51 protein-coding genes and 3 tRNA genes (2 of these 54 cut by a window edge) are annotated in these 57,671 nt (G+C 42.0%); 20 read left to right on the top strand and 34 right to left on the bottom strand.

Annotated elements, in window-relative coordinates; genetic code table 11:
- Nucleotides 1–762, top strand: the 3' portion of a protein-coding gene (locus tag PSF28_RS10425) for an anaerobic sulfatase maturase (protein WP_210838031.1). The gene continues 414 nt to the left of window position 1, outside the view; the window shows 762 of its 1,176 coding nt (coding positions 415–1,176); the start codon falls outside the window, past its left edge; the stop codon is at nucleotides 760–762.
- 101 nt (nucleotides 763–863) lie between these two features.
- Here PSF28_RS10425 and mpl read toward each other — a convergent pair whose 3' ends face one another.
- The gene (mpl, locus tag PSF28_RS10420) at nucleotides 864–2,246 is read right to left on the bottom strand and encodes a UDP-N-acetylmuramate:L-alanyl-gamma-D-glutamyl-meso-diaminopimelate ligase (RefSeq protein WP_210838033.1); all 1,383 of its coding nucleotides are present in this window, start codon (nucleotides 2,244–2,246) and stop codon (nucleotides 864–866) included.
- A 163-nt stretch (nucleotides 2,247–2,409) separates the two neighbouring features.
- Between mpl and fbp the strand changes: the two genes are divergently transcribed.
- On the top strand, nucleotides 2,410–3,417 hold the full coding sequence (gene fbp, locus PSF28_RS10415; protein WP_004907443.1) for a class 1 fructose-bisphosphatase: 1,008 nt from the start codon (nucleotides 2,410–2,412) through the stop codon (nucleotides 3,415–3,417).
- 206 nt (nucleotides 3,418–3,623) lie between these two features.
- Nucleotides 3,624–4,154, top strand: coding sequence for an inorganic diphosphatase (gene ppa / locus PSF28_RS10410; protein WP_004905951.1), 531 nt, complete (start codon nucleotides 3,624–3,626; stop codon nucleotides 4,152–4,154).
- Between the two features lie 308 nt (nucleotides 4,155–4,462).
- Here the strand turns inward: ppa and PSF28_RS10405 are convergent, their stop codons facing one another.
- From PSF28_RS10405 to tamA, 3 genes are read right to left on the bottom strand one after another with little or no spacing between them, the layout of a single operon-like run.
- Entirely contained in the window at nucleotides 4,463–4,810 is a 348-nt protein-coding gene (locus PSF28_RS10405; RefSeq protein WP_004907442.1) for a gamma-glutamylcyclotransferase family protein, read from the bottom strand.
- 3 nt (nucleotides 4,811–4,813) lie between these two features.
- Nucleotides 4,814–8,590: an autotransporter assembly complex protein TamB gene (tamB, locus tag PSF28_RS10400; protein ID WP_272685027.1), complete on the bottom strand. Its 3,777-nt coding sequence runs from the start codon at nucleotides 8,588–8,590 to the stop codon at nucleotides 4,814–4,816.
- On the bottom strand, nucleotides 8,587–10,329 hold the full coding sequence (gene tamA / locus PSF28_RS10395) for an autotransporter assembly complex protein TamA (protein WP_210838037.1): 1,743 nt from the start codon (nucleotides 10,327–10,329) through the stop codon (nucleotides 8,587–8,589). Before tamA ends, tamB begins: the two co-directional genes overlap by 4 nt.
- Nucleotides 10,330–10,462: 133 nt before the next feature.
- Here tamA and msrA point away from each other — a divergent pair, with 133 nt between their 5' ends.
- Both msrA and PSF28_RS10385 read left to right on the top strand, forming a co-directional pair.
- Nucleotides 10,463–11,104, top strand: a complete 642-nt coding sequence (gene msrA / locus PSF28_RS10390) for a peptide-methionine (S)-S-oxide reductase MsrA (RefSeq protein ID WP_210838039.1) — start codon at nucleotides 10,463–10,465, stop codon at nucleotides 11,102–11,104.
- 253 nt (nucleotides 11,105–11,357) lie between these two features.
- Nucleotides 11,358–12,725 carry a hemolysin family protein gene (locus tag PSF28_RS10385; protein WP_210838041.1) on the top strand — a complete coding sequence of 456 codons (1,368 nt, stop codon included), beginning with the start codon at nucleotides 11,358–11,360 and terminating at the stop codon, nucleotides 12,723–12,725.
- 75 nt (nucleotides 12,726–12,800) lie between these two features.
- On the opposite strand, the gene PSF28_RS10380 is transcribed toward PSF28_RS10385, so the two are convergent.
- Nucleotides 12,801–13,007, bottom strand: coding sequence for a DUF1107 domain-containing protein (locus PSF28_RS10380; protein ID WP_004905964.1), 207 nt, complete (start codon nucleotides 13,005–13,007; stop codon nucleotides 12,801–12,803).
- Between the two features lie 290 nt (nucleotides 13,008–13,297).
- On the opposite strand from PSF28_RS10380, the gene PSF28_RS10375 reads away from it, so the two are divergent.
- Nucleotides 13,298–13,858, top strand: coding sequence for a YtfJ family protein (locus tag PSF28_RS10375; protein WP_210838044.1), 561 nt, complete (start codon nucleotides 13,298–13,300; stop codon nucleotides 13,856–13,858).
- Nucleotides 13,859–14,027: 169 nt separating this feature from the next.
- Here PSF28_RS10375 and qseC read toward each other — a convergent pair whose 3' ends face one another.
- Both qseC and qseB read right to left on the bottom strand, forming a co-directional pair.
- Nucleotides 14,028–15,389, bottom strand: coding sequence for a quorum sensing histidine kinase QseC (gene qseC, locus PSF28_RS10370; RefSeq protein ID WP_272685037.1), 1,362 nt, complete (start codon nucleotides 15,387–15,389; stop codon nucleotides 14,028–14,030).
- Nucleotides 15,389–16,051, bottom strand: a complete 663-nt coding sequence (qseB, locus tag PSF28_RS10365; protein WP_102138231.1) for a quorum sensing response regulator transcription factor QseB — start codon at nucleotides 16,049–16,051, stop codon at nucleotides 15,389–15,391. The genes qseC and qseB overlap by 1 nt, the downstream gene beginning before the upstream one ends.
- Before the next feature lie 177 nt (nucleotides 16,052–16,228).
- Here qseB and PSF28_RS10360 point away from each other — a divergent pair, with 177 nt between their 5' ends.
- The 4 genes from PSF28_RS10360 to mqo all read left to right on the top strand — a co-directional run bounded on the left by PSF28_RS10360 (nucleotide 16,229) and on the right by mqo (nucleotide 19,547).
- Nucleotides 16,229–16,633: a YgiW/YdeI family stress tolerance OB fold protein gene (locus tag PSF28_RS10360; RefSeq protein WP_115168329.1), complete on the top strand. Its 405-nt coding sequence runs from the start codon at nucleotides 16,229–16,231 to the stop codon at nucleotides 16,631–16,633.
- A gap of 115 nt (nucleotides 16,634–16,748) precedes the next feature.
- Nucleotides 16,749–17,339 carry a GDP-mannose pyrophosphatase NudK gene (gene nudK / locus PSF28_RS10355; RefSeq protein ID WP_272685026.1) on the top strand — a complete coding sequence of 197 codons (591 nt, stop codon included), beginning with the start codon at nucleotides 16,749–16,751 and terminating at the stop codon, nucleotides 17,337–17,339.
- A gap of 316 nt (nucleotides 17,340–17,655) precedes the next feature.
- Nucleotides 17,656–18,045, top strand: a complete 390-nt coding sequence (locus tag PSF28_RS10350; protein WP_272664549.1) for a cupin domain-containing protein — start codon at nucleotides 17,656–17,658, stop codon at nucleotides 18,043–18,045.
- Between the two features lie 8 nt (nucleotides 18,046–18,053).
- Nucleotides 18,054–19,547: a malate dehydrogenase (quinone) gene (gene mqo, locus PSF28_RS10345; protein WP_210836909.1), complete on the top strand. Its 1,494-nt coding sequence runs from the start codon at nucleotides 18,054–18,056 to the stop codon at nucleotides 19,545–19,547.
- Between the two features lie 44 nt (nucleotides 19,548–19,591).
- Here the strand turns inward: mqo and cysQ are convergent, their stop codons facing one another.
- Together cysQ and PSF28_RS10335 are read right to left on the bottom strand one after the other, a co-directional pair.
- A complete protein-coding gene (gene cysQ / locus PSF28_RS10340; RefSeq protein WP_210836906.1) occupies nucleotides 19,592–20,332 on the bottom strand; it encodes a 3'(2'),5'-bisphosphate nucleotidase CysQ in 741 nt (246 codons plus the stop codon).
- Between the two features lie 123 nt (nucleotides 20,333–20,455).
- Complete coding sequence (locus tag PSF28_RS10335) at nucleotides 20,456–21,076, bottom strand: peptidylprolyl isomerase (protein WP_004907421.1); 621 nt, start codon at nucleotides 21,074–21,076, stop codon at nucleotides 20,456–20,458.
- 218 nt (nucleotides 21,077–21,294) lie between these two features.
- On the opposite strand from PSF28_RS10335, the gene PSF28_RS10330 reads away from it, so the two are divergent.
- Nucleotides 21,295–21,894 (top strand): LysM-like peptidoglycan-binding domain-containing protein, encoded by a 600-nt coding sequence (locus PSF28_RS10330; RefSeq protein WP_210836905.1) that lies wholly within the window; start codon nucleotides 21,295–21,297, stop codon nucleotides 21,892–21,894.
- A 122-nt stretch (nucleotides 21,895–22,016) separates the two neighbouring features.
- Here the strand turns inward: PSF28_RS10330 and rplI are convergent, their stop codons facing one another.
- The 16 genes from rplI to tsaE form a co-directional block, all read right to left on the bottom strand.
- Complete coding sequence (gene rplI / locus PSF28_RS10325; RefSeq protein WP_164529242.1) at nucleotides 22,017–22,466, bottom strand: 50S ribosomal protein L9; 450 nt, start codon at nucleotides 22,464–22,466, stop codon at nucleotides 22,017–22,019.
- 38 nt (nucleotides 22,467–22,504) lie between these two features.
- Entirely contained in the window at nucleotides 22,505–22,732 is a 228-nt protein-coding gene (gene rpsR / locus PSF28_RS10320; protein WP_000135199.1) for a 30S ribosomal protein S18, read from the bottom strand.
- Nucleotides 22,733–22,736: 4 nt separating this feature from the next.
- Nucleotides 22,737–23,054: a primosomal replication protein N gene (gene priB, locus PSF28_RS10315; RefSeq protein WP_004907414.1), complete on the bottom strand. Its 318-nt coding sequence runs from the start codon at nucleotides 23,052–23,054 to the stop codon at nucleotides 22,737–22,739.
- Between the two features lie 8 nt (nucleotides 23,055–23,062).
- Nucleotides 23,063–23,458, bottom strand: coding sequence for a 30S ribosomal protein S6 (rpsF, locus tag PSF28_RS10310; RefSeq protein ID WP_004905988.1), 396 nt, complete (start codon nucleotides 23,456–23,458; stop codon nucleotides 23,063–23,065).
- A 154-nt stretch (nucleotides 23,459–23,612) separates the two neighbouring features.
- On the bottom strand, nucleotides 23,613–24,359 hold the full coding sequence (rlmB, locus tag PSF28_RS10305; RefSeq protein WP_210836901.1) for a 23S rRNA (guanosine(2251)-2'-O)-methyltransferase RlmB: 747 nt from the start codon (nucleotides 24,357–24,359) through the stop codon (nucleotides 23,613–23,615).
- Nucleotides 24,360–24,456: 97 nt separating this feature from the next.
- Nucleotides 24,457–26,925: a ribonuclease R gene (rnr, locus tag PSF28_RS10300; RefSeq protein WP_272685025.1), complete on the bottom strand. Its 2,469-nt coding sequence runs from the start codon at nucleotides 26,923–26,925 to the stop codon at nucleotides 24,457–24,459.
- Between the two features lie 42 nt (nucleotides 26,926–26,967).
- On the bottom strand, nucleotides 26,968–27,390 hold the full coding sequence (gene nsrR / locus PSF28_RS10295) for a nitric oxide-sensing transcriptional repressor NsrR (RefSeq protein WP_210836898.1): 423 nt from the start codon (nucleotides 27,388–27,390) through the stop codon (nucleotides 26,968–26,970).
- Between the two features lie 329 nt (nucleotides 27,391–27,719).
- Nucleotides 27,720–29,021 carry an adenylosuccinate synthase gene (locus PSF28_RS10290; protein WP_206083163.1) on the bottom strand — a complete coding sequence of 434 codons (1,302 nt, stop codon included), beginning with the start codon at nucleotides 29,019–29,021 and terminating at the stop codon, nucleotides 27,720–27,722.
- Nucleotides 29,022–29,306: 285 nt separating this feature from the next.
- Complete coding sequence (hflC, locus tag PSF28_RS10285) at nucleotides 29,307–30,308, bottom strand: protease modulator HflC (RefSeq protein ID WP_004905999.1); 1,002 nt, start codon at nucleotides 30,306–30,308, stop codon at nucleotides 29,307–29,309.
- A gap of 2 nt (nucleotides 30,309–30,310) precedes the next feature.
- Nucleotides 30,311–31,516: an FtsH protease activity modulator HflK gene (hflK, locus tag PSF28_RS10280; RefSeq protein ID WP_210836897.1), complete on the bottom strand. Its 1,206-nt coding sequence runs from the start codon at nucleotides 31,514–31,516 to the stop codon at nucleotides 30,311–30,313.
- A gap of 100 nt (nucleotides 31,517–31,616) precedes the next feature.
- Entirely contained in the window at nucleotides 31,617–32,897 is a 1,281-nt protein-coding gene (gene hflX / locus PSF28_RS10275; RefSeq protein WP_272685024.1) for a ribosome rescue GTPase HflX, read from the bottom strand.
- A gap of 92 nt (nucleotides 32,898–32,989) precedes the next feature.
- The gene (gene hfq, locus PSF28_RS10270; protein ID WP_210836896.1) at nucleotides 32,990–33,283 is read right to left on the bottom strand and encodes an RNA chaperone Hfq; all 294 of its coding nucleotides are present in this window, start codon (nucleotides 33,281–33,283) and stop codon (nucleotides 32,990–32,992) included.
- Nucleotides 33,284–33,390: 107 nt separating this feature from the next.
- Nucleotides 33,391–34,332 carry a tRNA (adenosine(37)-N6)-dimethylallyltransferase MiaA gene (gene miaA / locus PSF28_RS10265; RefSeq protein WP_210836895.1) on the bottom strand — a complete coding sequence of 314 codons (942 nt, stop codon included), beginning with the start codon at nucleotides 34,330–34,332 and terminating at the stop codon, nucleotides 33,391–33,393.
- Nucleotides 34,325–36,295, bottom strand: a complete 1,971-nt coding sequence (gene mutL / locus PSF28_RS10260) for a DNA mismatch repair endonuclease MutL (protein ID WP_210836894.1) — start codon at nucleotides 36,293–36,295, stop codon at nucleotides 34,325–34,327. The genes miaA and mutL overlap by 8 nt, the downstream gene beginning before the upstream one ends.
- A gap of 9 nt (nucleotides 36,296–36,304) precedes the next feature.
- The gene (amiB, locus tag PSF28_RS10255) at nucleotides 36,305–37,591 is read right to left on the bottom strand and encodes an N-acetylmuramoyl-L-alanine amidase AmiB (protein ID WP_272685023.1); all 1,287 of its coding nucleotides are present in this window, start codon (nucleotides 37,589–37,591) and stop codon (nucleotides 36,305–36,307) included.
- A gap of 14 nt (nucleotides 37,592–37,605) precedes the next feature.
- Nucleotides 37,606–38,070: a tRNA (adenosine(37)-N6)-threonylcarbamoyltransferase complex ATPase subunit type 1 TsaE gene (tsaE, locus tag PSF28_RS10250; protein ID WP_004907392.1), complete on the bottom strand. Its 465-nt coding sequence runs from the start codon at nucleotides 38,068–38,070 to the stop codon at nucleotides 37,606–37,608.
- Nucleotides 38,071–38,357: 287 nt separating this feature from the next.
- Between tsaE and queG the strand changes: the two genes are divergently transcribed.
- Complete coding sequence (queG, locus tag PSF28_RS10245) at nucleotides 38,358–39,539, top strand: tRNA epoxyqueuosine(34) reductase QueG (RefSeq protein ID WP_210836890.1); 1,182 nt, start codon at nucleotides 38,358–38,360, stop codon at nucleotides 39,537–39,539.
- A 686-nt stretch (nucleotides 39,540–40,225) separates the two neighbouring features.
- On the opposite strand, the gene PSF28_RS10240 is transcribed toward queG, so the two are convergent.
- From PSF28_RS10240 to orn, 4 genes are all read right to left on the bottom strand, one after another.
- Nucleotides 40,226–40,301: transfer RNA gene (locus tag PSF28_RS10240), tRNA-Gly, on the bottom strand.
- A gap of 42 nt (nucleotides 40,302–40,343) precedes the next feature.
- Nucleotides 40,344–40,419: transfer RNA gene (locus tag PSF28_RS10235), tRNA-Gly, on the bottom strand.
- Nucleotides 40,420–40,459: 40 nt separating this feature from the next.
- Nucleotides 40,460–40,535, bottom strand: a tRNA-Gly gene (locus tag PSF28_RS10230).
- Nucleotides 40,536–40,799: 264 nt separating this feature from the next.
- Nucleotides 40,800–41,345: an oligoribonuclease gene (gene orn / locus PSF28_RS10225; RefSeq protein WP_210836888.1), complete on the bottom strand. Its 546-nt coding sequence runs from the start codon at nucleotides 41,343–41,345 to the stop codon at nucleotides 40,800–40,802.
- Nucleotides 41,346–41,456: 111 nt separating this feature from the next.
- Here orn and rsgA point away from each other — a divergent pair, with 111 nt between their 5' ends.
- The 4 genes from rsgA to PSF28_RS10205 all read left to right on the top strand — a co-directional run bounded on the left by rsgA (nucleotide 41,457) and on the right by PSF28_RS10205 (nucleotide 47,284).
- Nucleotides 41,457–42,509, top strand: a complete 1,053-nt coding sequence (rsgA, locus tag PSF28_RS10220) for a small ribosomal subunit biogenesis GTPase RsgA (protein ID WP_272685022.1) — start codon at nucleotides 41,457–41,459, stop codon at nucleotides 42,507–42,509.
- Between the two features lie 156 nt (nucleotides 42,510–42,665).
- On the top strand, nucleotides 42,666–43,562 hold the full coding sequence (asd, locus tag PSF28_RS10215; RefSeq protein WP_272685021.1) for an archaetidylserine decarboxylase: 897 nt from the start codon (nucleotides 42,666–42,668) through the stop codon (nucleotides 43,560–43,562).
- 33 nt (nucleotides 43,563–43,595) lie between these two features.
- On the top strand, nucleotides 43,596–46,937 hold the full coding sequence (gene mscM, locus PSF28_RS10210; RefSeq protein ID WP_272685020.1) for a miniconductance mechanosensitive channel MscM: 3,342 nt from the start codon (nucleotides 43,596–43,598) through the stop codon (nucleotides 46,935–46,937).
- Between the two features lie 8 nt (nucleotides 46,938–46,945).
- Nucleotides 46,946–47,284 carry a hypothetical protein gene (locus PSF28_RS10205; RefSeq protein ID WP_272685019.1) on the top strand — a complete coding sequence of 113 codons (339 nt, stop codon included), beginning with the start codon at nucleotides 46,946–46,948 and terminating at the stop codon, nucleotides 47,282–47,284.
- Between the two features lie 3 nt (nucleotides 47,285–47,287).
- Here PSF28_RS10205 and PSF28_RS10200 read toward each other — a convergent pair whose 3' ends face one another.
- The 5 genes from PSF28_RS10200 to pldA form a co-directional block, all read right to left on the bottom strand.
- Nucleotides 47,288–48,091 (bottom strand): tetratricopeptide repeat protein, encoded by an 804-nt coding sequence (locus PSF28_RS10200; RefSeq protein ID WP_210836883.1) that lies wholly within the window; start codon nucleotides 48,089–48,091, stop codon nucleotides 47,288–47,290.
- Nucleotides 48,092–48,347: 256 nt separating this feature from the next.
- On the bottom strand, nucleotides 48,348–49,160 hold the full coding sequence (gene yigL / locus PSF28_RS10195; protein ID WP_210836882.1) for a sugar/pyridoxal phosphate phosphatase YigL: 813 nt from the start codon (nucleotides 49,158–49,160) through the stop codon (nucleotides 48,348–48,350).
- Between the two features lie 13 nt (nucleotides 49,161–49,173).
- A complete protein-coding gene (gene pldB / locus PSF28_RS10190; RefSeq protein WP_210836881.1) occupies nucleotides 49,174–50,169 on the bottom strand; it encodes a lysophospholipase L2 in 996 nt (331 codons plus the stop codon).
- A gap of 20 nt (nucleotides 50,170–50,189) precedes the next feature.
- Nucleotides 50,190–52,016, bottom strand: coding sequence for an ATP-dependent DNA helicase RecQ (gene recQ / locus PSF28_RS10185; protein WP_210836880.1), 1,827 nt, complete (start codon nucleotides 52,014–52,016; stop codon nucleotides 50,190–50,192).
- A gap of 110 nt (nucleotides 52,017–52,126) precedes the next feature.
- Nucleotides 52,127–53,020 (bottom strand): phospholipase A, encoded by an 894-nt coding sequence (gene pldA / locus PSF28_RS10180; RefSeq protein ID WP_004907375.1) that lies wholly within the window; start codon nucleotides 53,018–53,020, stop codon nucleotides 52,127–52,129.
- A 155-nt stretch (nucleotides 53,021–53,175) separates the two neighbouring features.
- On the opposite strand from pldA, the gene PSF28_RS10175 reads away from it, so the two are divergent.
- From PSF28_RS10175 to PSF28_RS10160, 4 genes are all read left to right on the top strand, one after another.
- Nucleotides 53,176–53,646, top strand: coding sequence for a thioesterase family protein (locus tag PSF28_RS10175; RefSeq protein ID WP_004907373.1), 471 nt, complete (start codon nucleotides 53,176–53,178; stop codon nucleotides 53,644–53,646).
- A 156-nt stretch (nucleotides 53,647–53,802) separates the two neighbouring features.
- Nucleotides 53,803–54,696 (top strand): EamA family transporter RarD, encoded by an 894-nt coding sequence (rarD, locus tag PSF28_RS10170; protein ID WP_210836879.1) that lies wholly within the window; start codon nucleotides 53,803–53,805, stop codon nucleotides 54,694–54,696.
- A 930-nt stretch (nucleotides 54,697–55,626) separates the two neighbouring features.
- Nucleotides 55,627–56,979, top strand: coding sequence for an APC family permease (locus PSF28_RS10165; protein ID WP_210836659.1), 1,353 nt, complete (start codon nucleotides 55,627–55,629; stop codon nucleotides 56,977–56,979).
- 101 nt (nucleotides 56,980–57,080) lie between these two features.
- Nucleotides 57,081–57,671 carry the 5' portion of an amidohydrolase gene (locus PSF28_RS10160; RefSeq protein WP_272685018.1) on the top strand. The gene runs 1,128 nt beyond the window's last position, so only the first 591 of its 1,719 coding nucleotides appear in the window; it begins with the start codon at nucleotides 57,081–57,083; the stop codon falls past the right edge of the window.

Raw genomic sequence — 57,671 nt, 5'->3', positions numbered from 1 at the left:
AGCTTAGATGGACCAAAAGAAATTCATGACCGTTATCGTTTAGATAAAAAAGGACAACAAGGAAGTTATGAAGCCGTCCTAAAAGGTATTCGATTATTACAAGAGTTTGGCATTGAGTTTAATATTCTGACAGTTGTTCATGATGCGGTTGCCAACCAAGCCGTAACTATTTACGACCACTTCACTCAGTTAGGTGTGAAATTCATTCAATTTCAACCGTTAATGGCTGAAGGTAGTGCACTTGAGCATCATTTTACGTTGTCTGCTCGCAATTGGGGGCAATTTTTGACAGATATTTATTCACGCTGGCAGTCCCAAAACCATGTTGGCCAAGTATTTGTGATGAATATCGAACAGGTATATAGCCAATATTTCACTTATGTAAGCCAAACTTGCGTCCATTCAGAGCGCTGTGGGACTAACTTAATCATGGAAACGCAAGGCGAAATATTTGCCTGTGATCACCAAATGAACGCCAGTCATTATTTGGGACATTTTTCAGAACTAACACCATTTAGTGAACAGGTCTCCAACTCTATTTCTCTCCCTTTTGGGCAAAATAAAAGTACCCGCAGAGAATGCCAATCCTGCACTGTAAAGAGCGTTTGCCAAGGTGGCTGCCCTGCGCATATCAATTCAACAGGGAAAAATGTGCTGTGTGATGGTTATTTTCGATTTTTTGATGCCGTGATGGCCCCACTACGAAAATATGAACGCAATATGCGGGGTGTGCAACAATGGCGGCAGGCAATAATGTTTTAGTCTCTCAGTTAATAATAAAACCCCCTTCACCAATGAACTACTCTATAACGCTAGATGACTCACTGATGCTGGGGTTTATTTTCTAAATGATTAAAAGGCCATTAATCATCTTGCTCTGTTTCTGATTTAGCTTTCAAACCTGCGAGTAATTTGCCATGAATACCGCTGAAGCCACCGTTGCTCATCACCAAAATATGATCGCCCGGCTGTGCGGTTTCAATAATCATATTGGTGAATGCCTCAATATCGGCACTCCAACGCGCGGGTTGGACACATTTTTCAGCAATGTCTGTGACCATCCAAGGGATATTGGCAGGTTGGAACAGAAATACTTCATCTGCACGGCCTAGCGCAGGCGCAATATCGTTCTTATTGATACCCATTTTCATCGTATTCGAGCGAGGCTCGAGCACCGCAAGAATACGTGAAGTTCCGCCAACTTTGCTGCGAAGTGCTTCTAACGTTGCCAAAATAGCGGTTGGGTGATGTGCGAAGTCATCGTAAACACTGACACCATTTTCAACACCACGTAGCTCAAGGCGGCGACGTGCATTGATAAAACTATTCAAAGCGAGGCAAGCTTCTTTTACTGGAACGCCCACATGGTGAGCAGCTGCAATCGCCATCAATGCATTTTGGATATTGTGGTTACCCACTTGTGACCAAGTGACTTCTCCAACTTTTTCCTGCTGGTAGTACACAGCAAAGTGGCTGCCGTCGTGGCTGAGCTTCTCTGCTTGCCATCCGCCATGCTCCCCACCTACCAGTTCTTGTTCACTCCAGCAACCCATTCCAATCACTTGTTTTAAATGATTGTCGTTGTCAGGTGTGAAAATTTTGCCGCTGGCTGGCACAATACGGACAAGATGATGGAACTGTTTTTGAATCGCTTCGAGGTTTTCAAAGATATCCGCATGGTCGAATTCAAGGTTGTTCAATACCAAGGTTTTCGGGCTGTAATGCACAAATTTAGAACGCTTATCAAAGAATGCACAGTCATACTCATCCGCTTCGATAACAAAAAACGGGCTTTCACCTATCTTAGCGGAAACATCAAAATTCCCTGGAACACCGCCAATTAGAAAACCTGGCTTGTAACCACAGTCTTCTAAGATCCACGCAAGCATCCCCGCGGTGGTCGTTTTACCATGGGTTCCCGCCACAGCCAGTACCCAACGTTCAGGTAACACGTGGTCATGAAGCCACTGTGGGCCAGATGTATACGGCAAACCTCTTTCTAACACGGCTTCGACACAAGGGTTACCACGCGTCATTGCATTACCAATCACTACCATATCCGGTATTGGGTCAAGCTGAGCCGGATCATACCCTTGAATGAGTTCAATTCCTTGATTTTCAAGTAATGTGCTCATCGGTGGATATACATTGGCATCCGAACCCGTCACTTTATGTCCTAAAGAACGAGCCAATATTGCTAAGCTTCCCATAAAGGTACCGCATATACCTAAAATATGTATGTGCATTCTTTTTCATCCAATTAGCATGAGGTTGGTCACTATTCTACCCATCAAAAACAGGTTTATAAATGCATTAACCTATTAATCTTTTTTTTATTTAGTTAAACTCTTCCCGCGCGAGGGTAAATGCCCCGCAAAACCTCTGTCAATTTTATTCAGGACCTTCGTCATGAAAACATTAGGCGAATTCATCGTCGAAAAGCAACAAGATTTTCCTCATGCAACAGGTGAGCTGACTTCTTTATTATCAGCTATCAAACTGGGCGCTAAAATTATCCATCGTGATATTAATAAAGCTGGACTTGTCGATATTCTTGGCACTAATGGTGTTTCGAATATTCAAGGTGAAGTTCAGATGAAGCTTGACCTGTATGCAAACGAAAAACTGAAAGCGGCTTTAAAAGCACGCGGAGAAGTCGCCGGTATCGCCTCTGAAGAAGAAGACGAAATTGTCATTTTCGAAGGAGACCGCGCAGAAAACGCAAAATATGTTGTTTTAATGGACCCACTTGATGGTTCTTCGAACATCGATGTAAACGTTTCCGTTGGAACAATTTTCTCCATTTACCATCGTATTACACCGATTGGTCAACCGGTTACAGAAGCCGATTTCCTGCAACCGGGTAATCGCCAAGTAGCTGCGGGCTACGTGGTTTATGGTTCATCAACGATGTTGGTTTACACCACTGGTGTTGGTGTACATGCGTTTACTTACGACCCATCATTGGGCGTTTTCTGCTTATCTCATGAAAAAGTGATGTTCCCCTCCGAAGGGAAAATGTACTCCATCAACGAAGGAAACTATATCAAGTTCCCGATGGGTGTTAAAAAGTACATTAAATATTGCCAAGAAGAAGATAAAGCAACAAATCGCCCGTATACCACTCGTTATATCGGTTCTTTGGTTGCAGACTTCCATCGTAACTTGCTCAAAGGGGGAATTTATATTTACCCAAGTACCGCAAGCCATCCAAATGGAAAACTGCGCCTTCTGTACGAATGCAACCCAATTGCATTTTTAGCAGAGCAAGCCGGTGGTAAAGCCAGTGACGGAGCAAACCGCATTTTAGATATCATGCCTAGCGAATTACACCAACGCGCACCGTTCTTTGTCGGAACTGAGTCGATGGTAGAGAAAGCAGAATCATTTATGCGTGAATTCCCTGACACGGAATAATCTAATTCATTAATTATAAGGCGGGGCTTCCCGCCTTTTTTGTTCCTTTTTTTCACCAACTAGTGAGTTTTACCCCTCTTTACGGCTATAATGTTCCCCACGCTATCTACCCGAGTATTTAATTTGTCTGAAGGCCGCCATAAATATGATGCCCTCCAACAAGTTAGCAAGGGTAAATTCATTATTCACACAAAGGATACATTTAAATGGGCCTGAACAATGTACCGGCAGGTAAAGATCTGCCAGAAGATATCTATGTTATCATCGAAATTCCAGCGAACGCAGATCCTATCAAATATGAAGTTGATAAAGAGTCTGGTGCGCTGTTTGTAGACCGTTTCATGTCAACAGCGATGTTCTATCCATGCAACTATGGTTACATCAACAACACCCTGTCTCTAGATGGCGACCCAGTTGATGTATTAGTCCCAACACCATACCCATTACAACCAGGCTCAGTCATTCGTTGCCGCCCTGTTGGCGTACTGAAAATGACTGACGAATCTGGTGAAGATGCAAAATTAGTTGCTGTTCCGCACACTAAATTAAGCAAAGAGTACGATCACATTAAAGATGTGAACGACCTGCCAGAATTACTGCGTGCTCAAATTACTCACTTCTTTGAACATTACAAAGACTTAGAAAAAGGTAAGTGGGTTAAAGTTGATGGTTGGGAAGATGCGGCATCTGCAAAAGCAGAGATCATCGAGTCTTTCGAACGCGCTGCAAAAAAATAATCTCCCTCTCGGAACATTATGAAAGCTCTGGTTAATACCAGAGCTTGAGGTTGTTGACAAAGTGGGATAAAAGCGTGGTTTTTCCCACTTTGTGTTATCAGCCGAAAATCAATAAATTGATTTTCCTAATTTATTTTCAAAACCTATTAGACTTGCTGCCAAACATTACATGTTTGTCAGCAGTCTGAAAGCTCTGGTTAATACCAGAGCTTTTTTATGGGCCCTAACAAGCCAATTCGTTGATAAAAAACGCCAGCAATATTGCTGGCGTTTCATATTTTTACGACTCGATAGTGGCTATTGAGCCGTTATACTTCTTCATCACGTTTCAGCCAGTCGCCACTTTTTATTTGGCGTAGACCATCAACAGAATGTTTATACAGATAAATCCAAGCGTTGCCATACGGCGTTGGGATGAGCTCCCTCACATAGTCTTGAGAGTTTTTCTTTAGCTCATCTAACTCTGTCAAAATGGACGGGTTGATTCGATAAACTTCGCACTCTATTGCCCCATCCCCTTTGACAACCGCAGGATAATATCCAAGATCATACAGTTCATAGCCTTCTAGCTTATGCTCACCGAGTAGCTGAGCATAAGTCATCCAGTGATGATTTCCTTGCTTTTGTCTTAAGCTGCCATAAACAATTACACGCATAATCTAAAACTCAAATTGGTAGAGGAGATCCAATGCCTGATTAACACCAGACACAGCTTCTAAATACAGTTTTGGCATCAACCGATAACGTAAAGTTAACGTCGCCAATGAGTCAAAGATACCAACTCCATACTTCACTTGTAAATCATTAGTGATCTTACCACTTACAACGACTTGAGAACCATCCCCCACACCTTGGGTATCGACGGCTAAATCAGAGACTCCAAATGTCTCACCTATTTTACCCACGAGTTGCCCACTTTGTGCTACACCTAAGCCTATTAACATAGATGTCATTTGTGAACCATTTGCGTCTCCACTATCTAAGCCCTCTCCTCTTAATAAATAAGACAGTGCTTCTTGTTGTGTTTTCGCCGGTTCAGAGAATATTTCTACTTTCGGTTTATCCGCAAGCCCAGTGACCTTCACCCCAGCAATCACGCCATCTGCCGTGTTGTCTGGGTTACGAATAGCTTCTAAGTTTAAGAATGGTTGGTCCGCAGGCCCTGAGAATTGAATTTGGCCTTTACGGACAATCAAATCTTGCCCGTAAGCACGGAAACGACCCGCAGGAATATCCACTTGGCCATTAATGTGCAGACCATGGATATTCTGAACCACTTTCAATAAACCTGTCAGACGCGCTTTTAAGCCAAACGCATCTAATCGAACATCATTACCAATTTTAATATCCAAATTGGTCTGAATAGGGATAGATGGCGCTTTTTGTTCAATTGGCTGCAAATTGCTATCTAACATCACCACATCCGATGATGGGCTTACCGCTGACTCAGGGAGTTCTTGAACAGTAATTCGTGCCCACGGAATATTGACGGTACCGTTTAGCGTGAGTACCGAAGGTGATGCATCAAATACAATGTCCGGTTGAACATCAATTTGGATCATCGGCGGTAAAGAAACTCGAAGGTTATTACCTCGTGCCATGACTTTTGCACGCCATGCATTAACATTGCGCCAATCTGCATCACCATCAATGTTCAGATAGCCTTCTGGCGTGTTTATCTGACCATTCATTACCGAGCTTGTGCCGTTGAAATTAATACCTAAATGACCGCTTTTGATATCAAACGGGATCATTGCCGATCTCACTTCTAAACTCGAAAGCGCTAAACTACCATTTAATAATGGGTTATTTGCTGATCCACCTAAACGTAAATTCGCACTCAAGCGCCCATTCGCCACTTCCTTCTGGCCCAGCAACGGCTTGATTAAATCTAATGTCACTGAATTGATTTCAACATTACCCGACAGTAAGCGACGTTTTTCAATATCAGAAATTTGAATATTGCCACGCATTTGGCCATTATTCGTCAGCCCAAACAACCAGTTAAGGTCTGCCTTGCCATTTTTCAAGCCTGCGCTTAACGTTAAGGTATCAAAAGCAATAGGTAAACGAGTGCCATCCACAAACTGAACCGCTTTGACATCATTTCCTCGCAAGTCCAACTTCACTTGCGGCATACTGCCATCCGCTTTCCAAATCGCATTAGCTTTACCCGTAAATACGCCGCTGACTCGAGTATCTTGTGGCATAAAGGGTTTGATCATCGCGAGGTCAAAACGTTCTAACACGATATCTGCGCTACCACTTTTACCTGCTTTAATCGGTTTTGGTACACACAAACGAGCATTCGGGTTGACCCAACAATGGCTGCCGATAGTCACTTCTTGTGTTTGGTTGGCATAATTGAGTGACATCGCTTGGTTTAGGCGCCATTCACCCACCACCGTATCAAATAAGGTGTTGGTTAAATTCCCTTTCCACACTTCAGTCTGCCGGTCAAAACTACCTGCTAATGCTAATTGCCCAGAAACTGGCTCACCCTTCATGTTCAACTTGAGCGAGTGCTGTTTTTCACTTCCTTTCGCATCCAAAGTTAAATTATTGACGACAAGATCACCTTGTTTCAACTGACGAAGAACAACAGATAAATCCCCTTTAATTTGCTCGCCTGTTGCTACATTTCCTTTGATAACAACATTCTCGATAGCAAGATCATCCTGCCACTTCACGCCGCGTGCCGTAAGGTCAACAAGGGCTTCTGGTGTCTGTAAATTACCACGTAATTTCACATCACCGGCAATCACCCCTCCTAAGCCGGGTAGCAAGCCATTGAGTGCTGGAGCATTAATTTTGGCATCAAGGTTCCATTTATCGGCAAGAGAACCTTTTACATCAACATGGTTTTTACCCAGTGCCAAATTAAAGTCTGGGATATCCCATTGACCTGCTGCATTACCTTTGGCTTTACCGCGTGCTTTCAACAGGTTATTTTTAACATTGCCGTCTAAAACAATTTCCGGAATATCCAACTGCCAACTACCACCATATAAACTTCCGCGCGTGGCAATTTTACCTTCCACTTTAGCAGGCCATTCAGGGTACTGTTTGGCAGTATTAATACCTGAAAGGGTCAATACTGCATTCCAACTAATTGCCTTGCTCCAGTCCGCAACGCCAGTAATATCAGCATGACCTTGTAAAGCGACTAAACGTAAGCGAGTTAAATTAATTTGCTCTTCATTACCTTTCGCATCTAATAGCAAGGTCGAAGGTGGTAAATCCTGCCCAGTGATAGCTGAACGTACAGACATGTCATAAGCAGATGGGCGGCCGTTCAAGCGTATGCGTGTACCATCTAATTGATACTGCGCTTCTCCGACTAAAGGCCAAGTTAACTTATCGCTTTCTAGTGTGAGTAAAATCGGCAAGTCTGCTTGTGACAAATCTGTTTCTGCATCTAATTTTGCATTAATTGACCCATGTAAGTTCAAGGCCAATTTTAGTTCATCAATCAAACCGCCTTTTAAGGAGAGATCTATTTTTTGCCCGTCTAAATCCTCTAAACGACTTTCACCCACGACTGATAATGAGACTGGCCATTTATCTTGCAAAGTTGCCGAGCCAGATAACGCAATATTCCCTTGCGGTGCATCGACTTTTAGCTGTTTAACGAGAACTTGTTGCCCTTCATTCGAAAGACTAAGGTGCAATTGGTTAATTTTGAGCTCAGTCGCCCCCGTTAACTGAAAATTCGAAGCATTAATTCCATCAACATTTAAATCAACAGGTAAAATAACTTCTGGTAATTCAGCGAGTAACGGTTTAGAAAATAGCGTTTTTAATTCGTCTGCCAATGATTTTTGTTCGTCGAGCGGCGTTGGGTCTGGCTGTTTCTCTTCAACGACGGCATCTGATTTGGTTTCAGGTAAATTAATCGCCAAATCAATGATGTCGGTTGGAATGATCGTGATCGCTTTCCCTTCCCACGTTACCCCTGTGGTAAATTTCGCTAAATCGATATCCATGCCATCCACATTGACGTGTGTTGAAACCAAAGCCAATTGATTCAAACGAATGGTCAAAGGTGCCTTGAGTTCAGTCAGTGGTTCAGATGGTGGCGTTTCTTCTGAAGGGGGGAATTGGGTGGTATCGACAGTAACAGTGACATTTTCCGTGCCTAAGTTGTCGATACATAGCTCACGACTGGTTAAACAACCTAGACGTACCGCTAAATTTAATTTCCCCGCATTAACATCGATGCCTGACATTTGATATTTAACGCCACTTAGCGTTAAGTTACTAATATCACCATCAATTTTATCAATTGTTAATTCAGGAACAAAACGTGTCGCTGTATTTAATGCAAAGTGAAGACCTGATTGCGTTCCAATCACCCAACTGAGTGCGGCAACAACCAGAACGAGAATTAATAAAATGGAAAGACTAGTCCATTTTAGCCACTTCAACCACCTCATAGCTCAGTCCCCAAGCCGATATAAAACTGTATTTTGTTATTATCTGGATCGCCAATAGGTTTGGCTAAATCTAATTTTATTGGCCCAACCGGTGAGACCCAACGGATACCGACTCCCGCCCCCGTTTTAAAATCATTATTCTTAAAGTTATCAACAGCTTCACCGCTATCAATAAAGGTCGCGCCCCACCAATTTCCGGTAAAATTATATTGGTATTCCACAGAACCTACGGCCAATTTTGATGCCCCTGTCAGCTTACCTTTGCTATCTTCTGGAGAGATTTTTTGATACCCATATCCACGCACGCTACCATCACCACCCGCGAAGAAACGTAAGTCCGGTGGAACTTTATCGAAATCATTGGTTTCAATCCAACCGATATTTCCACGAACAATAAAGCGATGACCTTCCCATGGCGTTCTGATCCACACATTTTTAGCTTGTAGCACCGCAAAATCGATGTCTGAACCCCAAATTTTATTCGAGTAATCAATAGAGTAACGTTGGCTATCCCCCCATGTTGGCATCACACCACCACGTTGGCGAATTCGGCTCACATAGGCCCCGGGATACAGCAACATCGTCGTATTCGTCACGTTAGCTTGGGTAAAGTTACTCAGCATCCAACGCATATTCACACCATATTGCCAACCGGATGAATAATCCCAGTTACGAGACACATTCAAGGTTGTTGTATTCGCTTGCGTATCATTTAAATCTGTCCGTTTAAAGCCCCCTTGAACTGCATAATATTGCTCAAGTGGGTTCGCTTTTAGTGGAATTTTATAGCTTGCATCTATTAATTGTTCAGGTTGGGATAAACTAATACTCGACGTTAAACTTTGCCCACGAGAGTTAATCCAAGGCTTATTCCATGTCGCTTTAACTCGGGGACCTACATCTGTTGCATAACCCCCACCGAGCTCAATAAAATTTTTGGCTCTAGGCGTCATCACCGCTTCCATCGGTAATTCATAGGAGTTATCTTTTCGGGCACTCACGATACGCGGAGTCACAATCGCAGAAGAGAACCAACCTGTTTCGGCTAATCGGCGGTTAAATTCAGCAAGTTGCTCTGATGTGTAGTATTCCCCTTTTTTGAAAGGCGCAAGGTTGTTCAGATAATCTTCACGGATTTGTGAGCCTGAATAAGAAATGGCGCCAAACCGATAACGTTCGCCACTGTTAAAATCAAAATCCCAATAAGCCGCATGGTGGTCAAGAGAAATACCCAGTTGGCTTTTCTCCATCATTGCATCAAAATAACCTTTGCGAATGGCTAAACTGCTAAAGCGCCCTTTAAATTCTTCGTATTCACCATCATTTTGAACTGTATCAAGCTTTGGCGTATATTGTTTGAGCATCTTTTCATAGTCAGGGTCCGTTTTAGCGCCACCTTGTAATTCAACATTCACCCCTTTTAATAAAATAGGTTCCCCAGGAGTGACTTTGGCGGTTAAAACAGAACGAGCAGGGGGTGTTTTTTCTTCGTAGCTAAATTCAACCGTGGGTTGATAATAGCCTAAAGGCTTTAAACCTTCTTTAATTGCTTTCTCAACACGGGCTCGAAAACGACCGTTTGGCACAACTTCATCTTGCGATATATTAGACAATTGTACGCGAACGTTTTGATTAAGTTGTCCTTCAAGGCCTTCAATATTAAGACGAAGATTAGCTGCGTGTACCACTGGCACTGCCGCAGTTAGGCAGAGAAAACAAATTAGAGGGTATTTCGACACGCCTACTCCTAAGGTGATTGTTCGATTGACTAAATACTTCATATCAATTTATTTTGAGTAAAATTCGCCATAGACACAAGTTTTTATCCCTATTTTTAGATTATTTGTGTGGTCACTATATATAGGAATCATTATGCCTTTTAATAAATTTCACTCTGCAAGTATTGCACAACCTCTGCCCGGCAGAGCAACTGCTATGACCTACTCACCATATCATGCGCTTAACCATCATTCGATTGAGATTATTCCTAAGAATATGGAAATTGCGTATTTTGCCATGGGCTGTTTTTGGGGAGTTGAACGATTATTTTGGCAGCAAGCTGGGGTTTATTCAACTTCTGCGGGGTATTGTGGTGGAGTGACCCTTAACCCAACCTACGAAGAAGTTTGCTCAGGACGAACTGGGCACGCGGAAGCAGTTCGGGTTGTTTTTGATCCGCAAGTTATCAGTTACTCCCAATTATTGACGTTATTTTGGGAAAACCATGACCCCGCACAAGGCATGCGCCAAGGGAACGATATGGGCAGCCAGTACCGTTCCGCTATTTATACCGTGTCAGACGAACAAGATAAGCAAGCGATGGACACACTGCAAGCTTACCAAAATGCAATGAAAGCGCAGCATGACACACGTGTAATCACGACCGAAATAGCGCCATTAGATACTTTCTATTTTGCCGAAGATTACCACCAGCAGTACTTATACAAAAACCCGAATGGATATTGCGGATTAGGCGGAATTGGTATCTGTTTGCCACCCTCATTAAACAACTAAATCAATAACCTAATACAGTGATTTCATCTTCCCAACCATTCAAGTTGCTTTTCAATATGACTTAAAGCAGCTTGAATGATGATGAATATCTAGGCAGATAAATCACCTCAGTGCTATACTAATGCAACATATCAACAATTTGCGCATATCGCGCAACATATATTTGCATACTCAATATATTTAAATACACGAGACTATGCCTTCAGAGATTTTTGAATTTTATGGATTCTCCCTTTGATTGGCTGGATAACTTATGCTCAACAGTTTATTAATTGTTCTATTATTATGTGCAATCAGCGCATTCTTTTCTTTGTCAGAAATTTCTCTGGCGGCTTCCCGCCGCATTAAACTTAAACTTATGGCCGATGAAGGCAACATTAATGCGGCTCGCGTGCTTAAATTACAAGAAATGCCGGGAATGTTTTTTACCGTCGTTCAAATTGGTTTAAATGCCGTTGCTATCCTTGCAGGTATTGTGGGAGAGTCTGCTTTTTCTCCGGCTTTGTACGATGTCTTTATTCAATTTTTATCGCCAAGCTGGGCTCAGCAAGTTTCATCAATACTGTCGTTCACCATTGTGACGAGCTTATTTATTTTAGTGGCAGATTTAACACCTAAACGTATCGGTATGGTAAAACCTGAAGCCATTGCGATTCGTATTGTGAATCCAATGCGCTTCTGTTTAGTGGTACTCAGCCCATTCGTCTGGTTTTTTAATGGCCTTGCGAACCTCTTTTTTAAATTATTCAAATTACCTACGTCACGTAATGAAGATATCACTTCTGATGATATTTTTGCGGTCGTTGAAGCGGGTGCTGTGGCGGGTGTGTTACGTAAACAAGAACACGAATTAATTGAGAATGTGTTTGAGCTGGAATCACGTACTGTGCCATCAGCCATGACCCCACGTGAGAGTATTATTTATTTTGACAAAGACGAGTCAGAAGACAGTATCAAACATAAAATTTCAACCCAACCCCATTCTAAGTTCTTGGTGTGTGCAGGGGATATCGATCATGTTATCGGTTATGTTGATTCAAAAGAATTACTTAATCGCGTGCTCAATGGGCAGAGCTTAAGTTTAAAAGATGGTGCTCACATTAGAAATACGCTAATGATCCCTGACACCCTCTCATTATCAGATACCTTAGAAGCATTTAAAACAAACGCCGTCGATTTTGCTGTTATTCTCAACGAATATGCATTAGTCATGGGTATAATTACCATCAATGATGTAATGATCACTTTAATGGGGGACTTAATTGGTCCAGGGCAAGAAGAGCAAATAGTGGTACGTGATGAGAATTCTTGGTTAGTTGAAGGCGGAACACCAATCGAAGATGTGATGCGCATTTTGGATATTGATGATTTCCCTGACTTTAGCAACTATGAAACCATCGCAGGGTTTATGATGTACCGATTAAGAAGAATGCCAAAGCGCACAGACTATGTGAAATATGCGGGATACAAATTTGAAGTTGTCGATATTGATAATTACAAAATTGACCAATTACTCGTCACTCGTCTTACTACGGCGCCATCACCTGTCGTTGTACAGCCCGGAAAAAATACTATTGAAACGGCTGACGCAAAACAACAAACAAAAGATACTGAACATTAGTGCTTGATAGCGAAGCCGTTTCTTTCAATGCGCCACCCATGTGGCGCGTTGTTAACCAAAACCTTCTTGATTAACCTATCCCAGTTCTGCCTGTAATAATGAAACCTGTTTGTTGACCTCACTCATCACATTGTAATGGCGCTTATCACTAATTTTAGGTGGTAGAATTTTCCCATAGTTAAACTCAAATGCCCCAAAATCCTTAATATAGAGCCTGCCACGGAATAACGTTTTGACGTAAAGAGCAATCTTCGATGGGTTATAACGGTTAAAAATTTTCATTAGAACTTTGCCTCCCCTTTGTTCTTACGATATTCAATAACTCATACCGTACAATAATCATAGACCAGAAATTTTCACTTTGGTTCTAAAATTGCAGTTTTATTCAATTTACTGACATAACATGACACTGTAAAGTAACTGTTAAAACCCTATAAACATTGTTTTTATTCTGAATTTTAAAAAAATGTTAAATTACCTCTTGTAACTCATCCGATGAGCTATGCTATAAATAGCAGTAATCAGACAAACCGTTACGCTCACATGACAAAATAATCAATCAAGGGGCTGTTATGATAAGAAATTATTTACTTTTAATATGCTTGATCGGGGCATCAGCAATAGCTTCTGCTGCAAATATTCAATTAAACCAATCTGTTCCTACCATTTCTGTCACCGACAAAGGTGAGCTTGTCATGAATAATGAAGGGAAGTTGGATTATCAACCGTGGAAAAGCCAACAGCTCGTTGGAAAAGTACGGACAATTCAACATATTGCTGGCCGTTCTTCCGCAAAAGAGCTTAATGCTCCTTTAGTTGAAGCCATCAAACAAGCCAAATTCCCGCATGATACCTATCAAACAACAACAATCATTAATACTGATGATGCAATGTTCGGTACGGGTGTATTTGTTAAAAATAGTGTTGAAGATAGCAAAAAAGAGTTCCCTTATTCACAATTTATTGTTGATAGCGAGGGTGCGGTGAAGAATGCATGGGGCTTAAAACCAGAAAGCTCAGCAATTATCGTATTGGATAATCAAGGGAAGGTGTTATTTTTCAAAGATGGTGAATTAAATCCCCAAGAAATTCAAAAAGTCATTAGTTTGTTAACCTCATCACTAAATCAATAAGGTGAAACTTTTACTATTATGTAGTGTGCGTAATTTCGCACACTACACCTACAATTCAACCTATCTCCCTAGAGTCAAAAATAGTGAGTTATGCTAAAATACCCTTATATTAAATATGCATAATTATGATTATTATTTTTATAAATAAGCATGACTAATGTGCTCATTATCACGTTTTAATTTCATTCCAATAGACTTGGGCACAAAATCCACCATTAGTGCCATGAGTAAAAATAACCTGCAAATGATGCAATTGTGCAATTCGCTTAACAATAGAGAGCCCTAAACCACTCCCTGTCTTTTCTTGCCCTGGTGGACGATAAAAACGCTCACCTAGCCGCTGTAAAACTTCAGGTGTCACACCATTACCATCATCTTGAATTTCAAGGTGATCAGCATACAAAATGATCTCCACTCGCCCAGCGATTTTTCCATAACGTATTGCATTATTGAGTAAATTTCTCAGTAATGCATTGAGTAATAATGGCTGACCTTGAAAATTAGGAGGACGGCTAATTAAGGTATTTATTATGGTTGTTTGCTGCTCTTGAGCCTCGTGCTCCACATCTTTTATCGCCGTTTCAATTAATATAGGCCAAGATACCACTGTAATATCATCAAGTTGTGTGGAGGATTCTAATCGAGACAACATGAGTAGTTGGTCAACAAGCCGTGTTGCCCTATCAATACCTTCCGATAAGTTAGCCACTGCATGATTACGGATATCCGTATTATTCCCCGCAATTTGTACCACTTCCGCCTGTACTCTTAACGCTGCGAGTGGGCTACGTAATTCATGAGCGGCATCCGATGTAAATTGTCGCTCGCGAGCAAACATGTCATTAATACGGCTAAATAGCCCATTCATGGAGTCAATAATGGGTCTTACTTCGCTGGGAATACGCTTTACTTGTACTGGGGTTAACTCATCTGGCTTTCGCTGATATAACTGCTTTGCTACATCCTTCAATGGACGTAAAGCACGTGTGAGCAGCCATAAAAATAGCAATAACATAATTGGCAACGCCATCAACCAAGGCATAAATTGTGCAACCATAATATCCGTCGCCATTTCTTGCCGGTACTCCCACTCTTGCCCTACTGCGATAACATATTGACCATCTTGAGATTTTAACCACACAAAACGCCAAGGGTCGTCACTTCCTTGGAGCATCCCATCGGTAAACCCTTCTCGCTTAAATTGGTAGACAATATCTCTACCGTTATCACCATCGTTTAATACCATTTCGCCATCCGGTGAAAAAATAGCAAATGCCAATGCATCATCATCTTGATGACCACGGTTCTTTCGCAATAATTTTTTGGTTTTAGTCAGGGAAGGCCGGCTCAGCTCAAAGTCTGATGGTAAAACAGATAATCGTTTGGCAAACGCCATTTGCTGGGTATCAAATAATTCATTAATCGTTTTATAGCTTTGGTACCACGCTAATGAACTAGCGATCCCCCATGTCAGCAAAGCTAACAATAGCAGCATTAAAGTGAGTTTCAGCCTGAGACTAAATGTCTTCATCATTTATCATCACCTAATCGATAGCCAACACCGTGAATGGTTCGAATAAACTTATTGCCTAATTTGCGCCGTAAATGGTGGATATGTACCTCAACAGAGTTACTAGAGACCTCTTCATCCCAGTTATACAATTTCTCTTCAATTAAAGGGCGAGAAAAGACTTTATTTGGGTTATGCATAAACAAAGACAATAAGGCAAACTCTTTACCTTTTAGTTGTACAGGTTCACCTTGCTGTGTCACCGTCATTGCAACCGGATCCATTTCAACATCACCATGCGTAAGTTTGGAGGATAATTGCCCACTTCGACGACGGATTAACGCCTGCAAACGCGCCATGACTTCCATTAAAGCGAATGGTTTACAAAGATAATCATCAGCCCCTTGTTGCAGCCCTTGAACACGTTGATCCAGAGCATCTCGCGCTGTCAAAATCAAGACCGGCTCATCACGCCCCTCTTTGCGCCAATGTTTCAAAATATCCATACCATCAATATTTGGTAATGAAAGGTCGAGCACAACAGCATCATAGGGTGCATCAAATAAAGCGAGTTGCCCTTGTTTACCATCCATAAACCAATCAACCGTAAACCCTAGCTGTGTTAATCCTACTTTTAAACCATCACCAATTAGCCGGTCATCTTCAATTAATAGAATACGCATAATATCCTCCACCTCAGAATATTATTATATTTATCCCATCAGTCTTGAGATGACTAGCTATAATTAACAAAATTAAAAATATAATTCGTTAATCATGTTTCTTAAGATCCTGTTAAGATTTACTTGGTTTAATACCCTCCATACAAACAAGTTCATGTCCATTTGGAGATACTGATGATGAAAAAATTACCTGTAATCGCTTTAGTTGCTGCACTCGCAAGTGCACCTGTTTTCGCTGCAAATGGCGGATTTGATGGCCCAGGCGCTGCCACAAATACAACGACCCAAACGACTCAAACGGGTGGTTTCATCGGCCCAAATAGTGGGGAAATGACGGTCGCAAAAGCACTTGATATGTCAGATGATAGCTGGGTTATTTTACGTGGTAATATCGTTAAACAACTCGACAATAAACATTATGAGTTCACTGATGGTACTGGCACCATTAATTTAGAAATCAGTGAAAAGCGTTGGAACGGTATCAACGTAACGCCAAAAGACAAAGTTGAAATTCGCGGTAAAATTGATAAAGACTGGAATTCAAGAGAAGTCGAAGTTAAACAAATCCAAATCATTAAATAATTCACAATTTTTAAAATGGGATCTGCTTTAAAGTAGGTCCCATCTAAATCCTATTTCATACAGAAATTAACAGTGCTAAATTAACAAAATCATTTTTGCTTACTAAGGCTACTTAATGACTGTAAAACTTCCTAACATACGTAATATTAGCGAAAAATTACTTTCAGATAATTGGTATGTTTTAAAAAAATACACCTATGAATTACAACGACAAGACGGCAGTTGGCAACAACAAGAACGTGAAGTCTATGATAGAGGCAATGGTGCCGTTATTTTGTTATATAACAAAATAAAGAACAGCATTATTTTAATTCGTCAATTTCGTATGCCAGTCTATGTTAATGGCTACTCTGATTTTCTGATTGAGGCCGCCGCTGGCTTACTCGAAAACGCTTCACCAGAAGCGCGAATTATTGCTGAAGCCGAAGAAGAAACTGGTTTTAAAGCCGATAAAATTCAAAAAGTTTTTGAAGCCTTTATGAGCCCAGGCTCCGTCACCGAAAAGCTCCACTTTTACATCGCCGAATACAGTGATAATAATCGTCAAAACGCAGGCGGTGGGCTTAAAGAAGAAGGCGAAGATATTGAAGTTTTAGAGTGGCCTTTCTCTAAAGCCATTGATGCGATTAAAACGGGAGAAATTGTTGATGGTAAAACCATCATGTTGATCCAATACCTCGCCCTAAACACGATTCTTAAAAGTTAAACTCTCTTATAGAGCTCATAATGATAAAATAAAATCATCGTGAGCTTTCCTGTTTTCTTATCAGTCATTAAATGAATAGCTAAAATAAAAATAAATCATAAAAAGATAATCAACTTTTATTATTTTGCTATTTAATTAAAAATTAAAACCATAAAACGAAGATAAAACATATTTCGCTTTGACCTATTCACTAAAAAACTTTAAATTTAAATAATATTAATTTTATATATCATCATTTTAAGAGTCTTATTTTTGCATCCAATGAATATCAAATAATTGTTATACATTACAATCAGTGATTAAGGAGCTAAATAAAATGATACGCTGCGTTCGTATGTGGACAGGAGAAGATGGAAATTCTCTATTTGAAGAAGGCACTCTTGAGCTCAATAATCTCACAGGAGGAGATAGCCAAACCTCCGCCATTGCAGCCAGTGAACTGACCTTCCGTGAAACAGTTTCCGGCGGTTCTTTTGATTGGCATCAAGACCCTGTTCCTCGTTATGTCATTACCCTTTCCGGCACTTTAGAATTCGAAACTAAAGATGGTTCTAAATTTATCATCAATCCTGGTGATATCTTACTTGCGCAAGATAATACAGGAACTGGCCATAAATGGCGGCTTATTGGTGATGAGCCATGGCGTCGTGCTTATGTGGTCTATCAAGAAGGCACCAACCTTAGCTTTACTCCAACAAAAAAATAGAGGCCGTCATGAATAAACCGATTGCTGAGAATGTCGATATTGCCCTCATTGGCGCTGGGATCATGAGTGCAACACTTGGTACATTTCTCAAAGAACTAGAGCCTTCACTGACGATTGCTGTTTTTGAAAGGCTAAACGACTGTGCCCAAGAAAGCTCCCATCCGTGGAACAATGCGGGAACAGGTCATGCCGCTAACTGTGAGATGAACTATACCCCACCAAATCCAGATGGTACGGTGGATATCAGTAAAGCGCTTGAAGTCAATACGGAGTTCGATCTCTCTCGTCAGCTTTGGTCTTATCTAGTCACCAAAGGTAAAATTAAAGATCCACGTGACTTTATTCACCCATGCCCACATATGAGCTTTGTTTGGGGTGAAGACAATGTAAAATTCTTAAAACAACGCTACCAACAGATGTCTGCTCACCACTGTTACCACAACATGGAATACAGTGATGACCCAAAACAGATCAACGAGTGGGCACCACTGATCATGGAAGGCCGTGATCCTAAAGAAGCGATTGCGGCTACCCGTGTTAATACTGGTGCTGATGTCGATTACGGTGCACTAACGCATTTATTAATTGCACAATTAAGCGAACAATCCGGTTTTTCAATTCACTATAAACATGAAGTCATCGATGTTAAAAAGACCCCCGATGGCAGATGGAATATTGAAGTTAAAAACCTACTCACGCATGAAAAAACGATCACTTCCGCAAAATTTGTGTTCGTTGGTGCAGGTGGGCGGGCGATCGAATTACTACAGAAATCGGGGATCCCTGAAGGAAAAGGGTATGGTGGGTTCCCTGTTAGTGGTATCTGGTTACGTTGTGATAACGAAGAAATTGCTTCTCGCCACCATGCAAAAGTTTACGGTAAAGCAGACAAAGGCTCACCACCAATGTCTGTTCCACACTTGGACACTCGCATTATTGGTGGTAAACGTTCTCTATTATTCGGGCCTTATGCCGGTTTTTCGAGTAAATTCCTTAAGCACGGCTCTTATTTAGATCTGTTTGAATCGGTTAAATTGAATAACATTGAACCAATGCTTGCGGTTGCGAAAGATAACTGGTCACTCGCAGAATACCTAGTAGGCCAAGTCCTGCAAACTTCTGCTCACCAATTTGCCATGCTGCAACAATTCTACCCAGAAGCACAGCATGAGGATTGGAAAGAGGTGGTTGCAGGGCAACGAGTACAAATTATTAAGCCTGAGCATGATAAGAAAGGGGTTTTAGAATTTGGTACAGAACTGATTACCAGTGCGGATAAATCATTTACTGTATTGATGGGTGCATCTCCGGGAGCCTCCACTGCGGCATTTATTGCATTGAATGTATTAAAAACCTGCTTTGATGACCAACTCAAAGCCGATGGATGGGAAACTCGTTTAAAAGATATCATTCCAACCTATGGGATTGATTTAAAAACGGATGCAAAAGCCTGTTTAGATATTCGTACCGCCACTGCCAAAGTGCTTCAACTCGATAATTAGTTATTAATTAGGTTGGGAAATCACTTCCCAACCTTTATCAATATTTAGAATAAAATGACCCGGAAACCTGGGTTCAAAAAGGATTCTCGCGGTGTGTAGTCTAACGTTTTTCCATGCCAATCAACGACTTTCGCACCTGCACCAATGGCAACCGCATGACCCGCAGCAGTGTCCCAAATATTCGTAGGCCCAAAACGTGGATAAAGCTGTGCTTTCCCTTCCGCAACCAAACAAAATTTGAGTGAAGAACCAATTTCTACTGTCGTGTGTTCACCCATTTGTTTTAAATAATCCATTAATTCATTGTCTTGATGAGAGCGGCTAATAACAATAACCGGAGGCTTGGCATCATTCACATGAATAAGTTGCTTATGTCCACCTTCTTCCTTCCAGGCTTGATTTCCTTCAGCGTAATATAGCAACCCTTTCGCTGGGGCATATACCACTCCCATCGTTGGTACGCCATTCTCAATGAGTGCAATATTAACCGTAAAATCCCCATTACGATTAATAAATTCTTTCGTTCCATCCAATGGGTCAATCAACCAATAACGTTGCCAATTCTGCCTGGTTGCCCATTGTGGAGGGTCTTCTTCAGACAGTTGAGGGATATCAGGGGCAATGCGAGCAAGGCCTGCTGTAATCACATTGTGGGCGGCAATATCAGCCTCGGTCACAGGCGAATTATCACTTTTGTGTTCAACCTGTAAAGGTTCTTGCGCATTATAAGTTTCCATAATCGCATAACCCGCTTCTTGAGCTAATTCGCAAATTTGCTGTAGCATATTATTCACCTCTCTGATGGCGCTTTACAGCAAGAGTAGCAATTGTGTGAAATTAACGCCATAAAAAAAGCCCCAAAGTCCAAAGACAATGAGGCTTTTACTCGTAAGCTAAACTAACAGAAATTATAAAATTTCAAGTAATTCAACTTCAAATACTAATGTGCTGAATGGCGGGATTGATGCACCTGCACCACGCTCACCATAAGCTAATTGATGAGGAATATACAATTCCCATTTAGAGCCAACTGGCATCAGAGTCAATGCTTCAATCCAACCTGGAATAACACCGCTTACAGGAAACTCTGCTGGCTGGCCACGCTGTACTGAGCTATCAAACACAGAGCCATCGATTAAACGCCCTGTGTAATGAACACGTACACGGTCTGAGCGGGATGGGATAGCACCATCACCTTGGTTAATCACTGAAAATTGTAAGCCTGACTCAGTCGTTGAAACACCATCACGTTTTTGGTTTTCATCTAGGAATTTTTGGCCTTCTTCCGCTAATGCTGCCTGACGAGATACACGGACAGCGTCGGCACGCTCATGCACTTCACGCAATGCTTTGTGCAGAGTTTCAACAGGTACCGATGGCATATTGCCTTCTAAAGCATCAACGAGACCTGCTAGAATTGCATTTGGCACTAAACCTTCTAGCCCTGACTCTAATAATTGTTGCCCAACTTGTAGACCTATGCCATAACTCGCTTGAGCTTCTACCGAATCGAAATTTTGGTTTGCCATGAAAATACCCATATGATTTTGAGAAAAACCAAGAATAGCAGCCTCACCCTTATGGGTAAACCCAAACAATGAATCTAAAGAATAAAACTGATTGATTCTCGACAAATTTATTCGGTGTTCTCTGAAAAATTCAGCCAAACGCTAAAAATGTCTAAAAAGGGTGCTAGTATGCGTATTAATACGGTCTAATTTACTCATTGCCTCATCAAGGAGGAGTGATGTTTAAACTTTCAAAATTTCATCGCTATGGCATTGCACTGCTCGCTCTAATTGTCGTGGTCGCTTTTTTTTGGCCTACAAGTGATAAATCCCCCAGCGATATTGTTCAAAACCAACCGATTGTCATCCCCCCACCCACAACCCCAGAGGTCATGCCTGAACCTACTATTACGCCACCAATACCAGAACCAGTGCCAGCACCTGAAGGTAATTCCCCTCTTTTACCTACTGAGCCTGAAATTATTCCAGAACCTATTGAGCCCGCACCCAATGAGCCTCCAATAGTGACTTCACCAGAAAAAACACCTGAGCCCAAAACCACTCGCCCTTCTGCCAATGAGTGGCAAAATTACCGAGTACAAAAAGGGAAGACTCTCGCACAACTGTTTCGTGATAATAACTTACAAGCCAATGACGCTTTTATTATGGCGCGCGTAGAAGGTGCAGAAAAACCACTGAGTAATTTACGTCAAGGGCAAAAAATTCGTTTAAAAGCCAATGCAAAAGGGGAGGTTCAATTATTAGAAACTACGGGTTCTGATGGGAAAACCTATAGCTTTGCGCGATTAAGCGATGGGAGTTATTACAGAACGCCTTAGCATTAGTGCAAAAACCCTTGTGAAATAAAAAACAGATATCTAGAAAGCAAAAAACACCGGACTTAGCCGGTGTTTTTTATTTGCACCATGGATAACCCAATGATGCATATCATCATTATTGATTACTCAGCAACGATGATAACGTTCAGCTCTGCGAAAACATCGCTGTGTAACTGGAAGTGAACTTCGTGGTCACCAGTAGTACGCAGAACGCCGTTTGGCAGGCGAACTTCGCTTTTCGCGATTTGAACGCCAGCCGCAGTAATTGCGTCAGCGATATCACGAGTACCGATTGAACCGAACAGTTTACCTTCGTCACCAGCTTTAGAAGCCAGAGTAACAGAACCCAGTGCAGTAACAGCTGCTGCACGAGCCTGTGCTGCTGCCAGAACGTCAGCTAATTTAGCTTCCAGTTCAGCGCGGCGAGCTTCGAAAAATTCAACGTTTTTCTTAGTTGCAGGAACAGCTTTGCCCTGTGGTACTAAGAAGTTACGAGCGTAGCCCGATTTAACGTTAACTTGGTCACCCAGGCTACCTAGGTTAGCTACTTTATCAAGCAGAATAACTTGCATTACCTTATCCTCTATTAGTCGTTAATGGACTGTACCAATTACTGATGACGATCAGTGTATGGTAACAGAGACAGGTAGCGAGCGCGCTTGATAGCACGAGCGAGCTGGCGTTGATATTTTGCACGAGTACCGGTAATACGGCTTGGTACAATTTTACCACTTTCAGTGATATAGTTTTTCAGCGTTGCGATATCTTTATAGTCGATCTCTTGAACGCCTTCCGCTGTGAAACGGCAGAACTTGCGACGACGGAAATAACGTGCCATATGGCTAGTCTCCAGAATCTATCAAATCAATCTGCTCGGCATGGAGGACAATCTTGCTGATCCCATTGCGACCCTGATGGGTACTAATGAAACCGCTTACTGTAATCCAACTGCCGACCGTTATACTGTGAGTATGAGCTTGTAAGGTTTGTCCGCTGGCGATAATGGGCATTCTGCACCATGCTTGCCTTGACAACCCCGCTTCCTGTTGCTCCGAACGATGTTCTAAAACAAACTGGCAGTGAGGAATGCCTGACGGACTCACTTTTCGAATCAATGCTTTACAGACTGTGCCTGTGAGCACCAAACGATTAGTGGTCACTTGCGCAATTACTCTTCAGAATCCCCAGTTTCTTCTACTTCTTCATCCTGATATTCATCAGACATGTCACGGCCACGACGTTCGTCTTTAGCTTTGACCATTGGAGAAGCTTCTGTTACTGCGTGTTTTAAGCGCATAACCATGCTGCGGATAACGGCATCGTTGAAGCGGAAGTTAGTTTCCAGCTCATCAATCGCTTCCTGCGGCGCTTCTACGTTCAGAAGAACATAGTGTGCTTTGTGCAGTTTGTTGATTGGGTAAGCCAGTTGACGGCGGCCCCAGTCTTCCAGACGGTGAATCTGACCTTGTGCGTTAGTGATAACAGCACTGTAACGCTCGATCATGCCCGGAACCTGTTCGCTTTGGTCAGGATGGACCATAAAAACGATTTCGTAATGACGCATTAGTAGTTGCTCCTTACGGATTATTAGCCTCCTGTCTGGGTTAACCGCGGCCCGCGGAGGCAAGGAACTTGTTGAGTGCGGCTAAAAAATTGACGCGTAACTATACCCACCCCTGAGATAAAACTCAAGAGGTGGATGCGTTTTACCGCAAATATTATTTTTCAGTGGTGGCTAAACGCTGGCGTACGGCTTCAAATAAGCAGACGCCCGTCGCCACAGAAACATTAAGCGAAGAAACGGAACCGGCCATTGGAATGCTAATTAACTCGTCACAGTGCTCACGAGTTAAACGACGCATACCTTCACCTTCAGCGCCCATCACCAGAGCTATTGGACCCGTTAACTTGCTTTGATATAAATTGTGATCAGCTTCACCTGCCGTTCCCACAATCCACACATTATATTCTTGCAACAAACGTAATGTCCTTGCCAAATTCGTCACGCGAATAAGAGGGATGTTTTCTGCCGCGCCGCAGGCTACTTTTTTCGCAGTCGCATTCAATTGGGCTGACTTATCTTTCGGTACAATCACAGCATGAACACCTGCCGCATCAGCGCTACGTAAACATGCACCTAAGTTATGTGGGTCTGTCACGCCATCCAATACCAATAAAAATGGCGATGGTGTGCTCTCCAATAAATCAGGCAGGTCACCTTCTTGATATTGTTTACCTGGTAGTACTTTCGCAATGATACCTTGGTGAACCGCACCTTCAGTTTGGCTATCCATCCATTGACGATTCGCCACTTGAACGACGACACCTAACGCTTCAATTTCATGCACCAACGGCATTAATCGGCGATCTTCACGGCCTTTCAAAATATAGACTTCTTTAATGCGTTGCGGTGAACGCTCCAGTAAGGCTTTCACTGCGTGAATGCCATAAATCATTTCGCTCATAAATTTCTTATTTATATAAATAGTAAAGTGGCGCTAACACGCCACTTTGGTTAATAACGATGGTTAATAACTATGGTTAATAACTACAGCAATACCATTATCCCTCTTGTTTTTGGGATTTTTTTGCAACGCGTTTAGCTTTTAATTTTGCTGTAATTTTTCTGGTTTTATCAGACGGCTTTTTGCCTTTTCCTTTCCCTTTCGCCTCTGGCTTAGCTTCAGCTTTTTTCCCTTTTTTCTCTGAACGGCGAAATGCAGAATCAGGCTCGAAGTTTTTATCTTTGCTCGCATCCGCTTTTCGACGAGCTGGACGCGTCGCATTTTTCACTTCTTGCTTCATTTTGTCCCGCGCTGTTTTGCCCGGGTTTTTCGCTTTACGAGTAGTTGAAATTAAGGCGAAATCAATGGTACGCTCATCCATATGCACCGCTTCGACACGAATTTCCACTTCATCACCAAGACGATAAGTGGTACCTGATGATTCACCAATTAAACGCTGGCCGACCGCATCATAACGGTAGTAGTCATTATCCAACGTTGAAATATGCACTAAACCATCAATAAATAAATCATTAAGGCGCACAAAGAAACCAAAACCGGTCACACTGGTAATTAAACCTGTAAAGGTTTGACCAACTTGGTCTTGCATGAAATCACATTTCAGCCAGTCAGCCACGTCACGAGTCGCTTCATCAGCACGGCGCTCAGTCATTGAACAGTGCTCACCAAGCTGTAACATGCTATCCATGTCTGAATGCCAGCCACCTGTTTCCGTCCAGCGCTTATCTGAATGACCATGTTCTTTCGCCAGTAAATATTTTATCCCACGATGTAACGTCAGGTCAGGATAACGACGAATTGGTGATGTAAAGTGAGCATACGATTTCAAACCTAAGCCAAAGTGACCGCGGTTTTCAGGATCATAAATCGCTTGTTTCATCGAACGTAAAATCATGGTTTGCAGTAATTCATGATCAGGGCGCTCAGCCACTTCATTCATTACCTGCGCATAATCTTTCGGCTCTGGTTTCATTCCACCTGGTAGAGTCAAACCTAATTCACTGAATACTGAGCGTAAATTCATCACGCTTTCTTCTTTAGGACGGTCATGCACACGGTACAATGCAGGCTCTTCATTTTTCTCAACATACCGAGCCGCCGCAATGTTAGCCAAAATCATGCACTCTTCAATCAATTTATGTGCATCATTGCGCTCAACGGGTTCGATACTTTCAATACGGCGTTCTGCGTTAAAAATGAATTTCGCTTCTTCAGATTCGAAAGAAATTGCACCACGCTCAATACGCGCAGCATCCAGTGCTTTATATAATTGATGTAGATGCTCAATATGCGGCACTAAGGCTTTATAGTGCTCACGCAGCTCTTCATCTCCTTCCAAGATTTTCCACACTTTCGTGTAAGTTAACCTTGCATGAGAACTTATAACCGCTTCATAGAACTTGTATGACGAAAGCTTACCAGATGCCGATACTGTCATTTCGCACACCATACACAGGCGGTCAACACCAGGGTTTAGTGAGCACAGGCCGTTCGATAAGACTTCGGGGAGCATAGGAACAACTTGAGATGGAAAATATACCGAGTTACCGCGACTACGAGCTTCTGTATCTAGAGCCGTTTGAGGACGGACATAATAGCTTACATCCGCAATGGCCACCCATAAGCGCCAACCACCACCTTTTTTCGGTGCACAATAAACCGCATCATCAAAGTCGCGGGCATCTTCGCCATCAATGGTCACTAAAGGGAGATCACGTAAATCAGCGCGCCCTTTTTTCGCCGATTCAGGGACATGCTCACTCAGGTCCGCAACTTGTTTTTCAACTTGTGGTGGCCATGAATGTGGGATTTCATGGGTACGTAAAGCGATTTCCACCGCCATACCCGTTCCCATTGTTTCGCCTAATACTTCAATGATATTCCCCACCGCTTGCGAACGACGTTGTGGGCGGGTGACTAATTCAACCACCACCACATTCCCCATACGAGCGCCAAGGACGCGATCTTTCGGAATCAAAATATCAAAGCTTAAACGGCTATCATCCGGTACGACAAACCCCATACCCGATTCAATAAAATACCGGCCAACAATTTGGTTATTACGCGGTTCTAACACACGAACAACACGAACCTCTGTCCGCCCCTTACGGTCTTGCCCATAAGGTTGCGCTAGAATAACGTCACCATGTAGGGCGCGTTTCATTTCGTCTTGAGATAAATAGTAATCTTCTTTTTTACCCTCAACACGTAGGAAGCCGTAGCCATCACGGTGGCCAATCACTTTCCCTTTTAATAAGTCTAAACGCTCCGGTAATGCATAACACTGACGGCGAGTGAAGACTAATTGCCCATCCCGTTCCATGGCTCTTAACCGACGACGCAGTGCCTCTAATTCATCTTCTGTCGATAAATTCAATAATTGTGCGATTTCTTCGCGATTAGCTGGTGCAGTACGCTTCGAGATAAGGTCAAGAATGTATTCTCGACTTGGAATTGGGGACTCGTATTTTTCTGCTTCTCTTTCCTGAAAAGGATCTTGTGACATCGTTACCTCCGTTGTCATCAGAATTCATAACTACCGCAAATGCTAGTTAAGCAGTAGTTGATAGAGCGGGCCGTTATCTTTCACCATGTCCGCCAGCGTGTATTGATCAAGTTCTTGTAAAAACTGCTGTATTGCTTGGTGTAGCACACCTTTTAAACGACATGCAGGTGTAATGTGGCAAAACTCACCACTACAATTAACAAGAGTCAGGGGCTCTAATGCTCTGACAACGTCCCCTATACGAATTGATTCTGCTGGTTGCCCTAGTGTAATCCCGCCATTTTTGCCACGAGTGGCTTTAATATAACCTAGGTGACTGAGCTGATTAATAATTTTTACCATATGGTTACGCGATACACCGTAAACTTCGGTGACCTCTGTAATACTGGTCATTTTCCCTTCACCTAGGGATGCCAGGTAAATAAGAGCTCGTAACCCATAATCTGTAAAACTAGTCAGTTGCACAATCACCTCAAAATTTTAGCTATAACGCTGTTGGCCGCAAATCATTGGCCTAAAAAATGCGACTTATTTTAAAATTCACGCTTACTATTTCTAACCCAACACTTTCAGTTTTCTGAACAAAATATAGCATGCTAATAAATTATATGTCGTTAAATAAAGTTTAACGTATAACACAAGTCAAATATGCACTTAATTGCACATAATTTGCACACAAAAGTGACTTGATTCAATCATTATGGGGAATTTTGACTGTTTTATCAAAGAAGCTGCATAGTGGAAGGAGGTAAAGCAGTAAAAAACTGCGCCTGTATTAGGCGCAGTCAGTGTTATTACTCAACGTCAAATGGATCACGCAGGATCATGGTTTCTGAACGATCTGGACCGGTTGAAATAATATCAACTGGAATACCCGTTAGTTCTTCAACGCGTTTGATGTAATTCAGAGCTGCCTGTGGCAGTAATTCTCTTTGTTTTACACCAAAAGTTGTTTCTTTCCAACCTGGCATTGATTCATAAACTGGCTCTAAGCCATCCCACTCATCAGCAGCTAAAGGCGTTGTTTCAAGCACTTTGCCATCTGGACGACGGTAACCTACACAAATTTTGACTTCTTCTAAACCGTCTAAAACATCCAGTTTAGTCATACAGAAGCCTGACAGTGAGTTAATTTGTACCGCACGATTAATCGCAACGATATCTAACCAACCAGTACGGCGTTTACGACCCGTCGTTGCACCAAATTCTTGGCCTTTTTCACGCAGGAATTCACCCACTTCATCAAACAGCTCAGTTGGGAATGGACCCGCACCAACACGCGTTGAGTAAGCTTTGATGATACCTAATACGTAGTTGACATAACGTGGACCTAAACCAGAACCTGTTGCAACACCACCCGCAGTGGTATTTGAAGAGGTTACATACGGATAAGTACCGTGGTCGATGTCCAATAATGTGCCTTGTGCACCTTCAAACATCACGAATTCGTTGTTCTGGCTTGCTTTGTACAGCAGATCAGATACATCGATTACCATGCCAGTCAGGATATCGGCAACAGCCATGATATCGTCTAGCGTTTTTTGGTAATCAACAGCAGGTTCTTTATAGTAATTAACGAGTTGGAAGTTATGGTATTCGACGATTTCTTTTAATTTTTCTGCAAAAGTTGCTTTATCGAATAAATCACCAACACGTAAGCCACGACGAGCAACTTTGTCTTCGTAAGCAGGACCAATACCACGACCTGTTGTTCCAATCGCTTTGGAACCACGAGCTTTCTCACGCGCATTATCTAATGCAACATGATAAGGCAGGATCAGTGGACATGCCTCTGAAAGACGTAAACGTTCGCGAACAGGAACACCGCGGTCTTCCAATTCTTTCATCTCTTTCATTAATGCGTCTGGCGCAAGAACAACACCATTAGCGATGATGCTGATGACATTTTCACGAAGAATACCGGATGGAATTAAGTGGAGAACGGTTTTTTCACCGTTTACAACAAGAGTATGGCCAGCATTATGGCCGCCCTGATAGCGAACTACGTATTTAGCACGCTCTGTCAGCAAGTCAACGATCTTGCCCTTCCCTTCGTCACCCCATTGGGTGCCCAGTACGACAACGTTCTTACCCATTTTGAAATACACTCGGTTGCTTAAAAATGAATTCTACCATCAAAAATGAACTGTTCCAGTGATATTTTGGCAATACAAAAATTTTTTTCTGGAAAGCAAGTAAAATGGTATTTTTTATTTCTGCCGTAAACTCAAAATGAATGCCATCAGTTGAGCAGCTCAAATTTTCCCTGAAAAATCCTATACTTAAAACGACAGGCGAAAAAAAGCCCACCGAAGCGGGCTTTTCTTTAATAGATTAACAGTTATTTTGCTAGGTTGCACGCAACTTAGTCTGATTATTTATTAATCTGTTGCACGAAGCTTAGTTGGTGCTTTCATAAAGCGGAAGAAGTCAGTGTCTGGACTTAATACCATCACGTCTTCACCACTCTTGAAGCTTTGCTCATAGGCACGCAAGCTACGAATAAACGCATAGAACTCTGGATCTTGGTTGAATGCATCAGCAAACAGTTTCGTTGCCATCGCATCACCTTCACCTCGGTAAGTTAGTGCGGTACGCTCTGCTTCAGCCAACGTTTCTGTTACTGTTTTATCTGCAACAGCGCGGATCTTAGTCGCTTCTTCTTGACCTTGTGAACGATGTTGACGTGCAACTGCTTCACGTTCTGCACGCATACGCGCATAGATAGCTTCAGAAACTTCGTTTGGCAGCTCAATACGTTTAATACGTACATCGACAACCTCGATACCTAACGCCGCCATACTGTTTGCATTCACAACCAGTGGCTTCAGGTTCGTTTCCTCTTCAACACGTTTAGCTGCATCCGCAATCGCTGCATCCGCTTCTTTTGTTGAGTCGTCAATTGCAGTACCTTTGTTCAAGGCATCACGCACATCAACCGTTAAACGCCCACGTGAATCAGTGATAATGTCTTTAACGCTTAAACGACCAAACTCAGAACGTAAACGGTCACTAAATTTACGTTTTAACAGGGTTTCTGCTTGGAATGGGTTACCACCGCCAGTCGCTACATAGTAACGACTGAAATCAGTCACGCGCCATTTCAGGTAGGAGTCCACCATTAAGTCTTTGTTTTCACTTGTCAGATAACGGTCAGCTTGAATTTCAAGAGTCTGAATACGCGCATCTAACATTTTCACCGTTTCAATAAATGGAACTTTGAAATGCAGACCTGGCTCATAAATGATCGGTTTGTTTTCAGAGTCACGTAGAACCTTACCAAAACGCAATACGATACCGCGGTCAGTTTGAGGAACAATAAAGATAGATGCGTATGCAACTGCCAAGATGGCAATAACGATAACAATTAGCGATTTACGCATGATTATTGTCTCCCTACTCTAACAGCATCACCACGAACAGCGCTGTTTGGCTGTACAGGTGTTGCAGCAGATGATGACGAACTATTGCTTGGCGTCGCCATTCTTGCTGACGGATTAGCTTTTGACGTTGAAGCCGCATCTGAATTTGTACCGCGCATGATTTGGTCAAGTGGCAGCACTAACATGCTGTTGCTCTTATCATTCGCAATTACTTTACGTGTATTACTTAACACACGCTCCATGGTGTCGATATACAGACGCTCACGGGTGATTTCTGGTGCAGCACGGTATTCAGGTAACATTTTCGCAAAGCTTGCGACCTCACCCTCTGCTTTGAAAACCACACTCGCTTTATATGCTTCAGCTTCTTCAATTAGGCGTTGTGCGTTACCTTTTGCCAGTGGAAGAACTTCATTTCGGTAAGCGTGTGCTTCACGAATCGTTTTTTGTTCTTCTTCCCTTGCTGAGATTACGTCATCAAATGCCGCTTTAACATCTTCAGGTGGACGTGCAGCTTGGAAGTTGACGTCAAGCAGTGTGATACCCATTTTATATGGTGCAATTGTTGCTTCGAGCTCTTTTTGTGTTACATCACGGATAAAAGCACGATTCGTAGTCAGTACTTGCTCCATCGCAGACTGACCGATTACACCACGCACAGCACTATCTAGCGCCTGACGCAGACTATTGTCTGGGTTTGTGACACTAAATAAATATTGCGCAGGGTCGGTAACACGATATTGAACGTTCATTTCAACGCGGATCACGTTTTCATCTGACGTTAACATCATGCCATTTGTTGCTTGTTCTCGTACGGTTTCCACGTTGACAGGAATAACCCTATCAATGAAGGTTGGTTTCCAGTTCAAACCAGGCCCAACAACACCACTATATTCACCAAAACGTAATACTACGCCACGGTCACTTTCTTTGATGGTGTAGAAGCCTGAACCTGCCCATACAACAACGATAGCAGCAAGAGCTAACATACCTAAACGGCCGCTGATTTGTGATGGTTGTTTATTATCGCCATCACCACCGCTGCCTTTATTTCCACCAAGCTTGCTGCCTAGTTTACGAAAGAGATCGTCGAGATCATAAGCCCCACGTTTTCGACCACCTTTGTTCCCGCCAGAGTTGCCGCCTTTATTGCCGCTTCCCCACGGATCGCGGTCTTGTCCGTCATTACCGGGCTGATTCCACGCCATGTTTTAGCTCCATTCTTTATGATTGATTTTCAGGGCTAAGAGCGATAGGGCTCTTAATATCAATTCCATTGCCTAACTACATCATTAACCACCAAAGCAATTAAATAACGTAGTCAGGTAATTGCTGCTCTTGTTTGCACAGACGCCGCCAATCCACCATTGGCATACGCACCTCAAGGCCAATTGAGCCGTCTTCTTCCTGCCATTCACGTTCGATTGACTGAAGTTGGTAGAAACGGCTACGTAAACGGCCTTCATTCGGTGGTAAACGCAATTCAACATGTGCGATTTCACCTGAAAGACGTTCCGTCAATGCCTGTAGCAGCAATGAGATACCATCGCCCGTTTGCGCTGAAACCCAGACACGAACCGGCTTGTTATCCTCATCTCTGTCAATACGCGGGACAAAATCCTCTAGCATATCAACTTTGTTCATCACTAAAAGTGTTGGTATTTCATCCGCTTCGATTTCTTCTAACACACTTTCAACTGCATGAATATTTTCATCCAAGCGATTATCAGCTGCATCGATAACGTGCAGCAGTAACGTTGCTTCACGTGTTTCTTGCAGGGTTGCTTTAAAAGCTGCAACCAAATCATGGGGTAAATGACGGATAAAACCCACAGTATCTGCAAGAACGACAACACCAACATCTTCTACATCAATACGACGAAGTGTTGGGTCAAGTGTTGCAAATAACTGGTCAGCAGCATAAACATCAGCGGCCGTCATGCGGTTAAACAAACTAGACTTACCAGCGTTGGTATAACCGACAAGCGAAATAGTCGGGATATCAGCCTTACTTCTCGCTTGACGCCCTTGTTCACGCTGTTTTTCCACCCGACTAAGACGAGATAAGATTTGTTTAATTTTATCTCTTAATAGCCGGCGGTCAGTTTCAAGTTGAGTTTCACCGGGACCTCGTAAGCCAATCCCGCCTTTTTGTCGCTCTAAGTGCGTCCATCCCCTCACTAAGCGAGTCGATAAATGCCTTAACTGAGCCAATTCAACTTGAAGCTTACCTTCGTGTGTACGTGCGCGTTGAGCAAAAATATCTAAAATTACCCCTGTACGGTCAACCACCTTACATTGGCAAATCCTTTCGAGATTACGTTCTTGAGCAGGGCTTAGAATATGATTAAACAACACCACATCTGCACCACTTTCCTCAACAGCTTGGGCAATTTCTTCTGCTTTACCTTCCCCAACAAAAAACTTTGGATGAGGGGCTTTACGACTGCCCGTGACTATTTGTACTGGTTTTACGCCAGCAGATGTCACAAGTGACTCAAATTCTGCCAGATTATCAACGTCTTTTTCTTGAGAAAAAAAGACATGGACTAATACAGCTAGTTCACCGCCTTCATACCTATCAAACAAGGTGTAACCTCTTAGGCTAAACAATAATTGCAAAGGAAAAACACAGGTACAGTCTCCCTACCCATGCTTTCCTTGTCTTTTAGCGTACAAACTTACTCAGTTACTTCGCCATCTTGCGCTGCAGGGTTACCTGAATGGTAATTACCATTGCCAGTGCTACCCGTAGTGCCGCTATGATGAGAAACAGGGCGAGCAGGGACAACAGTCGAGATAGCGTGTTTATAAACCATCTGGCTAACTGTGTTTTTTAATAAAATAACAAATTGGTCAAAAGACTCAATTTGCCCCTGCAATTTGATGCCATTAACGAGATAAATAGAGACCGGAACCCTTTCACGACGTAATGCGTTCAGGAACGGATCTTGCAAAGATTGCCCCTTAGCCATTCTATGTTTTCCTTATTTTGTTGTTTTTAAAAGAGAATCTTTTAGATTCCAAAAAGTAACTACTCAAAAATTGCGCTTAACGTTCTAATTGTACACAAACATCAGTCCTATGCACGCATAACCTGCATAACGGTGCTAAGCGCTTGCTGAGGTTGCTCACTATCTAACCAATGAACATTCTCCCAGCCTCTTAACCAGGTAATTTGACGTTTTGCCAATTGGCGAGTTGCACAAATTCCCCGATAAATCATTTCATCATGGCTAATTTCACCATCTAAATATGACCACATTTGCCGATACCCCACACAACGGATAGAAGGGAGATCAACATGTAAATCATTTCGTTGATGCAATTTACGAACTTCTTCTTCAAAGCCCGCATCTATCATCAGATGAAAACGTTGTTCTATGCGCTCATGTAAAATTTTACGATCTTGTGGCGCAATAGCAAACTGAAACACATTATAAGGTAATTCTTCCCCAGCTGTTTGTGTCATTTCAGTCAAAGTTTGTCCCGAAATGAGATATACCTCTAAAGCACGGGATAATCTTTGTGGATCGTTAGGGTGGATCCTTGCTGCGGCAACTGGGTCAACCTCCGTAAGACGGCGATGAATTTCCCCCCACCCTTGTTCTTTAGCAATGTGTTCAATTTCAGTACGAACTGTTGGGTCAGCTGAAGGAAGTGGTGAAAGTCCTTCTAATAAGGCTTTAAAATACAACATTGTGCCACCGACTAATAATGGAATTTTACCTTGTGAGGTAATTTCAGCCATGGCATTTAATGCGTCACGGCGAAAATCGGCAGCACTGTATGGTAGAGACGGATCGAGAATGTCAATCAGACGATGAGGAGCTTGGCTGAGTTCTTCTGCTGTTGGTTTTGCTGTGCCAATATCCATTCCTCGGTAAATTAATGCCGAATCGACACTAATAATTTCCACAGGCAAATGCTTGCGAAGTTCTATCGCTAAAGCGGTTTTACCTGAGGCCGTTGGACCCATTAGGAATATTGCGTCAGGTTTTTTCTGAGTTGCTAAATCACTCATTTGTTAGTGTAGCTACCACGGATTGTAAATTAATTAATTGTAATAATGTTGGTGGGGGATTTTTTACCCACTGTGGGCATACCCGCTCAACATCAGCCAGCAACTGAACAGCCTGTGCTAAACTCCAACTTTCCTCTGTTTTAACCTGTGAAACTGCTTTAGCGAGCCATTGTGCAATCTCTTCGTCAGTTACACTTTCTTTTCTCGATAAAAAATCGAGTAATTCAGAAAAAAGCTGTGATAAATTTTGTGTTCTTAATGGTAACGATACCGTATGAATTGTTACTTTTCCATGTAATATCGTGGCTTCGATACCAAATATTGTCAATTGTTCCTTGTACCGCTGTAAAACCTCTATTTCATCATTTTTAAGTGACACTTTTAGAGGTATTAATAATGGCTGAGGCTTTAATGCTCCACCACCCGGTGATAATTGTGACAATTTCAATAAATAATTAGCTTCCGTTAAGGATAACAGGATTAGCCCCAACGAAGACTCAATTAATGCAAAGTTTTTTGCGTAAATTGTCAATACTTTGCCAAAAAGGTAGTTATCCGCATTTTTTGCTACAGGTTGTGACGATATTTGTGGCGAGTTTATCGGTTTACGCTCAGGAAAAAGCGGTTTTTTATCTTCAGAGGCAACGGGAATAGACATTAAGCTCTGATACAGCTCACCCGCTTTTTTGTCATACGTTGAACCAAACGTTTTTGCTGGCACATTTCCTGAAAAACCTGATGTTGACTTCGGTGAAGAAAAAGCGTGATTTGCCGTATTATCCTTTAAGTGACTAGGCTTATCATAAGGTATTTTAGACTCTCGAACGGTATTTTCGATGAGCGTATGATTTTCTGTCTTATGTTGCTTGGAAGCCAGGTTTGGTGAAGAAAAATAGTTTTCCCCTGCAGAAGGTCGATTTTCTAACTCTATATTTGCCGGTTCAATACCCGGAAGCTCATCAATAGATGCAGCTTCTAATAATACCGTTCGCACCGCTTGATAAATAAAATCATGTACCAAGCGGGCTTGGTGAAAACGAACCTCATGTTTTGCTGGGTGTACGTTAACATCAACTTGTTTTGGATCAATGGTCAAATACAAGACATAAGCAGGCTGTTGGTTTTCGTCTAAATGCCCTTCATAGGCTTGGCGAATAGCATGGTTAATTAGGCGGTCACGCATCATACGGCCATTAACATAGCAATATTGCGTTTCGCTACCTGATGTCATTGATGGAGAAACGACCCACCCTTTGATAGCAAGGTCGCTATGTTCCCAAGATAACGCCAAAGCGCCTTGCAGAAAACCCGTTCCGCAAATCGTTCCGAGACGCCGCTCTTGCTGTGCTTCATCATGAGCGGCTCGGTATTGCTTTACTAATTTCCCGTTGTGAGTCAGGTTAATAGCCACATCTGGGCGAGAAAGTGCAATTCGGCGAACAATTTCATCAATATGGCCGAACTCGGTTTTTTCTGTGCGCATAAATTTACGGCGAGCTGGCGTATTATAGAATAAATCTAATACTTCAACCGTTGTGCCATTGGGATGAGCTGCGGGTTTAACCATCACTTCCATATCCCGGCCTTCGGCATATGATTGCCATGCTTCTGTTTGGTCTGCGGGCTTAGATGTCAATGTTAAACGTGAAACGGAACTGATACTCGCTAGCGCTTCACCGCGAAACCCCATACTCATAATAGCTTCAAGGTCATCCAAAGTGGCAATTTTACTGGTCGCATGGCGAGCTAAAGCCAGAATCAGTTCATCTTTACCGATACCACAGCCATTATCACGAATACGGATCAGTTTTTCTCCACCACGCTCAATGTCGATATCAATACGCGTTGCCCCAGCATCAAGGCTGTTCTCAACGAGCTCTTTGACCACTGACGCAGGCCTTTCGACCACTTCTCCTGCCGCAATTTGGTTGGCTAGCTGTGGGGAAAGAATATGTATTGCCATGTCTTCCCCTTATTGTGGCGCCGCTTGTATTGGATTTGCCAAGAAATATTGACGTAATCCTAAATGGATAGCTTCTGCGACTTTGTCTTGGAATTCATTAGATTTTAGCAACTGTTCTTCTGCCGTATTACTAATAAAACCAGTTTCGACTAAAATCGATGGGATATCTGGGGAACGCAATACACCTAAACTTGCATGCTCAGGTGTTCTTTTATGAATATTACCCACTTTTCGCAGCTGTTCGATCACTTTAACCGCAACATCGTACCCCACACGCTGAGAATGGCCGAATTGTAGATCTAAAACAGCTTGGCTTAAATAAGGGTCCGCACCACTAAGCGCATCACCCGCCCCACCTAATAATTCAGATTGTTTTTCACGTTGTTCGAGCCAACTACCCAGCTCACTGTTTGCACGTCGATTAGACAATACCCACACTGATGCTCCTCGTGCACTGCTATTTGGAGCCGAGTCTGCGTGAATTGACACCAACATATTAGCCCCTTTCTTACGTGCCACATCAGAACGGCCACTAACGGAAATAAAATAGTCTCCATCACGGGTCATCGCGGGTTTAAACATTGGATCGGCTTCAAGGCGTTGGTATAACTTACGTGCGACACTAAGAGTCACATCCTTTTCTTTATAACCATTCTTACCAATCGCACCAGGGTCTTTTCCACCGTGCCCTGCATCAATAGCAATGACTACCTGCTTGCTGCCCTTCGGCATATTTTTATATTTAGTCAGTGTTGGCGTGGTAACAGGCGCAGGATTATTCATCTTCAATGGTTTATCTTGAGCGCTGTTTGCCGCTGGTTTAACCGTATTATTGGTTTGATTAAAGGAGGTAGAACTGGATGAATCTCCCGTCGATATCGTTAATACCAACTGATATTCACCTGAAATTTGTTTAAGCATTGCTTTCGTTTTGGCTGCACGAGATAGCTCTAAAACTAAGCGTTTATGTTGATTATCAGAAGGTTGGCTTGCCCGTACTAGTTTTATAAGATCCCCTGCGGGAACTTTAAGCGGTAAGCCAATAATCTCGCCTCGCTGTTTGATATCAACAACAAGACGCTCAGGTGAATGCAATGGGAAATAGGCGTAATCAGGCTTACCATCAACAAAGCTTAGTACCACTTCTGCTTGTGATGGACTATTGTTAACTTGAATATTCGATAATGTCGCCGCTTGTGTTTTTGCAGCAAACAGCCACATGACAGATACCATAAACAAGACGAAAACAGTAAAAAAACCCTTTTTTGTTATTCTGTGCATTGATGCATTCAACATGAGCAATAGCTTCCTTAGAGTAGGGGTAATGCTTCTAACAACGACTCCCCATTGGCAGAAAAAGCAACAAAGTGAGCCTGACGCCCTTCGCCTTGATAGGTCAGATGGAGCTCAAGATCCGCTTCAGGTAAAAAACCTTTACCTTGTTGCGGCCATTCGACCAAACAGATCGAATTTCCAGAAAAATAGTCACGAATTCCCATAAATTCAAGTTCTTCAGGATCTGCTAACCGATAGAGATCAAAGTGGAAGACTTGACGATCCGCTAATTCATAGGGTTCAACTAATGTGTAAGTTGGACTTTTTACATGGCCTTGATGGCCTAGCGCTTGCAAAAAACCTCGGCTAAAGGTGGTTTTCCCTGCACCAAGATCACCGTATAAGTGAATGACTGTGCTTTGGTGGCAAGCCTTAGCGATAGCATTACCTAACGCAACAGTTTGCGCTTCATTGGCAAGTTGTATTGTACATTCTTTCATATTGTTCTTTTATTATGTCATTAATAGGCGGTGTCGCCTGTTTATCCTTTAAATGCATAGTTTATATTGCTGATCAAAATGCATAAAGAGATATCAACAAACATCAATATTACCGCTCATATTAACCTAAGATGGGGCTTTTTTCTTAATTAACATTGCTTGAATGATGAGTTCAGAAATATCCTATAATTGTTTTCAATATTGACGGCATTTTTCATGCGTTTTGATGAACAACGCAGGTCATGGTAGAGTGCCTGCCGTTTTAATCTTTATCAAGATAGGATCTGATGGCAAGATACCTCGATCTCGATCTTCTCGCTCAGAATATTAAACAATGGGGCATTGAAGCAGGTTTCCAACAAGTAGGGATCTGCGATACTGACCTTTCTGCGGAAGAGCCTAAATTACAAGCATGGCTAGATAAACAATTTCATGGCGAGATGGAATGGATGAGCCGCCATGGAATGATGCGAGCCAGACCACACGAACTGCACCCAGGCACGTTACGTGTCATTAGCGTGCGTATGAATTACTTGCCAGCTAAAGCCGCATTTGCCAGTACATTAAATAACCCTGAATTAGGTTATATCAGCCGTTATGCCCTAGGGCGAGACTACCATAAACTATTAAAAAAACGCCTAAAACAACTTTCAGATCGTATTTTAGACTATTGTCGTGAATTTAACGGAATGATACTGCCCAATGGCACGACCATCGATGAGCTTAATTTTCGACCTTTTGTCGATTCCGCCCCTATTTTAGAACGCCCTCTCGCAGTTAAAGCGGGTCTAGGATGGACAGGAAAACATTCATTAGTCTTAAATCGTGAAGCAGGATCTTGGTTTTTTCTCGGTGAGTTATTGATTAATTTACCCGTTCCTGTTGATAAACCTGTCGAAGAAGATTGTGGCCGCTGTGTTGCTTGTATGACAACCTGCCCAACAGGTGCGATTGTTGAACCTTACACCATCGATGCAAGACGCTGTATTTCTTATCTCACAATCGAGCTAGATAGTGCTATCCCAGAAGAATTTCGTCCACTAATGGGAAATCGGATCTACGGTTGTGATGACTGCCAGCTCATTTGCCCGTGGAACCGTTTTTCCCAGCTTACTGATGAAGATGATTTTAGTCCAAGAAAGGACTTACATACACCAGAGCTGCTGGATTTGTTCTCATGGGATGAAAAAACCTTTTTGAAGGTGACCGAAGGCTCTGCAATCCGTCGCATTGGTTATATTAAGTGGCTGCGAAATATCAGTGTGGCGCTTGGCAATGCACCTTATCAAGACCGTATTGTACTTGCTTTACAAAATAGATTGGGGATCAACGAAATGCTAGATGAGCACTTCCAATGGTCTATACAACAACAGCTTAACCGACGCGATGCAAACCAAGTCACAATTCAAACTTCACAGCAAAAACGCCTTGTACGCGCTATTAACAAAGGTTTACCGAGAGACGCTTAGAAAAAAGCCTGCTATATATCCGGAATGAAGAATTGTCAAATTGATGTGAATAAAATAAAAAATGCTTACCTGACAATAGGTAAAGAATTTGCAAGCTGTGCTAGCCTCATTTTGACAAAATAATCCACACAACAATAAAATCAATAAGTTACAATAATGCAACTTAAACGCTAGAATTAAATAGCACAACAGGAATTTGTTAATTAGCCTGTGGATAACTCTGTGTAATAAGTTATTTCAAATCGCAATAAAAACTCAGATTGATTGAGTTAGCTGTGGATAACTTTCTCATGTCGCGTTGAAAAGAAAAACCCTGATTTTACGTTAACTAGCAATACAAAAGTGACCAAAAAGCAAGGTTAAAATGAAAAAACACTCGAAGCAAATAAAAAAGCATATTTTTGTTTGTTATTTAAACTTCATGGTTTCATCTTAGAGATGGAAGTAAAACACCCTATTGCTAAGGGGTGGCTATTCTATGGCGCCCTGAAAATGAATGCAAGCACAAATCTGGATATGATCCAAAAAAGATCGAGAACCCCTTTTAGATCCTAATGTTCAAGGGATAAAAACAGTGAACAAGCGCAGTTCATATGCACTAAGTGATTTCACTTAAATAAAATTAAGTTAAGTGGATATTATGTGAGATTTAATTAAGAAGAAAAGTTAAGAGATAAAGAAAATATTGGAGCGGGAAACGAGACTCGAACTCGCGACCCCGACCTTGGCAAGGTCGTGCTCTACCAACTGAGCTATTCCCGCATTTGGTGGGTACTGCTATTTTACTAAAACACTAAGAAAGTTTGGAGCGGGAAACGAGACTCGAACTCGCGACCCCGACCTTGGCAAGGTCGTGCTCTACCAACTGAGCTATTCCCGCATCACGAAAATAGTGTTCTAGCTAAAACATCAAGAAAATTTGGAGCGGGAAACGAGACTCGAACTCGCGACCCCGACCTTGGCAAGGTCGTGCTCTACCAACTGAGCTATTCCCGCATCACATTTCTGGATGTTTCACGTGCCGACTCAATAACAAAAACTTCATCGGTACGGGGAGCGCATTATACGAAAAATTCAGATACTAGCAAGCTTTTGCGCTCAAAATTTTTATTTTTTTATTCGTTTGCTGACAATTCAATCATAATGGTGGTTTTATCAACACCCGTTGTAATAAACTGATTTCAATACGTTAACATTGTTAACTTATTGAGAAAAAACCGTGAATGAAAGTCACCAATGGCGACTTTCATAACGAATCATTTATTCTTTAATAAATGTTTCTCGATAATACGCCAGTTCAGCGACCGATTCACGAATATCATCCAGCGCTTGATGGGTATTTTTCTTCGAAAAACCTGCTAAAATTTCAGGTTTCCAACGACGAGCAAGTTCTTTAAGTGTACTAACATCAAGATAACGATAATGGAAATAACGTTCTAATTCAGGCATGTAGTTAAATAGAAAACGCCTGTCTTGCCCAACACTATTCCCACAAATCGGTGATGCCCCTTGGGGAACCCATTTTTCTAAAAATTCAATGGTGGCTAACTCCGCCCCACGCTCACTCACGGTACTTTTGCGCACACGTTCAACTAAACCGCTATTGGTGTGAGTGTTTACATTCCACTCATCCATCAAAGCGAGTTGTTCATCCGTTTGATGTACTGCAATTACAGGGCCTTCTGCTAAAATATTAAGATGACTATCTGTTACAATGGTCGCTATTTCAATAATACGATCACGAACAGGATCGAGCCCCGTCATTTCTAAATCGATCCAAATTAAATTATTCTCATTCTTTTGCATGATATACCCTAACTGCATTCTATGAAGTTAAGGTATGATAGCACTCTTCATGCCATCAGTGACAGGCGTGAGTAACCCCCTAAAATACAGCCCATAGTAAAGAGAGGACAGGTGGCTAAACAGAAACTTTCGAAAGGCCAACAGCGCCGAGTTCAAGAAAATCATCAAAAAAGACTTAAAAAGCAAAAAACAGTTGAAATTGATGATAGCCAATTAGGTGAAGCACAAGAAGGCTTGGTCATTAGCCGTTTTGGGCAACATGCTGATATTCAAGCAAGTAACGGGACTATCCAGCGCTGTAACTTGCGTAGAACTATTTCATCCCTTGTGACAGGGGATAACGTGGTGTGGCGGCCAGCCTTGAACACACAGAGCGATATCAAAGTAAATGGCATCGTCGAAGCTGTTCATGAACGCCGTTCTGTTCTAACTCGTCCCGATTATTATGACGGCTTAAAACCGATTGCCGCTAATATTGATCAAATTGTCGTTGTTTCAGCTATTTTACCTGAGCTTTCGCTGAATATTATCGACCGCTATTTAGTTGCCTGCGAAACCACCGGGATTAAGCCAGTTATCGTTCTCAATAAAGTCGACCTACTCGACGACGAAAACCGTGAGTGGGTAAGCGATTTAATGACGATTTATAGCGATATTGGCTATCAAGTTCTCGAAGTTTCGAGTCATACCAATGAAGGCATGGAAGCACTTACTAACGCGCTAGCAGGTAAAGTTTCAGTATTTGTTGGGCAGTCTGGGGTGGGCAAATCAAGTTTATTAAATGCATTACTCCCACACAATGAAGAAATGATTTTAGTCAATGAGGTTTCAGACAACTCAGGGCTAGGACAACATACGACAACGACAGCTCGTTTATATCACTTTCCATTGGGTGGCGATGTGATTGACTCTCCTGGTGTGCGCGAATTTGGTTTATGGCATTTAACAACGGAACAAGTGACCAAAGGATTTGTCGAATTTAAAGATTACCTTGGTGGCTGTAAATTCCGTGACTGTAAACATTTAGATGATCCAGGTTGTCTGTTACGTGAAGCCGTAGAAGCAAATAAAATTGCTGAATCACGTTTTGAAAACTACCATCGCATTTTAGAAAGCATGGAACAAATCAAACCTCGTGGCAATTTTACGGTAAAAGATAAATAATGTTAGTGAGTGCTTACAATTAACTCCCTAACGCTAAGACAGCTCTAAATAATTTAATTACGGTTAGCCTGTTACGCGACCGTTTGAAATATGATGAGTAAACTGTGTACAATAGCCGCCCTTTTGCTAACATACCTTTAAAAATCAGAGGTTAACGTGCTAGATAAAATTAAAATTCGCTTGCAATATATGCTTCCAAAACAATGTCTTACTGAATTTGCAGGCTGGTTTGCAAGCCGCAATGCGGGTTTCATGACACAATGGGCAATTAAACTGTTCGCAAAAGCCTATAAAGTCAACATGAATGAAGCGCAAAAAAGCGAACTTACTGCTTATGCCACTTTTAATGATTTCTTTATCCGTCTGCTAAAAGAAGGCGCACGCCCGATTGTCGAAAAAGAGCACCAACTTGCTCAACCTGCTGACGGTGCAGTTAGCCAATTAGGCCCGATTAATGATGACCTTATCTTCCAAGCTAAAGGCCATAATTACACAGTGGAAGCGTTACTTGCAGGCCAATACCAATTAGCGGAACGTTTTCGTGGTGGTGACTTTATTACCACTTACCTCTCCCCGAGTGACTATCACCGTGTACACATGCCGTGTGACGGTTTGCTCAAAGAGATGATTTATGTTCCTGGCGATTTATTCTCTGTAAATCCGTTGACGGCACAAAATGTTCCCAATCTATTTGCACGTAATGAACGCTTGATTTGTGTCTTTGACACCCCTGTCGGCCTAATGGTACAGATCCTCGTCGGTGCAACCATCGTTGGTAGTATTGAAACCGTATGGAGCGGTTGCGTTAACTCCTCTCGTGAAGGCGTCATTAAGCGTTGGGTTTACCCTGAGTTAGACTCTGAAGGGGCTGTTTTCTTGAAAAAAGGTGAGGAAATGGGGCTGTTTAAATTGGGTTCAACGGTGATTAATTTATTTGAGCCTAACAAAGTGACATTTAATTCATCACTGATCCCCGGTTATGCAACTCGTATGGGCGAATTACTCGCTGAAACTGTTGCAAATACAGTAACAGAAGAACCTGCTGACGCTTAATTAAATTATTATCCCTTGAAGGAGCTCCTCACTGTGCGTGTGATTATCAGTTTTTTTCTTAGCCTGTTAATCGTTTTTTCTTCCGTTGCAGCACCGACTGCAGCGCAGGATGAAGCACAGATTAAGCAGGAGCTCAAACAACTTGAGTCAAGTACCAACCCCAAAGATGCAGAGATAGCACAAGCATTACAGGGTGCTTTGAATTGGATGAGTGAAACACGCGATTCCGATGCAAAAGCCAAATCTTATCAAGAAGCCATTGATAACTTTCCTAAAATTATCAAAGAAATAAGACAAAAAGTTCTTAATGAAAGTGATGAACCGGCCCCAATACCAGTGGGTATCAGCTTAGGTGAACTTGAACAACGTATTATTCAGCTTAGCAGCCAATTACTCGATCAAAGCCGCTTAACTCAGCAAGAGCAAGATAAAGGCCGCGAAATCAGTGAATCATTAAATATTCTGCCACAACAGCTTTCTGAAGCCAGACGTTTACTCACTGAAGCCACCTCGCGCTTTCAGTCTCTGAGCACACCATCAACGCCATTAGCCGACGCCCAGTACACATTGGCTCAAGCCGAAGTAAGTGCTCGCAAGTCAACAGTTAATGAACTGGAAATGGCACAGCTTTCTGCCAATAACCGCCAAGAAATCTCACGCCTTACGTTGGAATTATACAAAAAACGCTATCAACGTATGGAACTTGAGCTACAAAACCTACGTGATTTCCAAAATACCCAACGCCAACAAAAAGCAATTTTAGCGTTAGAACACACGGAAATGTTGGCTGCCCAAGGGGAACTAACGCCATTTTTAACTGAGCAGCTTGATATTAACCGCAAAATGTCTCAGGAATTAACCGCTCAGGCACAGCGCATGAGCGCTATTACCAATAGCCAAGCAGAAATTTCAACAAGTATCCGCGATGCTCGCCAAGCACTCACAACTATTCGCGAGCAAGCTCAGTGGATCAGCAGCTCAAGTACATTAGGGGAAGCTCTCAGAACACAGCTTTCTCGTTTGCCTGATATACCCAAAAGCCAACAACTTGATCGTGAAATGGCTGATTTACGTGTACAACGCTTAAATTATGAAGATAGCCTCGATAGATTAGGTAAAGTAGATACAACCGAGCAAGAAACCGAGCATGAGCTTAATGCGGCTCAAGTGCAAGTTTATCAGTCATTAATTAAAACCCGCCGAGAGCTACTGACCTCTTTAATTTCCGGTCTTGATGCTGAAATGTTAGAGCTAACGAAGCTTAATGTCGCTACTGGGCAATTAACCGATGCATTAAAAGAAGTCAAAGATGCTTCCAACCGTTATCTTTTCTGGGTCGCAGATGTTCCACCAATAAGCATCAGCTATCCTGTCATGTTAGTAACGGATATTACTCAATTACTTTCACTGGATACCTTGTCTCAACTTGCTGGTGCACTGAACGTTATGCTGACAACTCAAGATACCTTTTTGTATCTTCTTGGTTCGATAGCATTAGTCATTTTCAGCATTAGCACTCGCAGACACTACCAAGCATTTCTTGACCGTTCCAGTTTACGTATTGGTAAGGTGACACAAGACCGGTTCTACTTAACCATTCGAACTATTTTCTGGTCAATTATTGTTGCTCTACCTCTACCTATGATGTGGTCAGCCATCGGCTATGGCTTACAAAGTGCATGGCAATACCCCATGGCCGCGGCGATAGGCTATGGAGTCAGTGCGACGACACCTTTATTGTGGCTGTTTATGATCAGCGAAACATTTTCTCGTCCAACTGGGCTATTTATTTCTCACTTCGGTTGGGACAAAGATTCCGTTAAACGTGCGATGCGTTATTACCGAATGGCGATTTTTGTCATCGTTCCATTAGTGATGGCAATTATTACCTTTGAACATTATAGCGATAGGGAATTTGCAGCCAGTATTGGTCGTTTCTGTTTTATCTTTTTATGTGTCGCACTTAGCTTAATTACCAACAACTTGCGTCGTTCACAAATCCCTCTCTATTTAGATAGACATGGGTCCGGTGAGAATATCGTTAATAAGGCCTTGTGGTGGATGATATTACTCGCACCTATTGTTGCTGGGTTCTTCTCCATTTTAGGTTATTTCTCAACCTCACAGGCCCTGCTTGCACGTTTAGAAACTTCTGTCGCCATTTGGTTTGTCATCCTTATCGTTTATCATACTATTCGCCGTTGGATGTCGATGCAGCGCCGTAAATTAGCCTTCGAGCGTGCGAAACAACGCCGTGCTGAGATATTGGCTCAACGTGCTAAAGGTGAAGACGATAGCCAGCAGGCAAATGCCAGTAGCGAAGGAAATATTGATATCGAAGAACAGGTTATCGACTTAGATACCATTAGCACCCAATCCGTCGGGTTAGTTCGTTCGATTTTAACCATGATTGCCTTGGTTTCATTAATTTGGCTATGGTCTGAGCTACATACTGCATTCTCTTTCCTTGAAAATATTCGCTTATGGGATGTGACCTCAACGGTTAATGGCGTTGATACGGTACAACCTATCACCATGGGCTCTATTTTCATTGCTATTTTGACTATTATCGTTACTGCCCAATTAGTTCGTAACTTACCCGCTTTACTTGAGTTGGCAGTACTCCAACATTTGGATTTAACACCAGGTACCGGTTACGCTATCAGCACACTAACCAAGTATACGATTACTATTATCGGGACCATTGTTGGCTTCTCTATGTTAGGGATTGAGTGGTCAAAACTACAATGGCTTGTAGCGGCGATGGGGGTCGGGCTTGGTTTTGGCTTACAAGAAATCTTCGCTAATATTATCTCAGGGTTGATGATCTTATTTGAAAAACCGATCCGGATTGGAGATACAGTCACTATCCGTAACTTGACCGGCAGTATTACCAAGATCAATACCCGTGCAACCACGCTAACAGATTGGGACAGAAAAGAAATTATTGTGCCAAATAAGGCATTTATTACTGAACAATTTATTAACTGGTCACTTTCTGACACGATCACACGTATTGTCATGACGATTCCTGCACCTTCTGATGCCAATAGTGAATTAGTGACAGATACTATTTTACGTGCAGCTCAACGCTCTACGATGATTTTAGACAACCCTGCGCCTGAAGTTTATCTTGTTGATTTACAACAAGGTATTCAAATTTTTGAATTACGTGTCTATGCCGCAGAAATGGGCCATCGGTTACCAGCGCGCCATGAAATCCACCAGAACATCCTAGTATCTTTTGCTGAACAAGGGATTACCTTGCCATTCCCGCCATTCCAAGCAAGGGTGGATGTCCGTGATAACTCTCTGCAAAGTGCGACAAACAATCTTTCAGGACGTAATCCAAGCCGTAAATCTGGGGAACTGTAAGCCGTATTATGCCATTACAATTAGATGAAAAAGACGAATTAGTGATATTGAGGATCGCCCAACTTGAACGTGTTGGGTCGATTTTATTCTTTTTGATTCCATTAATTATCTTATTAATTGTTGGGAAAGCTTTTGCATTTAATACGCTATATCTTTGGCAAGTGTATTGTGCGGTTTATATCGTCGGGTTTCGTGTACTTTGTGGCAAGCTATCATCGAAACAGCAGCAGCTTGCCATTTGTCGAGGCTGGGGAAATAACCGTTTTTATCGGCTTTCTTGGTGCTATCTTGTATTATCGGTTGTCATACTGGTGGGATACAAAATCGTACCCCACACATCTGCTTAATCGTTAGCTGGCTTTAAAACCATACGATTTAATATAACCTTCCGCTAATTTTTGTGCCTGCTGTAATTCTTCAGGACTTAACTGCTCCGCAATCTTATTTTGTAGACGATGACTTTCTGCGTTGCCACTGTAAACCGCAGTTGCAAGCCATGCATAAGCTTGCTGCAAGTTTTTCTTCACGCCACGTCCTTCAGAGTACATGACACCTAAGCGGTCTTGAGACTTAGCATCTTTTTGTTTCGCGGCTTTTCTAAACCAAAAGACCGCCTTCTCATCATCTAAATCAACACCACTACCAATCGAGTACATTTGGCCTATCTGGAATTGAGCCAGTATATTCCCGCCCTGCGCAGCTTTTCTAAACCAAAATGCCGCTTTCTCTAGGTTTTGAGTGACACCTAAGCCTTGCGCGTACATCATCGCCATGTTGGTTTCAGCTCGGGTATCACCTTGAGCGGCGGCTTGTTCATACCATAGCATCGCTTTGTCATAGTCACGACGCACACCAAAGCCATTTACAAACATCGTGCCAAGTCGGAATTGTGCATCTGAATTCCCTTGGTTTCCTGCCTTGATGAACCACTCAGCCGCGGCTTTAGAATCTTGAGAAACACCTAACCCTTTAAAATAACGCTCACCTAGCTGAAATTGAGCTTTAGGATCACCTTTTTGCGCTAACTGCGTAATTTGTTCAATCGAGGGTTCTTGTGCTACTGCTGCCGATGCCGGTGCAGTGGTAGGTTTAGCAGTTAAAACGGAACTAAAACAAATCGAGCCCAACAACAGTACTAACGCAATTCTTTTCATCCTAAGGAACCCTCAACAGTGCAATATGCAACCTGTGAAAACAGTGCTATCCATTAATATCGACCTAAACACTCATCCCCCTAGTTTAAATTTACTTTTTGTCAGAAAAAATAGGAAAAGTGGCCTAAATTTCACAAAAAGCACGTTTCGCTGTATTTTCGTTGTGGGAACTTATGTTTCTGGTCTAATTGCGATAATAAAAAACCAGATAAACATATTGCCTATCTGGTTTCTCTATTTCAAATAACAAAATTAATTATGCATTGTTAAGATATTTATTTCTCAAATAGCGGGCCACCGCATCATCACTATTTGAACCAATAACTTCCATCTGCGGTAATGCATCTTTCAATAATTGATGGGCATTTTGCATAATGCAGCCTTTTCCGGCCATCGTCAGCATTTCTTTGTCATTCATGCCATCACCAAACGCAATGCTATCACTCGGTGTATAGCCATGTAGAGCAGCTACTTGCTTCAAAGCTTCCCCTTTAGAAACAGTACCGGCCATAACTTCTAAACAGCTACGCAGTGAAAACGTTACATTCACTTTATCTTGCCAGCGTGCTTGAATGCGCCGCTGTAGATCCACCAGCAAATCATGATCTTCACTGGTGTAGTAAACTTTACAGACCTCAGAAGTGACAAAATTATGGCGGTCAAACAACTGGTAGTTAAATACCGATTCTTTAAAAAATTCTTTTTGTTCAGGGCTTTCACGGTTGATAAACCAATCATCACCATGGTAGTAATTCGTGACAAGCTCAGGGTTATCAAATTCCATCAAACACAGCTCATGAGCAATTTGAGGGGCAACATTGTGCTCAAAAATTAAGTCACCACGGGTATTATGGATCCGCGCACCATTAGACGTGATCATATACGCATCGATGCCTAAACCATCACGGATTTGAGCAACATCCACATGGTGACGGCCTGTTGCAAACACAAAATGCACATCTTGCGAAGTTACTAGCTGTTTCAAAGTGTCTTTTGTATAAGACGTTAAGTCATGATTGGGAGATAACAGTGTCCCATCCAAATCGGAAGCAACTACAGGATATTTCATATTCAAACCCTAACTAATACTGCTCAAAAAAATCACAGATAGCATTGAGCGCCATCGCTCTTAATGCATCCACTTCAAATAGGATTTCATGGTGTGCCCCTTCAATAATGAGAGGTAATTTTTCTTCTCGTCCTATTTGCGCTTTTTGTCGGCTTTGACAAAAAGCTTGTAGCTCTTTATTGCTGACCACTTTTTCTTCACTGGCTTCCAACACCATCAGTGGCACATCAATTTCTCCCGCTTTCGCAATTAACTCATCGCCAATCACAAAACTTTCACGTAGCCAATGATAAGTTGGCCCACCCAAGCGCAATTCAGGGTAATCGGCATAATAACGTAAGTAGCGCCGATAACGCTCCGGGCTGTGTGTTAATACATTGATTAAATAAGGTAATGGCTGCCATTTCCCAGTAGAGGCTGCGTAATCATTACGAACGCTTTCACGCGATTCCGCTCTATCAACAATAAAGCTTGCCATCCAACGAGGCATGGGTAAATTAATACCAATCATCGGTGCACATAATGTTGCAGCATCAAATGTGACGTTATCTCGCAACAAATACCCTGCTAAAATAGCACTTCCCATTGAATGCGCTAATGCGTAACATTTTGGGTAATGTCGGTATTTAACCTCTAGCTCAATAAACTTTTCAAAATCGTCAATGTAATCAGTGAACTTTTCAACATGGCCTTTTTGAGGATCGGCTAACATGCGCCCTGATCGCCCTTGCCCACGATGATCAATAATAAAAACATCATAGCCTAAATGATAAAAATCATAAGCGACTTCAGGGTACTTCACATAGCTTTCACTGCGCCCTGGTGAAATGACAACCGCTTTATGGTGCTTTGGATGAATAAAACGAACATAGTGGATGGGAATATCATCAACTCCCATAAATTGAGATTCTTCCCGGTGCTGCCAGAAATCTAAAAGCGGGCCATTTGTAAAAGCAGAAAATTGAGTTTCTCGATTCAGCCAACTCTCTTTTAGGTTTTCAGGCGTCATCCTGCAGTTTCCTTATTTATTCATTCATAACCTTCAAGATGGTCTTGGATAAGTGCCATAAATGCCACTCCAAAACGTTCGAGTTTGCGCTCGCCAACACCATTAATTAACAATAATTCGGCAGGTGAAGTCGGAATGTGCTCAGCCATTTCAATTAATGTTGCATCATTAAACACGACAAATGGTGGAATATTTTCTTCATCTGCAATGGACTTACGTAACTTACGCAGTTTCGCAAATAGTTTTTTATCATAATTGCCATGATAAATTTTGTTTTGTTGATTACGGCTTTTTACCACTAAAACACGCGGAACTGCCAGTTTTAGTGCTGCTTCACCGCGTAATATAGGCCGTGCAGCCTCAGTTAATTGAAGCGCTGAAAAATGCGTAATATTCTGTGTGATCATACCTAAATGGATCAATTGGCGTATCACACTAACCCAATGTTCATTACTTTGTTCTTTACCAATACCGTAAACAGGCAGCTTGTCATGGCCTAAATCACGGATACGCTGATTATTCGCACCACGCAATACCTCTACAATATAGCCGATACCGAAGCGCTGACCAACACGATAAATACAAGACAGCGCTTTTTGCGCATCCACTAACCCATCGTACTGTTTTGGCGGGTCTAAGCAAATATCACAGTTACCACAAGGCTGCTGGCGATTTTCGCCAAAATAATTGAGTAGCACCAAACGACGGCAGGTTTGTGCCTCAGCAAAAGCCGCGATGGCATTCAGCTTATGCCGTTCGATATCTTGTTGTATACCTGCAGGCTTTTCTTCGAGACAACGACGTAACCATGCCATATCGGCCGGGTCATAAAATAAAATGGCTTCGGCTTCAACACCATCACGCCCTGCTCGTCCTGTTTCTTGATAATACGCTTCGATATTACGTGGAATATCGAAATGAGCGACAAACCGAACGTTTGATTTGTTAATTCCCATCCCAAAAGCCACTGTCGCCACAACAACTTGCAGATTATCTTTTAGAAATGCGTCTTGTACCCACTCCCGTTGTGCCGCATCTAACCCTGCATGGTATGCTGCGACGCTTAAGCCTCGTTTTTGCAAGCGCTCTGTCGTTTCTTCAACCTTACTGCGACTGTTACAATAAACAATACCCGCTTTTCCTTTTTGGCCTTTAATAAAAAACCAAAGTTGATCTAACGGTTTATATTTTTCGACTAAGGTATAACGAATATTTGGCCTATCAAAGCTACTCACATGAACTAATGGCTCATATAGCTCCAATAAGCGAATAATGTCTGCACGTGTGGTTTCATCTGCAGTTGCGGTTAACGCCATCACGGGCACATTAGGTAATGATTGCCGTAATTGGCCTAGTGCTCGATATTCAGGGCGGAAATCGTGTCCCCATTGAGAAATACAGTGGGCTTCATCCACGGCTAGCAAAGTGATATTCCACCCTGCTAATTGGCTTAGGAAATAATCAGTTAATAGCCGTTCAGGGGCAACATACAGTAATTTTATTTCCCCCTGACTGCACAGCTCCATGATTTGACGCTGTTCTTGTGACGTTTGCGATGAATTTAAACATGCCGCATTAACCCCATGTAACCTTAATTGGTCAACTTGATCTTTCATTAATGATATTAATGGCGAAACGACCAATGTGACACCCTCTTTAACTAAAGCAGGGACTTGGTAGCAAAGGGATTTACCACCCCCTGTTGGCATTAACACTAAACAATCACGGTTATCTAAAATGGCCCCAATGACAGCATCTTGCCCGGGGCGGAATGACTGATAACCAAATGTACTATTAAGCACATGTTCAGCCAATGAAAGTTGGTTAATGACGCAAGCAGTGGACACAAACTTCCTCAATCGATAAAACAAGCCGCTGCCCAATTGAGCAGCGAATTTGTTGATTTATGACTTGGTATTCGACTCAGAACTGAATAGAGCACTGAGTTTTTCTTCCATTACAACATATCGTTTAGCATAACTCCGATACCAAAACGGGTTTGGCGATAATTGTAGTCTATCATCGACTCACCATATCCGCTAAACAACTGGGTATAAAAACGCACATGTTTACTAATTGGATAACTCCACCCCAACTCTGCACCACCGTAACCGGTATTCCAGTTATAGCGCCCAGTCGTAGTAAATACGCTATCTCCCAATGCATACCCTACCTTTAAGCGATAGTAGCCCATGTATTTGGTAATATCAGAATTATCATCACGCCCTTCACTTTCATGAATGCGGTACCAAGGTTTAAGGTCAACTTGCCAGTTACCATTTTGCGCCATTGCCCTCGCATATACGCGGTTCCAACTGCGAGAGGTCGGTTCTGAACGCCCATTTGACTCGTGGTTAAAGCCCGTTTCAATCTCACGTAACGTCCAACCCGCAAATTGGTAGTCGGTTAGCCAGCCAACAAACACCTGAGGCTCATAGTTGGTTTCTCTAAATGGTGAAGATTCTTTTTTATTACTTAACTGCCACCAAGAACGCTGAGTATAAGAAACGGCTAAAATAGAATCATCACCGGCAATACCGGCCCATAATGGAAACGCTAAACTTAGTTGAAATTTAACTTCATCCTTTAACGCATCATCGCCCCAATTATAGCTAGAAATCGCTTTTTTATTCATCGAGGAGGTATAGGTATAAATGATGTAATTCGATTCATACGGATACAATACAAATGGATTATCATGGTGTTGTAGTAATCCTGAAATGATGCTTCCACGTATTGGTAGGGTATTTTTGACATCTTGTTCAGGCTGAATACTTGTATTTTCAGTCGCAAACAGTGAAGCAGACCAAAAGCTGAGCACTGCACTTAACAAAATCGGTAAAGCGCGCATTAGTCATTCCTATTTTCAACATCGTCCAAAAAAAGTTTGTCCTATTTTACACACAAAACTGAATAACTGTTGAAAGATTATTCATTCGTTTGTTAGAGACATAATTTACACATAATGTTAACTTATTATTTACATATTTTTAAAGGATGAAAACGATGAATGACCGTACTTATACTTTAGAAGAAGCCAGTGAGCTAATGAGCCATGCGTTTATTTATAAAATGCCATTTAACCAGCTACTCGGTATTAAATTGATGAGTTTAAATGATGATTTTGTTCAGCTTACCGTTGAAAATCGTCAGCAATTAATTGGTAATTTCACTCAGAACATTTTACATGGTGGTGTGATCGCTTCAGTTTTAGATGTTGCAGGAGGTATGGTGTGCATTAACCGTATTTTGCAGCGCATTAATCCATTAACTCATACTGAAATTGTCGACAAAATGTCTCGCATGGGAACAATTGACCTACGAGTTGATTATTTACGCCCTGGTCGAGGCCAACTTTTTACCGCCAGTGCCAGCTTATTAAGAGATGGTAATAAAATAGCCGTTACCCGCTGCGAACTTCACAATGAAAACAATCAGCATATTGCGACAGCAACGGCAACTTACCTGGTGGGATAAAATAGATACAAATAATTAGTCACCTACTAAACTAATAACTTGTAAAAAAACCTGAGCAATGTCACATTAGTGGTATCAAAAATCGAGCCGCTTAAATCGGCTCGGTCTCTCTGTATAAGTATCTTTTTAGTCTTTAATTCAATTTCAGAGCCAACAATGAGCCAGCAAAATACTACCAAAGGCGTGTTATGTGCCTTAGGCGCCTATTTTATTTGGGGTGTCGCACCTATTTATTTTAAAAGCATCCAAGAAGTGCCCGCAGAAGAAATCCTGACTCATCGTATTATTTGGTCATTTTTCTTTATGATTTTATTATTAACCGTTTCACGCCATTGGAGTTATGTCCGCCAAGTCCTGAAGCAACCAAAGAAAATATTAGTTCTTGGGGTAACGGCAACGACAATTGCATGTAACTGGTTAATTTATATTTGGGCAGTTAATAATGGTTATATGCTACAAGCTAGCTTAGGTTACTTTATTAACCCACTAGTTAACGTGCTGTTTGGAATGCTATTTTTACAAGAACGTTTTCGCCGCATGCAGTGGATTGCTGTTGGTCTTGCACTAACGGGTGTATTGATCCAGCTTTGGCAATTTGGCTCAGTGCCTGTGATTGGTCTAAGTTTGGCCGTTACATTTGCTACCTACGGTTTATTACGTAAAAAATTAGGTGTCGATGCGCAAACAGGGATGACATTCGAAACACTTTGGCTACTTCCTGTCGGTATTATCTTCTTATTATTTTTTGCAGATAGTCCAACTAGCGATATGGCAATGAATGATTGGCATTTAAATGCACTGCTGATTGCCGCAGGGGTAATTACTACGGTGCCACTATTACTATTTACAGAGGCAGCTAACCACTTAAGGCTTTCGACTCTAGGCTTTTTCCAATATATGGGGCCAAGTATTATGTTCTTACTCGCCGTGTTTATGTACGGTGAAGTCATGACATCTGAATTGTTAGTCACCTTTGGCTTTATCTGGGTTGCATTAATTTTATTTACATTAGACGCTTTATATACCCAGCAAAAACTGAGAAGAAAATAACGGATAACGGTTTTCAGAAACTCAGACGACCGATAAATAGCGTTAATAATAAATTACCGACTCTCGTTTTATATTTTAAACGAAGTCGGTGTTTCATTATATGGAACTTGAATAGTAAATTTAATTAATGCAAATAGACTATTTAATTTTATATCCAATTCTTTACCTGCCTCATAATAAATTAAGCTTAAATCAAATCTCTTTGTTCTCATCTAGAATATCTATTGAGAAAAAATAAATTTAACCATATAAAATCAACAGCTTAAATGAAAAAAATTCACCTTGATTTTCTATACATAATGGCTATTATTTAATTTATCTTAAATCCACTTCAATTAATAAACACATCCATCAAACAACTCTTTGAAATAAAAGTAGTTGTTTATTTTTTTCAATTAATGATTGCTTAATAGGGACTTGATAATTATATTGTACGCCGCTTGTATTCACCCCAGCGGATGGTGATGGTCCGATTCATCACTGACGTTTCATTAAAGTGCGCACGATGACATTTCATTTTAAAAATGTCCTGGTGCGAGGTTTTCTGAAATTGAATACAGCCGGTTCTAAAATTTAATTTAATACAATCATGTAGCGTTAAGACTCTAAATAATTCGAAAACACAACTAGGCGGCGAGCAAGAGAGTCGCTAGGAGCATACAAAAGTATGTGACTAGGGCGAGCAAGCAAAGCCAATAGCATTGTGATTTGAAGCATGACGAGTACGACTTTAAATAATTCGAAAACACAACTAGACGGCGAGCAAGAGAGTCGCTAGGAGCATACAAAAGTATGTGACTAGTGCGAGCGAGCAAAGCCAACAACGTTGGGATTCGAAGTATGACGAGTACGGCTGCATTTTAGGTTCACTCGGCCTGTGCATTCAGACAGAGTTAACGTTGTTTAAGGGCTTTTGGGAAGGGCTTAAAAATGCAACAGAATACCGTTCAAATGAAACGCGTACTGACCACTCCTGCGTTAGTTTTTTTCGGGCTGGCTTATATGGTGCCACTCGGAATTTTCACCACCTATGGACAAGTGACTGTATTAAGTGAAGGCCATCTGCCTGTCGCTTATTTAATTACATTAGCTGCCGTCTTTTTCACTGCCATGAGCTATTGCCGCATGACAAGTGCACTTCCGCTTTCAGGATCTGCTTATTCATATGTGCAAAAAACCTTTGGCGGCACACTCGGGTTTTTAGTGGGTTGGGCACAACTGCTCGATTACCTCTTTCTACCTATTATTAACTACATTGCGATTGGGATCTTTGTTCACGAAGCGTTCCCCGATATCCCGATGTACGTCATTATTTGCAGCACAATTACAATTGTTAGCATCATGAATATTTTGGGAATTAAATTAGTTTCCTCAATGAATATGCTAATCATTTTAATGCAATTTGTATTTATTGCCGTGTTCCTATACTTGAGTTTTAAAACTTCATTTGTATTGGATACGGACGCCTTATTGGCACCGATTACGGTCATGTCAGAACAAGTATCAGGGTTATTTGCAGGTGCAGCGGTACTATGCTTAGCCTTCCTTGGCTTTGATGCGATCTCCACGATGGCAGAAGAAACCAAAGATGCGCGTAGTGCGTTACCAAAAGCGATTTTATACACCGTGTTTATCGCAGGTACGCTGTTTGTCATCATTTCCTATGGTGCACATCTGGTTTATCCGATGTGGCAAGATTTTATTCCTAATACCGATATTGCTAGCCTTGCAGTAATGAAACAAGTTGGTGGAGCGATGATGGCATCTAGCTTTATCACCGCTTATGTTATTGGTGTATTTGCCTCAGCAATGACCTCACAAGCCAGTATTGTACGCATTTTCTATGCGATGGGTCGTGAAGGTGTATTACCTCGTTCGCTGTTTGCTTATCTACACCCAAGGCTCAACACACCGATTTACTCAATTATTTTTGTTGCGCTAGCGTCACTGCTTTCATTAGTGCTTTCGCTCAGCATGGTCGCTTCAATGATCAGTTTTGGTGCCTTGATTGCGTTCACTTTTGTGAATTTATCGGTCATTAAACATTTTTATATTGACCGTAAAGCACCACTGGATAATACAAAAATTATCACTTGCCTGATTATGCCTTCTGTTGGTGTTATCCTAACATTATGGTTATGGACAAGCCTTGATGGCGAAGCCTTTAAAGTGGGTTTATGGTGGTTAGCTGCAGGTGCAATTTACTTAGCACTTCTGACCCATGGTTTTACTCGTCGTCCACCTGCAATCTCTGACGATGAAACTGAAATGATTATTAACTAAGCATTTCAAGTCTTATAAATGATTACGGGGGAGCGCTTGCCTTCCCCGTTGTTTTTTTAGCGCCGGTGTCACCAAAGCACCACTGATACAGACGGTTTACAATGAATAATCAATTAGCTGACGTTATTTACTTTAACGGTTATATATATACCGCAGATGATAAAAATCGCGTTGTCGATGCGGTTGCTGTTCGTGATGGCTATATTCTTGCCACAGGTACCTCTGATGAACTTCATCAATATGTTGGTCCTGAGACAGAGAGTATCGATCTCGAAGGCAAAATGATGATGCCTGGCATCATTGATGGTCATATGCACCCTTTTTGGGGCGGTATTCAACTCTTCGGTTGTCATTTAAATTATGAATCGTTAACTATCGACCAAATTTTAGCACGCGTACAAGATCACCTCGATAAAGACCCTCGTACCGGGGAAAATAATTGGCTCAAAGTCACTGCGTGGCTACGCCAAGGTATGATCCCTGCGGGTGTTGATATGTACCGTGAAGATATGGACAAGCTCAATACAAAACGCCCTGTCGTCTTGTTTTCAAATGACTGCCATACATTGCTAGCAAATAGCCGTGCCCTCGAATTATTTGGTATCACCAAAGATACACCTGAACCACCTGATGGTAAGATTGGTAAATACGAGAATGGCGAATTAAACGGTATTTTAGAAGATGCTCCCGCT

The organism is Providencia sp. PROV130 (genome assembly GCF_028482225.1).
Lineage (GTDB): Bacteria > Pseudomonadota > Gammaproteobacteria > Enterobacterales > Enterobacteriaceae > Providencia > Providencia rettgeri.
Note: the sequence above shows the minus strand (reverse complement) of the source record. Positions and strands in the feature narration are given on the sequence as shown.

Excerpts from the sequence above, each read along its gene's own strand:
- pldB (WP_210836881.1), bottom strand. The coding sequence starts at position 50,169 with ATGACGCCTGAAAACCTAAAAGAGAGTTGGCTGAATCGAGAAACTCAA.
- orn (WP_210836888.1), bottom strand. The coding sequence starts at position 41,345 with ATGCAAAAGAATGAGAATAATTTAATTTGGATCGATTTAGAAATGACG.
- mutL (WP_210836894.1), bottom strand. The coding sequence starts at position 36,295 with ATGGCAATACATATTCTTTCCCCACAGCTAGCCAACCAAATTGCGGCA.
- PSF28_RS10385 (WP_210838041.1), top strand. The coding sequence starts at position 11,358 with ATGCTCAACAGTTTATTAATTGTTCTATTATTATGTGCAATCAGCGCA.
- pldA (WP_004907375.1), bottom strand. The coding sequence starts at position 53,020 with ATGCGCGCTTTACCGATTTTGTTAAGTGCAGTGCTCAGCTTTTGGTCT.
- cysQ (WP_210836906.1), bottom strand. The coding sequence starts at position 20,332 with ATGCTACAGCAAATTTGCGAATTAGCTCAAGAAGCGGGTTATGCGATT.
- rarD (WP_210836879.1), top strand. The coding sequence starts at position 53,803 with ATGAGCCAGCAAAATACTACCAAAGGCGTGTTATGTGCCTTAGGCGCC.
- rpsR (WP_000135199.1), bottom strand. The coding sequence starts at position 22,732 with ATGGCACGTTATTTCCGTCGTCGCAAGTTCTGCCGTTTCACAGCGGAA.
- miaA (WP_210836895.1), bottom strand. The coding sequence starts at position 34,332 with ATGAGTGATTTAGCAACTCAGAAAAAACCTGACGCAATATTCCTAATG.
- rplI (WP_164529242.1), bottom strand. The coding sequence starts at position 22,466 with ATGCAAGTTATTCTGCTTGATAAAGTAGCTAACCTAGGTAGCCTGGGT.
- hflC (WP_004905999.1), bottom strand. The coding sequence starts at position 30,308 with ATGCGTAAATCGCTAATTGTTATCGTTATTGCCATCTTGGCAGTTGCA.
- PSF28_RS10205 (WP_272685019.1), top strand. The coding sequence starts at position 46,946 with ATGCCATTACAATTAGATGAAAAAGACGAATTAGTGATATTGAGGATC.
- yigL (WP_210836882.1), bottom strand. The coding sequence starts at position 49,160 with ATGAAATATCCTGTAGTTGCTTCCGATTTGGATGGGACACTGTTATCT.
- tamB (WP_272685027.1), bottom strand. The coding sequence starts at position 8,590 with ATGAGGTGGTTGAAGTGGCTAAAATGGACTAGTCTTTCCATTTTATTA.
- rpsF (WP_004905988.1), bottom strand. The coding sequence starts at position 23,458 with ATGCGTCATTACGAAATCGTTTTTATGGTCCATCCTGACCAAAGCGAA.
- queG (WP_210836890.1), top strand. The coding sequence starts at position 38,358 with ATGGCAAGATACCTCGATCTCGATCTTCTCGCTCAGAATATTAAACAA.
- PSF28_RS10335 (WP_004907421.1), bottom strand. The coding sequence starts at position 21,076 with ATGGCAAACCAAAATTTCGATTCGGTAGAAGCTCAAGCGAGTTATGGC.
- hfq (WP_210836896.1), bottom strand. The coding sequence starts at position 33,283 with ATGGCTAAGGGGCAATCTTTGCAAGATCCGTTCCTGAACGCATTACGT.
- hflK (WP_210836897.1), bottom strand. The coding sequence starts at position 31,516 with ATGGCGTGGAATCAGCCCGGTAATGACGGACAAGACCGCGATCCGTGG.
- tsaE (WP_004907392.1), bottom strand. The coding sequence starts at position 38,070 with ATGAAAGAATGTACAATACAACTTGCCAATGAAGCGCAAACTGTTGCG.
- mqo (WP_210836909.1), top strand. The coding sequence starts at position 18,054 with ATGAATAAACCGATTGCTGAGAATGTCGATATTGCCCTCATTGGCGCT.
- PSF28_RS10165 (WP_210836659.1), top strand. The coding sequence starts at position 55,627 with ATGCAACAGAATACCGTTCAAATGAAACGCGTACTGACCACTCCTGCG.
- PSF28_RS10290 (WP_206083163.1), bottom strand. The coding sequence starts at position 29,021 with ATGGGTAAGAACGTTGTCGTACTGGGCACCCAATGGGGTGACGAAGGG.
- PSF28_RS10380 (WP_004905964.1), bottom strand. The coding sequence starts at position 13,007 with ATGAAAATTTTTAACCGTTATAACCCATCGAAGATTGCTCTTTACGTC.
- fbp (WP_004907443.1), top strand. The coding sequence starts at position 2,410 with ATGAAAACATTAGGCGAATTCATCGTCGAAAAGCAACAAGATTTTCCT.
- rlmB (WP_210836901.1), bottom strand. The coding sequence starts at position 24,359 with ATGAGCGAAATGATTTATGGCATTCACGCAGTGAAAGCCTTACTGGAG.
- msrA (WP_210838039.1), top strand. The coding sequence starts at position 10,463 with ATGCCTTTTAATAAATTTCACTCTGCAAGTATTGCACAACCTCTGCCC.
- qseB (WP_102138231.1), bottom strand. The coding sequence starts at position 16,051 with ATGCGTATTCTATTAATTGAAGATGACCGGCTAATTGGTGATGGTTTA.
- qseC (WP_272685037.1), bottom strand. The coding sequence starts at position 15,389 with ATGAAGACATTTAGTCTCAGGCTGAAACTCACTTTAATGCTGCTATTG.
- amiB (WP_272685023.1), bottom strand. The coding sequence starts at position 37,591 with ATGTTGAATGCATCAATGCACAGAATAACAAAAAAGGGTTTTTTTACT.
- PSF28_RS10375 (WP_210838044.1), top strand. The coding sequence starts at position 13,298 with ATGATAAGAAATTATTTACTTTTAATATGCTTGATCGGGGCATCAGCA.
- rnr (WP_272685025.1), bottom strand. The coding sequence starts at position 26,925 with ATGTCACAAGATCCTTTTCAGGAAAGAGAAGCAGAAAAATACGAGTCC.
- nudK (WP_272685026.1), top strand. The coding sequence starts at position 16,749 with ATGACTGTAAAACTTCCTAACATACGTAATATTAGCGAAAAATTACTT.
- PSF28_RS10405 (WP_004907442.1), bottom strand. The coding sequence starts at position 4,810 with ATGCGTGTAATTGTTTATGGCAGCTTAAGACAAAAGCAAGGAAATCAT.
- PSF28_RS10350 (WP_272664549.1), top strand. The coding sequence starts at position 17,656 with ATGATACGCTGCGTTCGTATGTGGACAGGAGAAGATGGAAATTCTCTA.
- ppa (WP_004905951.1), top strand. The coding sequence starts at position 3,624 with ATGGGCCTGAACAATGTACCGGCAGGTAAAGATCTGCCAGAAGATATC.
- PSF28_RS10175 (WP_004907373.1), top strand. The coding sequence starts at position 53,176 with ATGAATGACCGTACTTATACTTTAGAAGAAGCCAGTGAGCTAATGAGC.
- PSF28_RS10330 (WP_210836905.1), top strand. The coding sequence starts at position 21,295 with ATGTTTAAACTTTCAAAATTTCATCGCTATGGCATTGCACTGCTCGCT.
- mpl (WP_210838033.1), bottom strand. The coding sequence starts at position 2,246 with ATGCACATACATATTTTAGGTATATGCGGTACCTTTATGGGAAGCTTA.
- PSF28_RS10360 (WP_115168329.1), top strand. The coding sequence starts at position 16,229 with ATGAAAAAATTACCTGTAATCGCTTTAGTTGCTGCACTCGCAAGTGCA.
- PSF28_RS10200 (WP_210836883.1), bottom strand. The coding sequence starts at position 48,091 with ATGAAAAGAATTGCGTTAGTACTGTTGTTGGGCTCGATTTGTTTTAGT.